The sequence below is a fragment of the Brevundimonas subvibrioides ATCC 15264 genome (assembly GCF_000144605.1).
Lineage (GTDB): Bacteria > Pseudomonadota > Alphaproteobacteria > Caulobacterales > Caulobacteraceae > Brevundimonas > Brevundimonas subvibrioides.
The window spans coordinates 3,095,191-3,150,886 of record NC_014375.1 but is presented as its reverse complement, the minus strand read 5'-3'; the positions used below and the strand labels follow the sequence as shown (position 1 = coordinate 3,150,886).

The window sequence follows — 55,696 nt, the reverse complement described above, 5'->3', positions numbered from 1 at the left end:
ACGGCGGTCACAGGGTCCTCCGGGGGGTGAAGCTGACTTCGTACAGCTCGTTCATTTCAAAGAAGCCGGCGCAGGTACGGGTCCAGGCGCGTTCGAGGAACGAGGCCCGGCGCAGGGTGGCCATGCGGCGGAAGGTGCGGCGTTCGCCGAAGGCGACGTGGATGGGTTCGCCGTGCACCTGGACCTCGTCGCCGGGGCGGATCACGGGATCGCCGTCCAGCGCGACGTGGGCGTGCAGGCTCTCGTCGGAGTGCTCGACCTCGACCGTGCAGGGCATCTGGATCGAGCGGCTCATGCGGCGGTTCCGGTGCTTTCCGTCGCGGCTACCGGCGCGATCAGGTTGACGAAGTCGAGGCGATTGGTGGGGCCGAAGGCGTTCAGGTTCAGCACCCGGCCGGTGGCCATGTCCTGGATGGTGACCGCGCCATCGGACCACTGGGTCACGCGGAAGGGCTGTTCGGAGCCCATGCCTTGTGCGCGGCGGTCGCGGACCAGGCTGCGCAGCACGCCGCGCACGAACCCTCCGGACGCGACCGGGATCATCCGGTCGGCCTCGCCCGAGGCGACGACGCGCACGGCCCCGTCGGGCAGGTCGTAGAAGCGCAGGTCCTCGGTCCGGGTGACCTCGGCGACGCGGGCCTCCTGCGTCGGGGCGGGCGTGCTCATCAACCCCAGCCGGGTGCCGCCCACGACGATCAGGGAGGCTCCGACCAGCAGGAACGCCGCGATCAGCGGGGCCTTGGGGAAGGGTTTGTCGTCGAGGGCGGACATGGGCTCTGGGCTTTCCTGTTCAGGCTCAGGCGGCGGCGGGCTGGCCACCCGAGGCGCCGGTCCCGGAAGAGACGGCAGACGGGCGGGCGGCGGGTTGACGCACGGGTTCGACGACGAAGGGCCGGTCGGCGGCCGAGGAGGCCTGCTGCAGATGCAGGCTCAGACGCTCGGCGACGGCGGCGGCGTCCGGCAGGGCGCGCATCATCGGCTGGGGATTGACGAACGACCAGGGACGCACGTGCGGCCACAGGTGCGGATAGGCGATCTTGGCGTCGCCCGCGAGACCCAGCGGGATGTCGCCCACGCCCCGGGCATCCAGCTTCAGCCCGGCGGACGCTACGGCCGAATAGGGGATGTTGAAGCATTTCGACAGCGCCACACCATGGCGCAGCACGAACCGCCGGTTGGTCATCGTATAGACCGTCGTGCGGGCCGCCAGCCAAGCGTAGAGCGTCAGCAGGGCGATGGCCAGGGCCCCCGCCAGCAGGGTGACAACGCCCGATCCCATGGCCTGGGCCACCGGGACGCCGGACGCCAGGCCGCTGCCCGTGTTCCACGCCGCCAGGATGCCGAAATAGCCTCCGACCAGGTGGGTGTGCAGGGCCGTGCGGGCCAGGGTGCGCCAGTCGGGCGCGCCCTGCCACAGGATGTGCTCGCCGGCCGGCAGGTGGCCGGGCAGGCCGCGGACGGGCTCGCCCGCGTGTTCGTTGGGACCAAGTTCGCTCACAGCCAGGGCTCCTGACGGTCACGCGTCGCATAGAGGTGGCCGCCGCCGTAGTAGGCGATGACGCGTTCCTCTTCGTACAGGGTGACCTGTTCGGCACTTGCGGTGCCAGGGACGTCGGCGAACTGCGCCGCCGTGATGGCGCGGACGTTCACGGCCCGCGGGCTGACGATCGCCATGGTCATGGGCAGCAGGACCTTGCGACCGGCGACCGCGACCTCGAGATAGCGGATCAGCTGCTCGGAACGGTCGATCCAGATGTCCGAGACCTCGCCGCCCTTCAGTCCGTCGCAGCCCAGGACCGGCAGACCGCGCGGATCCGTGTCGTGGCTCGAGACCAGGAAGTCCGGGGCGACGCGCAGCGGCACGATCCGCGGCGTCCCCTCGACCGTCAGGTCGGGATATTTCGGGCGATCGGCATAGCCACCCGGCCCGATGCCGTCGATCAGCGGGTTGCCGGTCGGCTCTATCGGCGATCCGTCGGTCACGGCGCTGCGACGCGCGGCCAGTTGGCGGGTATCGCGGTTGTCGGCGCGCGGCAGGGTGCGCGTGCCGTGGCCGTGGGGCAGGATGAAGGTCTTGGGCTTGGCGGTGAAGAACAGCCCGCCCAACGGCTCCTGCCGGCCGGTCACGTCGTCTTCCAGTGGATAGCCCTCTCGGCGGTCCTCGCGGCGCAGGTAGAAGACCAGGCCGGCGAAGAACAGGAAGAAGGCGATGAGGCAGAACTCCGCCGCATCGAAATCACCGAAAAGATAGGGACTGTCCATGTCAGGGTTTCCTTATGAACCGGGTCAGGCGGGCAGGTCGGCGAGGCCGAACCTGGAGGTTTCAGAAGCAGGCGTAGACGAAGCGGGCGCGTAGCGGGCGAGCGGCCCGATCGCGACCAGGGCGGCGAACAACAGGCCGATCTCGAGGTGGTAGACGACGGCGTAGGATGTGGCGGGCGAGCTCATGGCCGCGCCCAGGGCCCCGCTGGCCGACAGATGGGCGACGAGGTCGCGCAGACCGCCGCCGACGAAGATGGCCAGACCGACGGCCGTGGCCTGCACCGCGCCCCAGGCGCCCAGGGCGATGCCGGACTTGCCGTCGCGGGCCAGGGCCATGGCGCTGGTCAGGGTGCCGACCGAGAACATGCCGCCGCCCATGCCGATCATGAAGACGCCGACGCAGAACAGCGGGACCAGCGACAGGACGCCGCCGCAGATCACCGAGACGAAGGCCAGAATGCCCCAGACCATGCCGTGCCCGGCCAGCCGGTGCGGCTCGCCCCCCCTGGCCAGCTGGCGGGCGGCGAAGGCCAGACCGGCCAGGGTGCCTGCCGACCACAGGGCGGTCAGCGACGTCGTCTGGCCGACCGAAAGCCCGAGGATCTTGCCGCCATAGGGCTCCAGCAGCACGTCCTGCATGCTGAAGGCCGCGGCCCCCAGACCGACGGCGACCAGCAGGCGGCTGGCGCGGCCGCCGGCCGAGAACTCGGCCCAGGCTTCCTTGAAGGGCGGACGGGGCTTGTCCTTGGCGGTCAGGGCGAAGTTCTGGGATTCCTGTTTCCACAGGGCGGTCATGTTCAGCACGATGGCCAGGACGGCCGCGCCCTGGACCACGCCGACCAGTTTGACCTCCTGGAAGTCGGCCAGGACGAGGCCCATCAGGACGCCCGAGATCAGCATGCCGACCAGCAGCATGACGTACAGCAGGGCCACGACCCGGGGGCGCGCATGCTCGGGGGCCAGGTCGTTGGCGAGCGCCAGACCGGCGGTCTGGGTCGTGTGGATGCCCGCGCCGACCAGCAGGAAGGCGACCATGGCGGCGACGTGGCCGATCCATTCGGCCCCCACGCCGTGGCCGCCCGAGATCAGCAGCGAGAAGGGCATGATGGCCAGGCCGCCGAACTGCAGCAGGCTGCCGAACCAGATGTAGGGACCCCGGCGCCAGCCCAGGTGCGAGCGGTGGGTGTCGGACCGGAAGCCGATCAGGGCGCGAAACGGGGCGAACAGGAAGGGAATGGCGACCATGGCCGCGACCAGCACGGCCGGGACGTTCAGCTCCACGATCAGCACCCGGTTCAGGGTGCCGGTCAGCAGCACGGTCGTCATGCCGACGGAGACCTGGAACAGCGACAGGCGCAGCAGGCGACGCAGCGGAAGTTCGGTCGTGGCGGCATCTGCAAAGGGCAGGCAGGCGGTGATCAGACGCGCCCACTGGGCCCGGCTGTCGCCTCTTGCGGCCTTCTCGGCCACCCGTTGCAGAAGCAGCTCGTTCAGCACCGGACCATCTCCAGCGCCTGCGAGGTGTAGAATCCGCCCTGGACCCGACGGCTGCGGCCAACCGACTGGCCGGGCAGGGCGGCGAGGCGACGCGCCAGGGCGTCGATCTTCGCGGGCGCGATGGCCGGGGCGCGGTCGGCGCGCGGGAACAGCTTGCCCATGCCCAGCATCAGCATGAGGGCGGGGGTGCGCGGCGTGACCGTGAAGATCACCGACTTCCGGGTGCGCGCGCCCAGTGACTGGAGCACGCCGACGATGTCTTCGGTCGGATAGTGGATCAGGCTGTCCATCGCCACGACGTGGTCGAACTCGCCGAGGTCCGGGGACATCATGTCACCCGCGCGCCAGTCGATCGAGCCCTTCAGGCCCGCCGGCGTGCGTTCCTGGGCGATGTTCACCAGACTGGCCGAAACGTCGATGGCGACCACATCTGCGCCGCGACGGGCGGCCTCGACGGCCAAGGCCCCGGTGCCGCAGCCGGCGTCCAGGATGCGGGCGCCGGTCAGGTCTTCGGGCATCCACGACAGCAGAACGTTGCGCATCTCGTCGCGACCGGCGCGGACCGTGGCCCGGATCTTCGACACCGGCGCGTCCGAGGTCAGCTGCGCCCAGGCGTCCAGCGCCGTGCGGTCGAAATACTCTTCCAGCCGCCCGCGATACTGGTCCCAGGTCGGGGTCGTGTTGGTCTCGAGCGTGGCGGTCATTGGTCGAACCCCAGAAACTCGAAGATGTCGCGGTCGCGCATCGGCTCGGCCTCGATCGCCTCCATGCCGTCCCAGAGCGACTGGGCCAGACGCATGTATTCGGCCTTGGCGGCTTCCAGTTCGTCCGAGCCGTCCATCTCGAACACAACCGACTTCTTCAGCCGGCTGCGGCGGATTTCATCGAGGTCGCGGAAGTGGGCGATGCGCTTCAGGCCGATGGCGGCATTGAAGCGGTCGATCTCGTCGGTGCCCGAGCTGCGGTTGGCGATGATGCCGCCCAGCCGGACCTGGTAGTTCTTGGACTTGGCCTTGATGGCCGCGACGATGCGGTTCATCGCGAAGATGCTGTCGAAATCGTTGGCGGTCACCACCAGCGCCCGCTCGGCATGCTGGAGCGGAGCCGCGAAGCCGCCGCAGACCACGTCGCCCAGAACGTCGAAGATCACCACGTCGGTGTCTTCCAGCAGATGGTGTTCCTTCAACAGCTTGACCGTCTGGCCGACGACATAGCCGCCGCAGCCGGTGCCGGCCGGCGGGCCACCGGCTTCCACGCAGCGCACCCCGTTGAAGCCCTCGTAGACATAGTCCTCGGGTCGCAGCTCTTCGGAATGGAAGTTCACCGTCTCCAGCACGTCGATGACGGTGGGGACCAGACGCTTGGTCAGGGTGAAGGTCGAGTCGTGCTTGGGATCGCAGCCGATCTGCAGAACGCGCTTGCCCAGCAGACTGAACGCGGCCGACAGGTTGGAGCTGGTCGTCGACTTGCCGATGCCGCCCTTGCCATAGACGGCGAAGACCTTGGCCGTGCCGATGTTCAGGGTGGCGTCCATTTCGACCTGGACCGATCCGGCCCCGTCCGGCGGACGGCGCTTCAGGGTCTGGGGCATTTCGAGGGTGATGGTCATAAGCGGTCCTTGATCCTCACGCCGCCGCAGCGGGGGTGAGGCCTTCGAGGCGATCTTCAAGTTCGTCGGCGGCGTCGCGCAGGGCCTGCAGCGTGGCGGCGTCCGGGGCCCAGTAGTTGCGGTCGGACGCTTCCAGCAGGCGATTGGCCATGCGGGCGGAGGCCTTGGGGTTCAGCTTGGCGATGCGCTCGCGCATCGCCGCGTCCAGCACGAAGGTCTCCGAGATCTCCTGATAGACCCAGGGCTGGACGTCGCCGGTCGTGGCCGACCAGCCGAGCGTGTTGGTCACCTGGGCCTCGATGGCGCGGACGCCTTCGGAGCCGTGCTTCAGCTGACCCTCGAACCAGCGGGGGTTCAGCACGCGGGTGCGGCTTTCCAGGGTGACCTGTTCGGCCAGGGTGCGGACCTTGCCCTCGCCCTGCGTCTGGTCGCCGATATAGACGGGCGAGGCCTTCCCGCGCGCGCGCTCGGCCGACTTGGCCACACCGCCCAGGGTGTCGACATAATGGTCGATGGTGGTGACGCCCAGGTCGACGGAGTCGAGGTTCTGGTAGGCCAGATCGATACCCGCCAAAGCGCTATTCAGCAGGGCGGGCTGCTTCATTGGCTTGCCGTTACGGCCATAAGCGAACCCCTTCCGGCTCTCGAACGCATCGGCCAGTTCGCCTTCTTCGGTCCAGGCCCCCGAGTCGATCAGGGCGTTGACCGAGGCCCCGTAGGCCCCCTCGGCATTGGAGAAGACGCGCAGGGACGCGGTTTCCATGTCGCAGCCCAGCTTGCCCTGATGCTCCAGGGCGCGCTTGCGGACGAAGTTCTGGTCGAGCGGCTCGTCGGCCGTGGCGGCCAGCCAGGCGGCGTCGGCAAGCATCTTCATCTGCAGCGGCAGCAGGTCGCGGAAGATGCCCGAGACGGTGGCCACCACGTCGACGCGGGGGCGGCCCAGCTCTTCAAGTGACACCAGCTCCGCGCCGCACAGTCGGCCGTAGCCGTCGAATCGAGGGCGTGCGCCCATCAGGGCCATGGCCTGGGCGATCGGCCCGCCTTCGGACTTCAGATTGTCGGTGCCCCACAGCACGATGGCCATGGATTCCGGCAGGCTGCCCGTCTCGAGCTGGTGTTTGGCCAACAGCCGGTCGGCCTGGCGCATGCCGTCGGCGACGGCATAGGCCGAGGGGATGCGGAAGGGGTCGAAGCCGTGGATGTTGCGGCCGGTCGGCAGCATCTCGGGCGTGCGCAGCAGGTCGCCGCCCGGCGACGGCAGGACGTACCCGCCGTCCAGCGCCGCGACCAGCGCCTCCATCTCCGGGTTCGACGACAGCGAGACGTTGGTGGCGTGCAGGTGGCGGAACAGCTCGATCCCTGCCGTATCCGAGGACAGGCCGCTGATGCCCAGCGCCGTGCGGGCATCGGCTCCGTCGACGATGGACTGCACGGCTTCGCGGCCGGGCTTGGGGCCTTCACGGGCTTCTGCGACGGCCAGCAGCAGGTCGGTGCGTTCGTCGGCGGTGAAAGGCTCGCCCAGGACGTGCAGGCCGTTCGGGATCAGGGTCTGTTCCAACTCCTGCAGCGTGGCGATCAGGGCGTTGACCCGGGCGTCGTCCGATCCCTCGATCAGGGCGATGTGCAGGGTTTCCGCCGCCTCGAAGATCAGCGGGTTCAGGGCAGCGCGTTCGGCGGACGCCTCGATCTCGGTCGCGCGCCAGCGGTCGACCAGAGCCTTCAGATCCAGCAGACCCTTGTAGAGCCCCGCATCGTTGATCGGCGGGGTGATGTAGCTGATCAGGGTCGCGTTCGAGCGACGCTTGGCGATCATGCCCTCGGACGGGTTGTTCGCGGCATAGAGATACAGGTTCGGCAGGTCGCCGATCAGCCGGTCGGGCCAGCAGGCCTCCGACAGGCCGGTCTGCTTGCCCGGCATGAACTCCAGCGCGCCGTGGGTGCCGAAATGCAGCACGGCATGGGCCCCGAAATCCTCGCGGATCCAGCGGTAGAAGGCGCTGAAGGCGTGGGTGGGGGCAAAGCCGCCCTCGAACATCAGGCGCATCGGATCGCCCTCGATGCCGAACGGCGGCTGCAGACCGACGAAGACGTTGCCGAACTCGGCCCCCAGCACGAAGATCGACGACCCGTTGGCCAAGGACTTGCCAGGCGCGGGGCCCCAGACCGCCTCGATGTCCTTCAGCCAGCGCTCGCGCAGCACATGCTCGTTGGCCGGGATCCGGACGTGGACGTTGCCATCGGTGCCGTAGCGGGCGGCGTTGCCCTCCAGCAGCTTTTCGCGGAGCGCCTCGACGCTCTCGGGCACCTCGACGGTATACCCCTCGGCGGCCAGGCGGATCAGGGTCTTGTGCAGGCTGGCCCAGACCGACATCTGCGCGGCCGTGCCGGCGGCGCCGGCGTTGGGCGGGAAGTTGAACAGGACGGCGGCGATCTTGCGGTCCGCCCGCCCGGACCGGCGCAGGCGGATCATCTTGCCGACGCGATCGGCCAGGGTCCCGGCCCGCTCGGGACAGGCCACCATGGCCTTGGCGTCCATGCCGGGGAAGGTGCAGCGACGCGTGCAACCCGTGCACGGGGCGTCCGATCCATCGGTGCGGCCGCCGAACATCATGGGCGCGATGCCGCCGTCCAGTTCCGGAATGGAGACCATCATGGTGGCCTCCAGCGGCAGAAGGCCCTGGTCGCCCGCGCTCCACTGCTGGAACGACTGGAACTCCAGCGGATGGGCCGAGACGTAGGGCACGTCGAACCTCGCCAGGGCCACGGCCGCGGAGGAGGAGTCGTTGTAGGCCGGCCCGCCGACCAGCGAGAAACCGGTCAGATTGATGATGGCGTCGACCACGGGACGGCCGTCCTTCATGAACAGCTTGTCCATGGCCGGGCGGGCATCGAGGCCGTTGGCGAAGGCCGGGATGACCTGGACGCCCCGCGACTCGAAGGCCTGGATCACGCCGTCGTAGTGCGCCGCATCGCCCGCCAGAACGTAGGAGCGCAGGATCACCAGACCGACCGTGCCTTGACCGCCTTCGACGACGGGCAGGGCAGCGGGCGTCTCCGACATCCGGGCGGAGGCCGTGTCGCCCATGCGCGGGTGATAGACGCCGATTTCCGGATATTCGACCGGGGCGGCGGCCTTCATGTTTCCGCGCAGGACCCGGCGCTCGCCCTCGGCGTAGCGGTCCACCAGATAGCGGACCATCGACACCATGTTCTCCGTCGAGCCGGCGAACCAGTATTGCAGCGTCAGGAAATAGGCGCGGACGTCCTGGGCCGTGCCGGGCACGAAGGCCAGGATCTTTGGCAGGCGGCGCAGCATGGCCATCTGCTTCTCGCCGGGGACGCCGCCGGTCGCCTTGGTGTTCCCGCGCAGCTTCTTCAGCATCGCCAGCGGACCCTTGGTGGATCCGTCCATGCGGTACGGGCCCATCTTCGTCAGCTTCACGACCTCGGCCGCCGACATCATGCAGAACATGGCGTCGCAGGCTTCGTTGCGGGCCTTCAGCGCCGGCAGGACCATCTGGATATGGTCGTCGACGAACAGCATGGAGGCGATGACGATGTCGCCGGTGGCGATGTCGCTCAGGCAGGCGTCGAGCGCATGTTGATCGCTGCCCCATTCGGAGGCGGCGTGCAGGGCGACGGTCAGGCCGGGCGCGGTCTTGCGCAGTTCGGCCTCGGCCTGTGCGACGGCCCCGGCCAGGTGATTGTCCAGAGTGACGATGACGACTCGCACCCGTGGCGCGGTCTGGCCGGTGTGCGCGGCATCAGCGGCTGTAATGTGATTTCGCATCGTACAACGTCTCGACACCGATCGTCGCGAGCCCCTGCTCGACGGCGAAGCGTTCCGTGTTGCGACGGGCCTTGCCGCGCACGAAAAAGGGAATCTTCCTCAGTTCGGCCTCGGCATCGGGGGCCCAGACGATCTCGGACACGATGGTCCCGACCTCTGTCGATGCGAGGGGTTGGGCCTCTGCCGCCATGAGGGCAGGGGCGGGCGTCGAAGCGCCGGGTTGCGGGGCGGCGGAATGACCCCCCAGGTGCGAGGCGCCGGCTTCGTCGGAAAACTCGAAGTCGTCGCGGAACATGTGCAGCAGGTGCTCTTCCAGTCCCATGACCAGCGGATGCACCCAGGTGTCGAACAGGACGTTGGCCCCCTCGAACCCCATCTGGGGCGAGAACCGCGCGGGGTGGTCCTGGACGTGGAAAGGGGCCGAGATGACGGCACAGGGAATGCGCAGCCGCTTGGCGATGTGGCGTTCCATCTGCGAGCCCAGCACCAGTTCCGGCTGCAGGGCGGCGATGGCGTCCTCGACCTCCAGATAGTCGTCGGTGATCAGGGCGGTCAGGCCCAGGTCTGCCGCGGCGGCGCGGACCTCGCGGGCGAACTCGCGATTGTAGCAGCCCATGCCGACGACCTCGAACCCGAGCTCCTCGGAGGCCACGCGGGCGGCGGCGATGACGTGGGTGGCGTCGCCGAACACGAACACGCGCTTGCCGGTCAGGTAGGTGGAGTCCACCGAGCGCGACCACCAGGGCATCCGCGACGGGACGCCGTCCAGAACCGGAACCGGGTCGAGGCCGGTCAGGGCGCAGACCTCGTGGATGAAGTCGATCGTCGCGCCGTATCCCAGCGGAACGGTCTTCACCGATGGCTGGCGGCACTGCTTCTCGAGCTGTTTTGCGGCCTCTCCGGCGATTTCGGGATACAGCACGACGTTGAAGTCGGCGGCCCCGAGCCGGGCGATGTCGGCGGGCATCGCGCCCAGCGGGGCGGTGACGTTGATCTCGACGCCCAGCCGCTCCAGCAGACGGGTGATCTCGACCACGTCGTCACGGTGGCGGAAGCCCAGGGCGGTGGGGCCGAGGATGTTGCAGGACGGACGGCGGCCCGTCATCGGGGTGCGCTCGACCGGTGTCGTCAGGTGACGGACCAGCTGGCGGAAGGTCTCGGCCGCCCCCCAGTTTTCCTTCTTCTGGTAGCTGGGCAGCTCCAAGGGGATGACGGGGATCGGCAGGCCGATGGCGAGCGCCATTCCCGCGGGGTCGTCCTGGATCAGCTCGGCGGTGCAGGAGGCCCCGACGATCATCGCCTGGGGCTGGAAGCGGGCGTGCGCGTCGATGACAGCGGTCTTGAACAGTTCGGCCGTGTCGGTGCCCAGGTCGCGCGCCTGGAAGGTCGTGTAGGTGACGGGCGGACGCTTGCCGCGCCGCTCGATCATCGTGAACAGCAGGTCGGCATAGGTGTCGCCCTGCGGCGCATGCAGGACGTAATGCAGCCCCTCCATCGCCGTGGCGATCCGCATCGCGCCGACATGCGGCGGGCCTTCGTAGGTCCAGACGGTCAGCTGCACGGTGCGGCCTCCCGACGGTTGGCGCGGGCCGGGACGATGGCGTCCGACAGGCGGTCGCGGCGGTTCAGCGGGCGGGCGAACAGCTCGGCCAGATCGGCCGCCTGATCGAAGCCGTGCACCGGCGAGAACACCAGCTCGATCGACCATTTGGTCGTCAGGCCTTCCATCTCCAGCGGATTGGCCAGGCCCAGGCCGCAGACGGACAGGTCCGGGCGCGCAGCGCGGCAGCGATCCAGCTGGCGATCCACGTCCTGGCCTTCGCTGAGGCGCGTCGAGGACGGCAGCAGCGGCAGTTCCCGGGCCAGATGCGTGCGGTGCAGATAGGGGGTGCCGACTTCCAGCGGCACCATGCCCAGTTCGCGCGACAGGAAGCGCGCGAGCGGCACCTCCAGCTGCGAGTCCGGGAAGAAGAAGATCGACTTGCCTTCGAGCGCGGGCCGGACCTTTTCCAGCGCGCGGGCGGCACGTTCGCGACCGGGCGCGACGACCGAGCGGAACAGCATCTCGTCGACACCGAAGGCCTGCGCCGCCGCGTGCAGCCAGTCGGTGGTGCCCTCGGCTCCGAACGGGAACAGGGCGTCCAGCCGGACCGCGCCGCGATCCTCCAGCGCCCGGGCGGTGTCGCCGAGGAAGGGCTGGGCGACCAGAAAGCGGGTGTTGGGGCCGACGCTCGGCAGGTCGCTGATCTTGCGGGCGGGCAGGGCCTCCACGCGCGCGATACCCATGGCGGCGAACAGGCGGCGGAACTGGTCCTCGACCACATCGGGCAGGGCACCGACGATCAGGAGGGAGGGTTCGGCGTTGGCCGGAGCCGCGGCCATCTGCGGGACGAGGGCGGCCAGACAGGCGTCCTCGCCCTGGGTGAAGGTCGTCTCGATGCCGCTGCCGGAATAGTTCAGCACGCGGACGTTGGGGCTGTGCTTCTCGGACAGGCGTCCGGCGGCGCGCGACAGGTCCAGCTTGATGACCTCCGACGGGCACGAGCCGACCAGGAACAGCAGCTTGATGTCGGGACGGCGCGCCAGCAGGCGGTCCACCACCCGGTCCAGCTCGTCATTGGTGTCGGTCAGGCCGGCGAGATCCTTCTCCTCCATGATGGCGGTGGCGAAGCGCGGCTCGGCGAAGATCATGACGCCCGCGGCCGACTGGATCAGATGGGCGCAGGTGCGCGAGCCGACAACGAGGAAGAAGGCGTCCTGCATCTTGCGGTGCAGCCAGACGATGCCCGTTAATCCACAGAAGACTTCACGTTGTCCCCGCTCGCGCAGAACCGGTGCATCGGCGCAGCCGCCGGTCGGGCGGGGCAGGTCCAGGGCGAAGGCCTCGCTCATGCGGTGACCATCGTCGACTTGGCGGGCCCTTCGAGACGCGCCATCCGCAGCTTCCAGATGAACTGGGCGGCATTGATGACGTAGGTCGCATAGGCGGCCAGGGCCAGGATCAGCTGTTCGCGCGGGGTGCCCACATGCAGCAGCACCGCGCCGAGGTAGGCGGTGTGCAGGGCCAGCACGAGCATCGAGAACACGTCCTCCCAGAAGAAGGACGGGGCGAACAGGTAGCGGCCGAACACGACCTTCTCCCAGATCGCGCCGGTGACCATGATCGTGTAGAGCAGGGCCGTCTTGATCAGCACCGAGACGGTCGCGGCAAATGCGCCCTCGCCCGTGCCAAGATAGCGCAGAACCAGCACCACGCTGATGCCGAACGCCAGGAACTGGACGGGTGCGAGGATGCCCTGGACCAGGGTCCAGACGGTGTTGTCGCGGCGGACGCGTTCCTCGGGTGTGTACAGCGGACGGGTCACCATGCTGATGCCGGCACCGACATCGCTGACGCTGTGCTGGCCCGTGTGCGCGGTCCACGGGCACGGGGCCACGCGGTCTATCAGGCCGCTGAAACGGCGGCTTAGCAGTCCCCGAACGCCGCCGTGGGAAGCGCTGCCGTGGCCGTCTGAATGGTGGATCGCGCTCGATGACATCGACCGACTCCGGTCGCCCCCCGATAGAGGCGATATCGAAACCTAGGTCCGTCGCCCGGCATGTGTCAAATAGATTGGACGTAAATCTGGATTGACACTTCATGCCCAATGTCGGGCTTGACTCGGTCCCGGATCGGTGGACCCAATGTCGCCTCAAAGTGGACGTGACGTGCGTGCGTGGATTGCCGGACACCCCTCAGATCGCTCAGCAAGGCGACGGGTCCGGACCAAAGCGCGAGACGATCCGGAGGCCTCTCCCAAGGGCATCCGGCTGGATGAGGAAACACTTCGCCGGGTGGATGGGGATCACGCCTGACGTAAGAGATCACGCTCCGGGGAGGAGGGTCGATGGCCTACGTTCACCGCGCTGAAGGCGCCCCCGATCGAACACCACCGCCCTCGGGCGAGGGCGACAATGTCGTCCGGTTCCGGCGATCCGAGTCCGGACTGTCCGGCGTTCCTTCGCCCATCGATCTGGCGCAGCTGATCGAGGGTGAGATCATTCCGCGGCTTCTCGCCGCCCATCAGAGCGGCGGTTTGCACGAAGTCATCCCGATGAATATGGGCGTGGTGGACAAGGCCGAGCTGGAAAGCTTCGCGCACCAGACCATGACCATGGATCTGTCGGCCCTGGTCGATCAGGTCGAACTCCTGGTGCGCCGCGGCGTGTCGGTCGAAGGCATCTATTTCGACCTGCTATCGCCGTCCGCGAAACTGCTGGGTGAGTGGTGGGAGCAGGACGTCTGCACCTTCGCCGACGTGACCGTAGGTCTCTGTCGCCTGCAGCAGCTGGTCTATGAATATGCCGACCGGGTCCATGTCGAGGGCGGGGGAGGCGACGGCCGGACGGCCCTGTTCGCCCTGACGCCCGGTGACCAGCACTCGCTGGGCCTGATCATGGTCGTCGAGTATTTCCGCCAGGCTGGGTGGCGCACGATCTGCATGCCGGATGCGACCGAGCGGGATCTGGAAGACATCGTCCAGACCGAACGCTTCGACCTGATCGGCTTCTCCATGGCCAACGAGCGTTGGCTCGAACCGCTGACGCCCCTGATCGCCCGCCTCCGCGCGGTGTCCAGAAACGCCTCCGTGCGGGTCATGGTCGGCGGCCGCGTCTTCGCTGAAAACCCGGATCGGGTGGCGATGGTCGGGGCAGATCAGACCGCCACGGATGCCCACGCGGCCGTCCAGGCGGCCGCGCGGTTATTCGCCTCGCAGCACTCCGCCGCTTGATCAAGCGACACCGGACCCGTAATGGCGCTAGATGACCATCCTCTCGTCCCCGTCGGTCACTCTGCCCTTTCGCCGTCCCGAGACAGCGCTGGACGGACTGACGGCTGAGGCGACTGCGGGCGTCGTGTCCGCCGCCAGCGACATCGCTCTGGTCCTGGACCGCGACGGTGTCATCCGCGATTTGTCGGTATCTTCCAATGACCTGGCCCGGAACGGCATCGGCGACTGGATGGACCGCCCGTGGATCGAGACGGTCACCGGCGAGAGCCGTCACAAGGTCTCCGAGATGCTCGCGGACACGGCTGCGGGCAAGCCGGCCCGCTGGCGCGAGATCAATCATCCCGCCGACGACGGCGAGGTGCCGATTCGGTATTTCGCCTTCAGCGCCGGTTCGGACGGACGGGTGATCGTTCTGGGCCGTGATCTGCAAGGCTCGGCCGTGCTCCAGCAGCGGCTGATCCAGGTTCAGCAGTCGGTGGAACGGGACTATCTGCGGCTGCGCCAGGCCGAGGCGCGCTATCGGCTCCTGTTCCAGAGCGCGGCCGAGGCGGTCCTGATCCTGGACGCCCCAACGCGCAAGATCCGCGAGGCCAACCCTGCCGTCGCCCGCATCACGGGGCGGGAAGAGGGCAGTGTCGTGGGCCAGAGCTTCACGACCCTGCTGGACGCCTCCAGTGCGGCGGCGGCCATCGATATCCTCGACAGTGCCACAAGCAGTTCGGGTAGCGAGGCCATCAAGGTCAGACTGGCCAATGGCGACAGCTGTCTGTTGTCGGCGTCCATGTTCCGTCACGACCGGACCTCGTCGCTGCTGGTACGGCTGACCCCGGACGCGATCGCCCAAGGCATCGATCCGAACGCCACCCTGACCGCGGTGCTGTCGCGCATCTCCGATGCCTTCGTCGTCACCGACACCGACCTGCGCATCCTGACCGCCAACCCGGCCTTCCTCGATCTGACCCATCTGGCCAGCCGGGAGGAGGCGACCAACCTGCCTCTGGACCGGTTCCTTGGTCGCCCCCAGATCGATCTGAAGATCATGCTGGCCCAGCTTCGGGACCACGGGGCGCTGCGCAACTTCGCCACGGTCGTCCGCAGCCAGTTCGGCGATCAGGAAGACGTCGAGGTCACCGCTGTCGTGGTGCCCGACGATACCCGGCCCACCTACGGTTTCAGCATCCGCAACGTCGCGCGCCGGACGCCCCCCGTTCCCGTCGCCCCGGCTATCGGCGGCGCGGTCTCGCAATCGGTCGAGCAGCTGACCCATCTGATCGGCCGCGTGCCGATGAAGGACATCGTGCGGGAATCGACCGACCTGATCGAAAAGCTGTGCATCGAGGCGGCGCTGACCCTGACCTCGGACAATCGCGCCTCGGCCGCTGACGTCCTCGGCCTCAGTCGCCAGAGCCTGTACTCCAAGCTCCGCCGCTACGGCCTGGGCGATCTGGACGACTGACGCCAGGAGGTCCAGGCGCTGAATCCGTAAGCCGCCGCGCGGCGAACGGCATAGCCCCAAAAACTGTCAATCTGCGTTGACACTTTCGGGTGTCCAGTGCGACGGTGTTCCATGGACAGGACACTCGACGCGCCTTCGATTTCTGCGCCGTCCCCGGCCGCGGTGCTGGAGCTGTTCAAGCCCGTCACCTGGTTTCCGCCGATGTGGGCCTTCATGTGCGGCGTGGTCTCGTCGGGCATGCCGTTCCAGGGGCGCTGGCTGTTCCTGATCGCAGGCATCGCCCTGACCGGTCCTCTGGTCTGTGCGACCAGCCAGGCCGTCAACGACTGGTTCGACCGGCACGTCGACGCGATCAACGAACCGAACCGGCCGATCCCGTCCGGCCGCATCCCTGGCCGCTGGGGCCTGTACATCGCCATCATCTGGACCGGGCTGTCGGTCGTCGTTGCGGCCCTGACCGGTCCGTGGGTGCTGGGCGCGACCCTGCTGGGGCTGGCGCTGGCCTGGGCGTACAGCGCGCCGCCGCTCAGGCTGAAGCGGGACGGCGTGGCCGGTCCGTTCGCCGTCGCGCTTTCCTATGAGGGCCTGACCTGGTTCACCGGCGCGGCCGTGATGGCGGGGGCCTTGCCGCACGCTCCGGTGCTGATCCTTGCCGCGCTCTACAGCTTCGGGGCCTATGGCATCATGGTTCTGAACGACTTCAAGGCGGTCGAGGGCGATCGGCTTCTGGGTCTGAAATCCCTGCCGGCCGAGCTGGGCGTCGACTCGGCCGCGCGCATCGCCTGCGCGGTCATGGCGGCACCCCAGGTGATCGTCGTCACCCTGCTGTTCGTGGCCTGGGACCGTCCGTGGCACGGGCTGGCCGTCGGCGTCCTCGTCGCGGTCCAGTTCGCGCTGATGGCCCGGTTGCTGGGCGATCCGAAGAAATTCACCCCTTGGTACAACGCCACGGGCACCACCCTTTACGTGTTCGGCATGCTGGCCTCGGCCTTCGCCGTGCGCGGCCTCATCGGAGCGGGCGCATGAGCGACCAGCCGCATACGCTGGCACACCTGGGCTGGCTCGGCATCGTCCGGCTCGGTCTGGTCCAGACCGCGCTGGGGTCCATCGTCGTCCTGACCACCTCGACCCTGAACCGGGTCATGATGGTCGAGCTGGCCCTGCCGGCCGCCCTGCCGGCCGCACTGGTCGCGTGGCACTATGCGGTACAGCTGTCGCGTCCGCGCTGGGGGCACGGTTCGGACGGCGGGGCGCGTCGCACGCCCTGGATCATCGGCGGCATGGGGGTGCTGGCCCTCGGCGGGATCCTGGCCGCGGACGCCACGGCCCTGATGAGCGGCTCGCCCGTGGTGGGGATCCTGCTGGCGATCCTCGCCTTCACCATGATCGGGGCAGGGGTCGGGGCCTCGGGAACCTCCCTGCTCGCGCTGCTGGCCACACGAGTCACCCCGACGCGCAGGCCCGCCGCCGCCGCCATCACCTGGATCATGATGGTCATGGGCATCGCCGCCACCGCGGGCATCGCGGGTGGGCAGCTGGATCCGTTCTCCATGCAGCGTCTGGCCATGGTGTCGGGCGCCGTCTCGCTGGGGGCCTTCCTGCTGACGCTCGCCGCGGTCGCCGGGGTCGAACGGACCGCGGCCGTCGTCACCGAACCCGCGGAGCCGAAGACCGATTTCAGGGTCGCCCTGCGCGAAACCCTCGCCGATCCGCAGGCCCGCCGCTTCACGCTTTTCGTCCTGATCTCCATGATCGCCTACAGCGCCCAGGACCTGATCCTGGAACCGTTCGCCGGACTGGTGTTCGGCATGACCCCCGGCCAGTCGACCCAGATGTCGGGCATGCAGCATGGCGGCGTCCTGCTGGGCATGATCCTCGTCGGAGCGGCCGGCGGGTTCGTCGGCGCGCGCGGCCAGGGCTGGATGCGCGGCTGGACGCTGGCCGGGTGCGGCGGTTCCGCCCTGTCTCTGGCGGCCCTGGTCGTCGCGGCACAGGTCGGGCCCGGTTGGCCCATCGCGCCGACGGTTTTCGCTCTCGGCTTCTTCAACGGTGTCTTCGCCGTCGCCGCCATCGGCTCGATGATGGCGCTGGCCGGTCAGGGCCGGGGGGCCAACGGCGGCAGGCGCGAGGGGATCCGCATGGGTGTCTGGGGGGCCGCACAGGCGGTCGGCTTCGGCACGGGCGGCTTCTTCGGGGCTGTGGCCGTCGATATCGGCCGACGCCTGTTCGGCGAGGATGCCACGGCCTTCGGCCTGGTCTTCGCGCTCGAGGCCACCCTGTTCATCGTCTCTGCCGTGATCGCCGTTCGTATCGGCGCCCCTGCCGCCACGTCTCAACCCCAACCCATCGGAGCGCGTCATGTCCAGGCCTGAACCCGGTATCGTCGCCGAGACCTTCGACTGCGTCGTCGTCGGGGGCGGCCCGTCGGGCTCCACCGCCGCCCGGCATCTGGCCTCGCAGGGCCGCACCGTGCTGCTGCTGGACCGCCAGGGTCGCATCAAGCCCTGCGGCGGGGCCATCCCGCCCCGGCTGATCCGGGACTTCGACATCCCCGACAGCCTGATCTGCGCCAAGGCCAACGAGGCCCGGATGATCGCCCCGTCGGACCGCCGCGTGCACATGCCCATCGAGGGCGGCTACGTCGGCATGGTCAACCGCGAGGCTTTTGACGAATGGCTGCGCGCGCGGGCCGAGACCGCGGGGGCCCAGCGCCGCACCGGCACCTTCGACCGCATCGAGCGCGAGGCCGACGGCTCGGCCCTGATCCTCTATCGCCCGGCGGGCGCACCCAAGGATGCGCCGCCCATCGCGGTTCGTGCCCGGACCATCATCGGCGCCGACGGGGCCCGCTCCAACGTCGCCGCCCAGGCGGTGAAGGGGGCCGACAAGCAGCGCTACGTCTTCGCCTATCACGAGATCATCAAGGCCCCCGCCGCCGGCACCGCCGACTTCGAGGCCAGCCGTTGCGACGTCTGGTACCAGGGCAATCTCTCGCCCGACTTCTACGCCTGGATCTTCCCGCACGGTGACACCGCGTCCATCGGCGTGGGCTCGATGCAGAAGGGATTCTCGCTGCGGACCGCCGTCACCGCCTTGCGCAAGGTCGCGGGCCTGACCGAGTGCGAGACCGTGCGTACCGAGGGCGCGCCCATTCCGCTGAAGCCGATGAAGCGCTGGGACAATGGCCGGGACGTCGTCCTGGCCGGGGACGCCGCCGGCGTCGTGGCCCCGGCCTCGGGCGAAGGCATCTATTACGCTATGGAGGGCGGCCGGCTGGCGGCGGAAGCCGTCGAGGCGACCCTGGCCACCGGCAAGGCCGGCGCGCTGACCCAGGCGCGCAAACGCTTCATGAAGGCCCACGGAAAGGTCTTCATGGTGCTCGGGATCATGCAGCATTTCTGGTACCGCTCGGACAAGCGGCGGGAGCGGTTCGTCAGCCTTTGCGACGATCCCGACATCCAGGAACTGACCTGGCAGGCCTATATGAACAAGGAACTGGTGAAAGCGAAACCCGCCGCCCACGCCCGCATCTTCTTCAAGGACATGGGTCACCTTCTGGGTCTTCGCCCCGCGTGATGCACCTGTTGCCCGGCCGATGAGCGGCTTCTTCGCCAGCGGTCACGCCGTCGATCTGATCCTGGCCATCATGGCGGTCGAGGCCGGCTTCCTGCTGATCACCCGTCGCATGACGCCCTATGCCCTGCTGCTCGTCTTCGGGCCCGGGGTCTGCATCCTGCTGGGCGCGCGCGCGGCGCTCGTCGGGGCGGAGTGGCGGTGGATCGCGCTGGCGCTCGCGGCCTCGTTTCCATTGCACCTGCTGGACCTGCGGCGCCGCCTGAGCCGCTGACCGCCACCCCTAGGACTCCCAAAGAAAAAGGCCCCGGCGTCTCCGCCGGGGCCTTCGTCTTCAGATTACGAAGCAATCAGTCGTGGGTGTCGAGATAGGCGATGACGTTGGCGCGCTGCTGCGGGTCACGCAGGCCGACGAAGGCCATCTTGGTGCCGGGGATGTAGGCCCGGGGATTTTCCAGATAGGCGAACAGGGTCTCGTTGTCCCAGACCTTGCCGCTGGCCTTGTTGGCGGCCGAATAGTTGTAGCCGGCGACCTGACCAGCGGTCCGGCCGATAATGCCGTGCAGGGACGGACCGACGCGGTTCACGCCTTCCTCGATCGAGTGGCAGGTGCGGCATTGGGCGAACACGCGCTCGCCGGCCACGGCATCACCGGTCAGGCCGGCGACCTGAAGGGTCGCGCCGCCAGCGGCCGGAGCCGTCGCGGGGGCGGCAGCCGGGGTCGTCGCAGGCGCCGGAGCCGGTGCCTCGACCGGAGCAGTCGCGGGGGCTGCAGCCTGCTCGGCAGGAGCGGCGGCTTTGTCCTCACCGCCGCCGGAGCAGGCGGACAGTCCGAGCAAGGCACTTGCGGCCACCATGCTCACGATACCAAAACGACGCATAGATACAGCTCCCTGGGTTTTGTTGGCGCGAGATTAGACCCGCGTTCCATAGTGTCAACTGCGGTGGACAGACTGAGGTTCCGGAATCCGGCAGCCATAGCGACGCAGCGTCAGTGGTCCTTCTCCAGCCTGTGTCGCCAAGCCGAGAGACCGATCCACACCGCCAGCGCCAGGATCGGCGCGATGATCCCCTGGGCCAGGGTCGCGTCGAACCGGGGCCAGGCATGCTCGATGGCCTTCAGCGGAAACCCGAGCAGACCGATGGCATAGTAGGCGATGGCCACCGTCGAGAATCCCTCGACGGCCTGCTGCAGCTTCAGCGAGGTTCCGGCGCGTCGGTCCATGGACGCCAGCAGGGCCGCGCTGGTCGCCTCGGCCGCCACCTCGACCCGGGTGTTCAGCATCTGGGCCATGCGCGCGATGCGGTCGATGGTGGCCCTCTGCCGTTCCCCTACCGCGTCGCAGGTCCGCATGGCCGGGTCGAGCCGGCGCTGCATGAACTCGCCCAGGGTCAGCAGACCCTCGATGTGATGCTCGCGCAGCATCTCGATCCGCTCCCGGACGATGCCGTGATAGGCCGCCGCGGCTCCGAATCGAAAGCCGGTCCGTCCGATCAAGGCCTCGGTCTCGCCCGCAAGCGCCGACAGCTGTTCCAGCAGGAGCCGGTCCGCTTCGGGGTCCGAATCCTCGGCCAGTCTGTGAGCCAGCGCGGCCGCCCGTCGTTCGATGGCCGCCAGTTCGCCGCTGGTCTGGCCCGCCACCGGAAAGGCCAGCAGGGCCATCAGGCGGTAGGTCTCGATCTCCAGCAGCCCCTGGACCAGCCGCCCGGTCAGGGCCGCGTCCCCCGCATGGGCCAGCATCAGGAACCGCGTCATGCCCCCGGCGTCGGGCCGGAAGTCGGTCAGGGCGATCGCGGCACCGTCGGCCAGGCTGGCTCCGACCGCCTCGACCCCGAACAGGGCGGCGGTGGCCTTTTCGTCCACAGCGGGCCAGACCTCGAGGCGGGTGGCGACCAGCACCTCGCCCGGCATTTGCGCCAGCCAGTCCTCGGGTGCCAGATCCAGCGCCGTCTCCGCGAACGGGACCGTGCCGGTCGGGGTGCGAAAAAAGGTCCAGGTCGAGAGCTCGGTATGGCGTTCCCAGCGCAGACGCCACATGCCGGCGTCCAGCGCGCACCAGCGGGCCCCGGGGCCGGGCTCGGACTGTCCGAGGCGACGGCACAGGGCGGTCATGTGCTCGCGATCGCGCGCCTCCCCGTCCTGGCCGGCCAGGGTGGCGATGCGTGTGACCAGGGCCGGTCCGACCAGCGGCGTGAAGGGCCGGGCGTGGGCCTCGGCCAGAAGGGCATCGCGCTGCGGATGGTAGCGCCAGCTTCTGGCGGACCCGGACGCACTGGCCATTTCGTCCCCCATCACACCCCTCGCCACGCCGCGACGCGTTGACCCGAACGGTCATGCATGAAACCGTAACTGTCAAACGGATTGGACACTGATGCGCGTCGTCTTCCCCTTCTCGGCCATCGTCGGTCAGTCGGACATGAAACAGGCCCTGCTCCTGGCGGCGGTCGACCGCACGCTTGGTGGGGTCATGGTGTTCGGCGACAGGGGCTCGGGCAAGACGACGGCCGTGCGCGGTCTGGCTGCGCTGCTGCCGGCGCTGCCGGTCATCGCCGGGTGCCGTTTCAATTGCGAGCCGGACCGGCCCAGCCCGGCCTGCGAGGGCGTCTGCAAGCATTCCGGTGTCGGCACGACCCCGTCCCCCGTCGTCGACATGCCTCTGGGCGCGACCGAGGACCGGGTCGTCGGTGCGCTGGATCTGGAGCGCGCCCTGACGCTGGGCGAAAAGGCCTTCGAACCCGGGCTGCTGGCCCGGGCCAATCGCGGCTTCCTCTACATCGACGAGATCAACCTGCTGGAGGATCATCTGGTCGACCTGCTGCTGGACGTCGCCCAGTCCGGCGAGAATGTGGTGGAGCGCGAGGGGCTCAGCGTGCGCCACCCGGCCCGCTTCGTCCTGGTCGGCTCGGGCAACCCGGAGGAGGGCGAACTGCGGCCGCAGCTGCTGGATCGGTTCGGCCTGTCGGTCGAGGTCCGCACCCCCGACACCCTGGCCGAGCGGGTCGAGGTGGTGAAGCGCCGCGACGCCTTCGATCGAGACCCCGAAGGCTTCGCCAAGGCCTGGAAATCGAAGGACGCTGCGATCCGCAAAAAGGTCGCCGCGGCGCAGGCCCGGCTGGACGCGATCGTCGTCCCGGATGCCGTCCTGGAGATGGGATCGCGTCTTTGCATGGCGGTCGGCGCGGACGGTCTGCGCGGCGAGCTGACCCTGCTGCGGGCTTCGCGGGCCAAGGCGGCGCTGGACGGGCGCGATGCCGTGACCGAGGCCGATCTGCGCCACATCGCGCCGATGGCGCTTCGGCATCGTCTGCGCCGCGGGCCCCTGGACGAGCAGGCGTCGACGGTCCGGATCGAACGCGCCATGGACGAGCTGCTGGCGGCATGACCGAGGCGTCGGTCCAGGACCGATGGGCCGACGCCATGCTGGCCGCCGCGCTGCTGGCCGTCGACCCCGGTCTGGGGGGCGCGGTGGTCCGGGCCGGGCCGGGGCCTACGCGTGAGGCCTGGCTGAGCGGATTCCGTGCGCTTCACACCGCTGACACGCCGTGGCGTCGGATGCCGCCCGGGATCGGCGACGACCGGCTTCTGGGCGGACTTGATCTCGCGGCGGCGCTGGGATCGGGTCAGCGGGTCCTGCAGCGCGGGCTGCTGGCCGAGGCGGACGGCGGTGTCGTCATCGCCCCGATGGCCGAGCGGATGGCGACCGGCACGGCGGCGCGGCTGGCCGGGGCGCTGGAGGACGGGGCGGTCCGCGTCGAGCGCGACGGCGTGGCCGAGCGTCTTCCCGCGTGCTTCGTGCTGGTGGCGCTGGACGAGGGCCTCGACGACGAGGTTCCGCCCGAGGCCTTGATGGAGCGGCTGGCCTTCCGCATCGAACTGGACACGATTGGCCACCGCGATGCCCTGCCGATCAGCGCAACACCCGAGGATATCGCCGAGGCCCGCGCCGCCCTGGCCGAGGTCTCGCCGCCGGGCGAAGACGCCATCCATGCGATCTGCGCGGCCGCCGATGCCCTCGGCGTCTGGTCCCTGCGCGCGCCCCGGCTCGCGCTCCGCGCCGCCGCCGCCCTGGCGGCGCTGGAGGGGCGTGACGCCATCGAGCGCGACGACCTGTCGAACGCCGCGCGGCTCGTGCTCAGTCCCCGCGCCACCCGCATCCCCGCGCCGCCGGACGCCGAACCCGACACCGCCGATGGCGAACCGGAAGACGCCGACACGCCCGACGACGCCCCGTCCGAAGGCGAGGATGACGGTCCGGACGACACCGATCAGGGGCAGGGAGCCTTGGACGACATCGTTCTGGACGCTGCCCGGGCCGCCCTGCCGGAAGGACTGGAGCAACTCTGGGCCGTGACCGGCTCCGTGTCCCGCGCCGCGCCCGCCCGGGCGGGCGCATCCGGCGCGCGACTGCCGGCCGCGAAGCGCGGCCGCCGCATCGGCACCCGTCCCGGCCAGCCCGACGGGTCCGCCGGTCTGGACCTGGTCGAGACGCTGAAGACCGCCGCGCCCTGGCAGCGGCTGCGGGGCAAGCTCATTGGCGCGTCGGGACCGCTCCGTGTGCGCCGCGACGACTTCCGCATCCGCCGGTTCGAGCAGCGGTCGGAATCGACCGTCATCTTCGTGGTCGACGCCTCGGGCTCGGCGGCCCTTCAGCGCCTCGCGGAGACCAAGGGCGCGGTCGAACTTCTGCTGGCCGAGGCCTATGTGCGGAGAACGCAGGTGGCGCTGATCGCCTTCCGGGGCGAGGGTGCGGACCTGCTTCTGCCGCCGACGCGGTCCCTCGCCAGGGCCCGGAAGCAACTGGCCGAACTGGCGGGCGGTGGGGCGACACCCCTCGCGGCCGGGCTCGAGATGGCCGCGATACTGGCCGTGGCCGAGCGGGCCAAGGGCCGGACGCCGCTGCTGGTGTTCATGACGGACGGGCGCGGGAACATCGCGCTGGACGGCGGGGCCTTCCGCACGCGGGCGGAACAGGATGCCCTGAACGCCTGTCGCCGGATCCGCGCCGCCGGACTGCGAGCGGCCCTGATCGACATCTCGCCCCGTCCGCGTGGGGACGGCGAGAAGCTGGCCGCCGCCATGGGCGCGACCTTCGCGGCCCTGCCCTATGTCGAGGCCGGGCGGGTCCGCGATGTGGTCCGGGCGCTGGAGGACTGACGGTGGGCTCAGCGGCGCTCGGGCGGGCGGGTCTCGACGATCGCACCGTCGGGAGACTTCTCCATCGGATGCTGGTTGGCGGGCTTGCGCTTGAACAGGACCAGGCCGACGACCGCCGCGAGGGCGACCAGCAGCAGCGTGGCAAGGGCCAGTGTGGGGATAAGACTGTCGTTCATGGGGCGTGGGCTCCTTCGGGCCGGTGCAGCGGGGGTGCTGAAACAATCGCCCGACCGGTACCGATGTTCCGTAAGGTGAAGGTGTGAGCGACCGTCCGGACTGGGACGTCGACGGGCGCGACTGGCCCAACCGCGCCGCCAGCCGGTTCGTCACGGTCGGCGACCTGCGCTGGCATGTTCAGGTCTCGGGTGAGGGCCCCGTCATCCTGATGCTGCATGGAGCCGGGGCCGCCACCCACAGCTGGCGCGACCTGACGCCCCTGCTGACCGACCGGTTCACGGTGGTAGCGCCTGACCTTCCCGGCCAGGGTTTCACCGCCATGCCGCCCGACCACGGCCTGTCCCTCTGGGCCATGGCCCGGCGCACGACCGCCCTGATCGAGGCGCTGGACGTTCGGCCCTCGATCGTGATCGCCCATTCGGCTGGGGCGGCGATCGCGCTCCGGATGTCGCTCGACGGCAGGTTCGGCGACGCGCCGATCATCGCGGTCAACGGCGCGCTTCAGCCCTTCGCCGGCGCGGTCGCGCCCCTGTTCCGAGGCCTCGCCATGGGGCTGTTCGTCAATCCGCTGGCGGTCCATCTGTTCGCCTCCGCCGCGCGGGACCGGAACCGCGTCGCCCGCCTGATCCGCGGCACGGGCTCGGTGATCGACGACCGGGGCATCGCGCTCTACGCGCGCCTGCTGCGAAAGCCCGGCCATGTCGCGGGGACGCTGGGCATGATGGCCAACTGGGACATCTCCGACATGCTGCGGTCCCTGCCGCAGCTTCAGGCCGACCTGACGCTGGTCGTCGGATCGCGCGACCAGGCCGTGCCGCCATCGGTCGCCGAGGACGTTCGTGCATCCCTGCCGCAGGCGCGAATCGTAGCTCTGCCGGGGCTCGGCCATCTGGCGCACGAGGAACGGCCCGACCGGGCGGCCGCGATCATCGCCGACGTCGCGGCGGCCCACGGACTATGCAGGGAGTGACGGCATGAGCGGCGACCAGGTCTTCCTGATCGAAATGGTCCTCGTCTTCGGGCTGGTGCTGGCCTGGGCCGTCTGGGAGCTGACGTCGCTGAGGCGATCCCGGAAGCGGGATCAGGCCCTAGAGGCGGAGCGAGCGCGGCATGCGGAAGGGCAGCATCGCCCGGACCAGGGGTGACCTGAGCCGCCCCAGCGACAGGCTTTCGTGCACCCCCTCGCAGGCTTCCCCCAGCAGATGGGTCCGGATGGTCGAACGCGAATAGAAGGGCGTGTCCTCCCAGGTCCGCTCGACCGACACCGGCCGGTCCGCATCGGCGCGCGTGTGCCGCGGCATTCGCCAGAGGGTCGCGGGAAGGGCCGCGTGCGGCGGCGGCTCGACCGTCTCGGGCACGCCGTGCCGGTCGAACTTCAGCGCCAGCGACAGGGCCGAACCGTCCTTGCGCTTCAGGTCGTACAGGACCGCGCTGTCGGACTTCAGGTGCGCCCGCGACCAGTCCCAGACCTCGAAGGCATCTTCCAGCGGCTCGGTCCCGCCGTTGGTGTCGAGATAGCCCTCGCCGGTCCAGGACAGGCCAGGGTCGTCCAGCGTGACCTCGACATGGGCGCGCGGGGCGATGGGTCGCCAGACATGCTTGCCCGCCGCATCCAGTGGAAAGGCCGTGCCGTTGATCGCATGCGGCCTGACCCGCACTGTGCCGCGCAGGGGCTTGGGGATCGTCGGCATCGGCGGCACCGGGGCCGTGATCTCGTCGATGCGGATAATCAGGTCGCCTCCATCCCACGACAGGCTGCTGGGGCCGATCTGGATGTGGCGCGCCTCGCGCTCGACCTGTCCGGCCGGCCGCTCGGTCATCGTCCAGCGCTGGCAGTCGGGGCCATAGAAGGCGACGTTCAGGGCGCAGTGATTCTCCGGGGCCCCGCGTCCCGACCATGCGTACCAGGGCGAGAACACGCTGCCGACGAAGGCGATGATGGTCAGGCCGTGACGACCGTCGGCGCTCATCGCATCGACGTACCACCAGGCGTAGCCGCCCGGGTCTACCGCCGCGTCGAAGCGCGGTCCGCCATGACGGCCGAGGCCGCAGAGCGCCCCGACAGGGCCGCCATCGGCACGCCGGCCCCAGGGTGCGTCGCGCCCCCGCAGAGATAGAGTCCCGGCATCCGCGTACGGGCTCCGGGCCGTCGAAAGGCTCCGTCCCAGCCGTGCCCCGTTCTCCCGTAGAGCGCGCCACCCGTCGCCGGAAAGCGCCTCTCGAAGGCGTCGGGCGTCGTGATTGCCATCGTCTCGGGGCGGGGGTCCAGGCTGACCCCGCAGCGCTCCATCGAGCGGAAGGTGCGCGAGCGACATGTCTCGATTTCCTCAGTGGAGTAGGTGTGGGCGTCGCCGTCGGCCGGCGCATTGACGATGGCGAACAGGCGTTCGGGCCCGTTCGTCCGGGGTGGTCCGTCGCCATCGGCCCGGTCCTGGGCGCAGACATAGACGGTCGGGATCTCGGGCATTCGCCCGGCGTGCAGGGCGTCGAACTCGGCGACGTAGTCGGGCGAAAAGAACAGATTGTGCCGCACCAGCGGGGCCGCGATGTCCTCGGCCGTGAAGGCGAAGGTCATGGCCGACAGGGACCGGGTCCGCGACGGTGTCGGGTCGACCGCCAGGGACGCATCGGCCCCGAAACAGCCCGCTGCGACGGCCGCCGGATCGGCATTGACGATGATGGCATCGGCCTCGATCCGCTCGCCGGACGCCAGCTCGATCGCCGCCGCCCGCCCGCCGTCGCGCACGATCCGGGCACAGGTCTCGCCATAGCGAATCGTCCCGCCCAGTGTCCCGACCAGCCCGGCCAGGGCCTCGGGGATGCGCTGCATGCCGCCATCGACCAGCCATACGCCCTGCTGCTCCACATGGGCGATCAGCATCAGGGTGGCGGGTGACTTGAACGGCGATGCCCCGCAATAGGTGGCATAGCGCCCGAACAGCTGGCGCAGGCGCGGGTCCCTGAAATAGCTCCCCAGCTCCGACCACATCGAGCGATAGGGCATGATGCTCCACTGGTCGGTCGGGCGGTGCAGGCCGATGTCCAGTGTCAGGCCCAGGATGCTGGGCTTGGCCTTCTTGATGAAGGGGTCTTCCAGCACGCGATAGATCAGGGCCGCGCGCTTCGAGAAGTCCCGGAACCGCTTCGCCTCCGCCGCCCCGGCCAGATCGCCCACCGCCTCCACGGACCGTTCCAGATCGGCGAACAGGTCGAAGGTCGAGCCGTCCGGCCAGCTGTGGCGCGCCAGGGTCTCGGATCGCCGGACGCTGAGGTGATCGTCCAGCGAGGCCCCGGCCGCCGCGAACAGGGCGTCGAACACCCAGCGCATGGTGAAGACCGTCGGCCCCGAATCGATGCCGACGCCGTCCGTACGGATTTCCGACAGCTTGCCGCCGGCGGTTGCGCACCGCTCGACGACCGTCACGTCCATGCCTCGCGCGCACAGGTCGACGGCGGCGCTCAAGCCCCCGATTCCCGCCCCTATGATGACGACGCGCTCGCCCGGCATTCCCGTGTCCTGTTGACACGACACTAAAGGTGTCCACCCTGATTGACACAAGCACTAAATCCTCCCCCGCCGGGGGAGGTGGCGCGGCGTATCTTCGCGCCGCGACGGAGGGGGCCCGAAACGAACTCCGGCGTGCGCGGTTGGCCCCCTCCACCGCTTCGCGGTCCCCCTCCCCCGATGGGGGAGGATTGATGCGTCGATGACCGAGACTTTTTCTGACCGTTGGCGTGCCTGGCGAAACGGCCTGATCGGCGATCCCGGATTCCAGCGCTGGGCTTCGCGATTTCCGCTGACGCGGCCGGTGGCGCGGCGGCGAGCCCAGGCGCTGTTCGACCTGTCGGCCGGCTTCATCTATTCGCAGATCGCCCAGGCCTGCGTCCGATCCGGCCTGTTGACGCGGCTGGCGAAGGGACCCGCCACGGTCGCCGAACTGTCCACCGTCGTCGATCTTGACACCGACGCAACCCTCCGCCTCGCCCGCGCTGCCGTCGCCCTGAAGCTGGCCGAGCCGGCCGGTCCCGACCGCTATGGTCTGGGCGTCGAGGGGGCGGCCCTGCTGGGGGCACCCGGCGTCGCGGCCATGATCGAGCACCACGCCCTGCTCTACGCCGATCTCGCCGATCCGCTGGCCCTGCTGCGCCGCGGCGGCGGCGGCGGGGCCCTCGCGGGCTACTGGCCCTATGCGGAGGGCGAGACGCCGGATCCGGACGCCGCCGCCGCCTATTCCGGCCTGATGTCGGCGTCCCAGGCCATGGTGTCGGCCCAGGTGCTGGATGCGTACGACGTCTCGCGCCACCGCCGCCTGATGGACGTCGGGGGCGGGCAGGGGACCTTCCTGCGCGCCGTCGCCGCCCGCGCGCCTGCTCTGTCGCTGTCCCTGTTCGACCTGCCGCCCGTCGCCGCCCGCGCCCGTGCGGCCTTCGCCGCCGACGGCATACGGCTGGAGGCCACCGGGGGAAGCTTCTTCGACGATCCCCTGCCGCGCGGGGCCGATGTGATCAGCCTGATCCGCATCCTGCACGACCACGACGACGGGCCAGCGCTCGACATCCTGCGCGCCGTCAGGGCCGCCCTGGAGCCCGGCGCGATCCTGCTGATCGGGGAGCCTTTCGCGGCCGAACCCGGGGCCGAACGGGTCGGCGACGCCTATTTCGGCATGTACCTGCTGGCCATGGGATCGGGGCGGCCCCGCCCGACACGCGAAGTGATCGGCATGTGCCAGACGGCAGGGTTCTCGGTCGCCCGTCGGGTTTCGACCGCCATGCCCATGATCGCCGGACTGGTTGTCGCCCGCGCCTGACATACGAAAGTGTAATCAGGATTTGACAACATAAACTGTCAATCTAAGCTGACACTCGGGATGGGGACCTATGGGGGTCCGGCCTCCCGAAGGCGACCCGATGAACACCTTGGCTGTCGTATTGGAGGAGCCCCGCCAACTGGCGCTCCGCCGGCTCGACCTGAAGCCGGCCGGTCCCGACGACGTCGTCGTCGATGTGGACTGGAGCGGAATCTCGACCGGAACCGAACGGCTGCTGTGGGACGGACGGATGCCTCACTTCCCCGGCCTCGGTTACCCCCTCGTGCCGGGCTATGAGTCAGTCGGCCGGGTCGTCGAGGCCGGAGAGAACGCCCGTGACCGCATCGGCCAGCGGGTCTTCGTGCCCGGATCGTCCCACTTCATCGACGCGCGCGGCCTGTTTGGTGGCGCGGCCAGGACCCTGATCACGCCCCAGGCGCGCACGGTCACCCTGCCTGACGGGCTGGAGGATCAGGGCGTCCTGCTGTCGCTGGCGGCCACGGCCTACCATGCCATCGTCGGCGGCACGGCCCCCGACCTGATCGTCGGCTACGGCACGCTCGGCCGCCTGCTGCTCCGCATCACCGAGGCCATGGGCCATGACAAGCCTGTCGTCTGGGAGACCAACGCCGGCCGCCGTAACGGCGTAGCCATCCATCCCGACGCCGACGATCGCCGCGACTATCGCAGCATCTATGACGCCTCGGGGGCCGAGGACCTGATGGACTTCCTGGTCGCGCGACTGGCCCGCAGCGGCGAGATCGTGCTGGCCGGTTTCTACGAGGCCCGCCTGTCCTTCGCCTTCCCCATGGCCTTCATGAAGGAGGCGCGGTTCCGCATCGCCGCCGAGTTCAAGCCCGAGGACGTCGCCGGCGTCACCGACCTAATCACCTCGGGGCGTCTCAGCCTCGACGGCCTGATCACCCACCGCATGGCGGCCACCGAAGCGAACGACGCCTATCCCGTCGCTTTCGGCGAGCCTGACTGCCTGAAGATGATCCTCGACTGGAGGAACTGCGCATGACCATCACCCTGATCTCCCACAAGGCGCTCCGCGAAGAGGCGAAGCAGGAGCCCGATCCCGTCCACACGGGCGAGGTCACCAAGGAAACCCAGATCATCGCCATCTACGGCAAGGGGGGATCGGGCAAGTCCTTCGCCCTGTCGAACCTCAGCTACATGATGGCCCAGCAGGGCAAGCGGGTCCTGCTGATCGGCTGCGATCCCAAGTCCGACACCACCTCCCTGCTCTTCGGCGGCAAGTCCTGCCCGACCATCATCCAGACCTCGGCCGCCAAGAAGCTGACGGGCGAGGAAGTGAAGATCGAGGATGTCTGTTTCCAGCGCGACGGCGTCTTCGCCATGGAGCTGGGTGGGCCCGAGGTCGGCCGCGGCTGCGGCGGGCGCGGCATCATCCACGGCTTCGAGCTGCTGGAGAAGCTGGGCTTCCACGACTGGGGCTTCGACTACGTCCTGCTCGACTTCCTCGGCGACGTGGTCTGCGGCGGCTTCGGCCTGCCGATCGCCCGCGACATGTGCCAGAAGGTCATCGTCGTCGGCTCCAACGACCTGCAGTCGCTCTACGTCGCCAACAACGTCTGTTCGGCGGTCGAGTATTTCCGTCGTCTGGGCGGCAATGTCGGCGTGGCCGGCATGATCATCAACAAGGACGACGGCACAGGTGAGGCCGCGGCTTTCGCCGACGCCGTGGGCATTCCGGTCCTGGCCTCTATCCCGGCCAACGAGGACATCCGCAGGAAGTCCGCCAACTACCAGATCATCGGCACCCCCGATTCGGAGTGGGGCAGCTTGTTCGCCGGCCTGGCCGAGGCGGTGTCACTGTCCCTGCCGCAGCATCCCAAGCCCCTGACGCAGGACGGCCTGCTCGGCCTGTTCGACCCGGACACCACCGGGGCCGCCGTCACCCTGATCCCTGCGACCCAGAGCGACATGCGCGGCGTGGACTTCGTGCCGAAGGCTTCGCTCGAAGTCATCTACGACGAGGCGGTCTGATCACCATGGCCGACGGTCCCGCCCCCATCGCCAACGACCACGCCGCCGAGCCCGTCTCGCTCGACGGCGGCTGCCACGGCGGCAAGGCCGAGCTGACGGCGGCGGCCTCGAAGGCCGGCAAGTCCGAGGTCCTGGCCCGCTACGCCAAGGACTATCCGGTCGGTCCCCACGACCAGCCGCAGTCGATGTGCCCGGCCTTCGGCAGTCTTCGCGTCGGCCTGCGCATGCGCCGAACCGCGACGATCCTCTCGGGCTCGGCCTGCTGCGTCTATGGCCTGACCTTCACCAGCCATTTCTACGGCGCGCGCCGCTCGGTCGGCTATGTGCCGTTCAACTCCGAGAGCCTGGTCACGGGCAAGCTGTTCGAGGACATCCGCGAGGCGGTGTTCCAGATGGCCGATCCGGAGCTCTACGACTCCATCGTCGTCACCAACCTGTGCGTCCCGACGGCCTCCGGCGTGCCGCTGCAACTGCTGCCGAAAGAGATCAACGGCGTCCGCATCGTCGGCATCGACGTGCCGGGCTTCGGCATCCCGACCCATGCCGAGGCCAAGGATGTTCTGGCCGGGGCCATGCTCAACTATGCGCGCAAGGAGGTCGAGGCCGGCCCCGTCGCCGCGCCGCGCGAGCGCACCGACAAGCCGACCGTCACCCTGCTGGGCGAGATGTTCCCCGCCGATCCGATGATCATCGGCCGCATGCTGGAGCCGATGGGCCTGGCGGCCGGGCCGGTCGTGCCGACCCGCGAATGGCGCGAGCTGTACTCCGCCCTCGACTGCGCCGTCGTCGCCGCCATCCACCCCTTCTACACCGCCAGCGTGCGCGAGTTCGAAGCCGCCGGCCGCAAGGTCGTGGGCTCCGCCCCGGTCGGCCGCGACGGCACCGCCGCCTGGCTCCAGGCGATCGGCGAGGCCTGCGACGTTCCGCAGGCCAGGATCGACGGCATCAAGAACGCCATGATCGGCGCCATCGGCGGGGCCCTGGCCGGGTCGCCGATCAAGGGCCGTATCGTCGTCTCGGGCTACGAGGGCTCAGAGCTTCTGGTCGCCCGCCTGCTGATCGAGAGCGGGGCCGAGGTCGAATACGTCGGCACGGCCTGCCCGCAGACGAAATGGTCCGACCCGGACCGCGAATGGCTGGAATCCAGGGGCGTCACCGTCAACTATCGCGCCTCCCTGGAGCAGGACCTGTCGGCGGTCGACGCCATCAAGCCGGATCTTGCCATCGGTACGACGCCGGTGGTGCAGCACGCCAAGTCGCTGTCGATCCCGGCGCTCTACTTCACCAACCTGATCTCGGCTCGGCCCCTGATGGGTCCGGCGGGCGCAGGCTCGCTGGCCCAGGTCATCAATGCCGCCATCGGCAACAAGGCCCGGTTCGACCGCATGACCTCCTTCTTTGAGGGCGTGGGCAAGGGCGACACCGCCGGCATCTGGTCCGAGACCCCGGTCGCCCGCCCCGAGTTCAAGGCCCGCTATGCCAAGCTGCAGGCGGCGGCGGCCAAGGCCGAGGAGCACGTCGGCACATGACGCTGATCCTCGATCACGACCGGGCCGGCGGCTACTGGGGCGCGGTCTACGCCTTCACCGCCATCAAGGGACTGCAGGTCATCATCGACGGCCCGGTGGGCTGCGAGAACCTGCCGGTCACCTCGATCCTGCACTACACCGACGGCCTGCCGCCGCACGAACTGCCCATCGTCGTCACCGGTCTGGGCGAGGACGAACTGGGTCGCCACGGCACCGAAGGCGCGATGAAGCGGGCCTGGCAGACGCTGGACAAGGACCTGCCCAGCGTCGTCGTCACCGGCTCGATCGCCGAGATGATCGGCGGCGGGGTCACGCCCGAGGGCACCAATATCCAGCGCTTCCTGCCGCGCACCATCGACGAGGACCAGTGGCAGTCGGCCGACCGCGCCCTGACCTGGCTGTGGACCCAGTTCGGACCCAAGAAGATGCCGCGTCCCCGGCCCCGGGCCGAGGGCGACAAGCCGCGCGTGAACCTCATCGGCCCGATGTACGGCGTGTTCAACATGCCCTCGGACGTGGCCGAGATCCGGCGCCTGGTCGAGGGCATCGGCTGCCAGGTCAACATGACCTTCCCGCTGGGCAGCCACCTGGCCGACGTGCGCAATCTGGCCGACGTCGAGGTCAACATCTGCCTGTACCGCGAGTTCGGACGCGGCCTGTGCGAGGCGCTCGAGAAGCCGTATCTGCAGGCCCCGATCGGGCTGGAATCCACGACCCTGTTCTTGCGCCAGCTTGGCGATCTACTCAACCTCGATCCCGAGCCCTTCATCGAGCGTGAGAAGCACACCACCATCAAGCCGCTGTGGGACCTGTGGCGCTCGGTGACCCAGGACTTCTTCGCCACCGCCAGCTTCGCCATCGTCGCCAACGAGACCTACACCCGCGGCGTCCGGAAATTCCTCGAGGACGACCTGGGCCTGCCCTGCCAGTTCGCCATCGCGCGCTGCGCCGGCACCAAGACCGACAATGCCGAGATCAGCCGGCTGGTCCGCGAGACCAAGCCGCTGGTCCTGTTCGGCAGCATCAACGAGCGGATCTATCTGGCCGAGGCCGCCCAGGGCGGCGCGGGCCACGGGCCCTCCGGCGTCTGGGTGCCCGCCTCCTTCCCGGGGGCCGCCATCCGCCGGCACACCGGCACGCCCTTCATGGGCTACGGCGGCTGCACCTACCTGGTCCAGGAAGTCTGCAACGCCCTGTTCGACGCCCTCTTCAACATCCTTCCGCTGGCCTCACAGATGGACAAGGTCGAGCCGACCCTGGCCCGCGCCCATGCCGAGCTTCACTGGGAGGATGCGGCCATGGACGCGCTGGAGAAGCTCGTCGCGTCGCAGCCCATCATCGTGCGCATTTCCGCAGCCAAACGCCTGCGCGACACGGCCGAACGCGCCGCCCGCCAGGCCGGGGAGGACCGGGTCACGCTGGATCGCCTCTATGCCGCCAACGCCATTGTCCTGAGCGGGAGGGCCGCCTGATGCGCCGCCTGATCCGCCGGGACCCAGAGTTCCGCCGTCCGGCTCGCCCGGGTTGCGGAAACGACCACGGGACTTCCCCGTGGTCGAAGACTAGCTCCAACGAAAGGAGTAGCGATGTCTCATCTACCTGAAACGTCGGGGTCCCTCACCGGACTTACCCCAGAAGCGGCCAAGGAATTCCACGGCCTCTTCTTGACCAGTTTCATTGGCTTCACGACCATTGCCGTGATCGCCCATGTGCTGGTCTGGTTCTGGCGTCCCTGGCTGGGGGCCTAGGTCTCCACTTTACTTTGTCGGCGTGGGCTAATCCTGCGTCGTCGCCAACAAAGCCGAACACCGGCTATGGAGGACTACAGTTATGTGGAGAATTTGGCTCCTGTTCGATCCCCGTCGGGCGCTGGTCGCGCTCGCCGTCTTCCTGTTCACCCTGGCTCTGCTGATCCACTTCATCCTGCTCAGCTCGCCTCGGTACAACTGGATTGACGGCGCTCAGGCCACACCCGCTGCGGCTTCTGCCGCCGCACCCTGACGGGCAATCCGCTGATGCGGCGCGCGGGCGGAAACGGAGCGATCCGGTTCCGTCCGACGCGACCGCCATCGCAACAGATGTCCACCTCGCGGGGCGAGAAGTCGGACGGAGACGGTCATGGCCTTACTGAGTTTTGAACGAAAATATAGAATCAGGGGCGGCACCCTGATCGGCGGCGACATGTTCGATTTCTGGGTCGGGCCGTTCTATGTCGGCTTCTTCGGCGTCACGACCGCGTTCTTCGCGGCGCTCGGCACCGCGCTGATCTTCTACGGGGCGTCGCTGGGCGATACCTGGAACCCCTGGCTGATCACCATCAATCCGCCGGACATTTCCTACGGCCTGTCGCTGGCCCCGCTGCGCGAGGGCGGGATCTGGCAGATCGTCACCATCTGCGCGACCGGAGCCTTCTGTTCCTGGGCGCTGCGGGAGGTCGAGATCTGTCGCAAGCTGGGCATCGGCCTGCATGTGCCGATCGCGTTCGGCGTCGCCATCCTCGCCTATCTGTCGCTGGTGGTGGTTCGTCCCTTCCTGCTGGGCGCCTGGGGCCACGGCTTTCCGTACGGCATCTTCAGCCACCTCGATTGGGTGTCCAACACCGGCTACCAGTATCTGAATTTCCACTACAATCCCGCGCACATGATCGCCGTGAGCTTCTTCTTCACGACGACGATGGCGCTGGCGCTGCACGGTTCGCTGGTCCTGGCCGCGACCAACCCCGGCAAGGGCAAGCCGGTGCGCCAGCCCGAGCACGAGGACACCTTCTTCCGCGACTTCATCGGCTATTCGGTCGGCACCCTGGGCATCCACCGGGTCGGCCTGTTCCTGGCCCTGTCGGCCGGGTTCTGGAGCGCGGTCTGCATCGTTATCAGCGGCCCGTACTGGTCCGAAGGCTGGCCCGAGTGGTGGGATGGCTGGCGCAACCTGCCGATCTGGCAATAGGGGAGGGGGGAACCATGTCCGCCTATCAGAATATCTTCACCCAGGTTCAGGTCCACGGTCATCCGGAGGCCGGCGTTCCCGGCGACTCCCTCGATGACTGGCGCGTCGGCAAGCCGTTCTTCGTCCACCTGATCGGCCGGATCGGCAATGCCCAGATCGGCCCGATGCATCTGGGCTGGACCGGCGTCATCTCTCTGCTGACCGGCTTCCTGGCGTTCGAGATCATCGGTCTCAACATGTTCGCCAGCGTCGGCTGGAACCCGGCCGAGTTCGTCCGGCAACTGCCGTGGCTGGGGCTGTATCCGCCGCCGCCCGAGCAGGGTCTGAACATCCTGCCCCCGCTCAACCAGGGGGGCTGGTGGCTGATCACGGGCTTCTTCCTGACCGTCTCGGTGATCAGCTGGTGCATCCGCTCCTATCTGCGGGCCAAGGCGCTCGGCCTCGGCACCCACACCACCTGGGCCTTCGCCTCGGCGATCTGGCTCTACCTGGTGCTGGGCTTCATCCGCCCGATCATGATGGGCAGCTGGTCGGAAGCCGTGCCGTTCGGCATCTTCCCCCACCTGGACTGGACCGGGGCTTTCTCGATCACCTACGGCAACCTGTTCTACAACCCGTTCCACTGCCTCTCGATCGTCTTCCTGTACGGTTCGACCCTGCTGTTCGCCATGCACGGGGCGACCATCCTGGCCACCAGCCGCTACGGGGCCGAGCGCGAAGTCGAACAGATCACCGACCGGGGCACCGGGGCCGAACGCGGCGCGCTGTTCTGGCGCTGGACCATGGGCTTCAACGCCACCATGGAATCCATCCACCGCTGGGCCTGGTGGTTCGCCGTCCTGACCACCCTGACGGGCGGCATCGGCATCCTGCTGACGGGCACCGTGGTCCCCAGCTGGTACGACTGGGCCATCGCGCACGACTACGCGCGCTGACCCCCCGGCCGGCTTCGGCCGGCCAGCGGCCACACGACGAACGGGGCACCGGTTTCCGACCGGTGCCCCGGATCGTTTGTCGCATCCACCGTCATAGAACCATGATGACGGGATTTGCGTCGGGGCCTATCGAGACGGCCTGTCCGGAGCCCCGCCCCATGCGTCTCGATCGCCGCACCCTGTTGTCCGCCGCCGCTGCCGCCACGGCCTTCGGCGGTCTGGCCCGCAACGTCGCCGCCCAGGCCGCGGGGACGGAAACCTACGTCAACGAGGTGACCGGATACGGTCCCCTGACGGTCGACCCCAACGGGATGCTGGACCTGCCCGAGGGCTTTTCCTATCGCGTCATATCCCGGGGTGGCGACGTCATGGACGACGGCCTCGTGGTCCCCGGCCAGTTCGACGGCATGGGCTGTTTCGCCCTGGAGGGCACGCGCGTCGCCCTGGTGCGAAACCACGAGCTGAAGGGCTCGAACGCCAGTCATCGCAACTGGGGTCCGGGCGGTCCCGATCAGGCCGGGATCGATCGCCTCGATGCCGCCCGCGCCTATGACACCTACAAGGACGGCCGACCCCTGCCCGGCGGCACCACGACCCTGGTCTATGACATGGCCACCGGCCAGACCGTGCGTCAGCATCTGTCGCTGGCCGGAACCAGCACCAACTGCTGCGGCGGCCATACCCCCTGGGGGTCCTGGCTGACCTGCGAGGAGACCGAGGAGACGCCCGCCGACGCGGACGTGACCAAGGCGCATGGCTATGTCTTCGAGGTGCCGGCCACCGAGACCGGGCTTGCCGACCCCGTGCCGCTCAAGGCCATGGGCCGGTTCGACCACGAAGCGGTCTGCATCGATCCCCGCACCGGCGTGGTCTACCTCACCGAGGACCGGGTGGACGGCCTGTTCTACCGCTTCATCCCGAACACGCCCGGCAAGCTTGTCGAGGGCGGCCGGCTTCAGGCCATGGCGCTGAAGGACGTGTCCGGCGCCGACACCACCAATCACCACGACCGGTTCTGGTCGCCGGGTGACTGGCGCGAGGTCGTCTGGATCGACATGGAGGACGTCGACAGCCCCAACGGCGACCTGCGGCAACGCGGCCATGCCAGGGGCGCGGCCCTGGTCGCACGGGGCGAAGGCGTGTTCTGGGGCAAGGACGAGCTGTATCTGACCGCGACCTCGGGCGGGCCGCTGCAGCGGGGCCAGATCCTGCGCTACCAGCCGTCGGCCGAGGAAGGCCGCACCGGGACGGCGGCCGATGCGGGCCGCGTGCAGCTGTTCGTTGAAAGCGCCGACGAACGGACCCTGAACATGGGCGATAACCTGGTCGTCGCGCCGTGGGGCCACCTGGTCGTGTGCGAGGACAACTATTCGGCCACGACCCGCAACCATCTCAAGGGCGTGACCCCCGACGGGCGCCTCTACACGATCGCCAGAAATGCCTTCCGGGGCAATTCGGAGTTTGCGGGGGCCGTGTTCTCGCCGGACGGCGGGACGCTGTTCGTGAACCTGCAGTTTCCGGGGATCACCCTGGCCATCACCGGCCCGTGGGAGACCGTGATCGCCTGATGCGCAACCTGTGGTGCTCCGGCCGTCTTTGATCTGTCGCATCCGGGGGCTAGGGCCGACGGCTCAAACTTTACGGTGTGCCATGACCCGCTTGATCGCTCGCGCCTGCCTCCTTCTGGCTCTTTGTGTGCCGGCAGACGCCCTGGCCCAGTCGGCCACCGACAGCCGGCCCGTAGCGACGGCCCATGACGTCGCCGCCCGTCCCCCCGCCCTCATCGTCACGATCGTCGTCGACCAGTTCAGCGCTGACCTGTTCAACCAGTACCGCGCCCGCTTCACCGGAGGGTTGAAGACCCTGGCCACTCAGGGCCTGGTCTATGCCAATGGCTATCAGCAGCATGCGATGACCGAGACCTGTCCCGGCCATTCCACCGTCCTGACGGGCCTGAACCCCGCCCGTACCGGCATCCCGGCCAACGACTGGATCGATCGGGCCACGGGTCAGGAGGTCTACTGCCTGGCCGCGCCGCAGAACGCCCTGGCGCACGGCCGCATCACCGACAACGGCCCGGTCGGACCGGGTCAGATGACCGCCTCGACCCTGGGCGACTGGCTCAAGGCCGTCAGCCCGCAGAGCCGCGTCTACGCCGTCTCGGGCAAGGATCGTGGGGCCATCACCCTGAATGGCCATCAGGGCGACGGGGCTTTCTGGTACACAGTGGGCTTCGGCTTCACGACCTATGTCGAGCCCGGCCAGGCGGCCGAGGCGCGGCTCGCGCCGGTGGCGGCGCTGAACGCCCGTATCGCTGCGCGGCTGGCCACCACCCCCGCCGCATGGACCTATTCGGACGAGACCTGCCGCGCGCTCGAGGCCGACTGGACCGTCGGCGGAGCCACATTCCACGCCGGCGTCCCGCCCCAGCGTTTCGCCATCGACACCTCGCCCTTCCTCGACGAAATGACGCTGGAGGCCGCGACGGAACTGCTGGACAGCCGCGAGCTGGGCGGTCGCGGCGTCACCGACATGCTGGGCGTCAGCCTGTCGGCCACCGACCGGATCGGACACACCTTCGGCAATCAGGGTCCCGAGATGTGCGACCAGATGCGCCGGCTGGACGTGGCCCTGGGGGCCTTCCTCGACCGCGTCGCCCGGGTGCCCGGCGGTGCCCTGGTGGTGCTGACCGCCGACCACGGCGGCAACGACTTCCCCGAGCGCCAGTCGGCCCGGGGCTTCGCCGAGGCGGTGCGCGGCGACCCCGATCTGCGCGGCCGCATCAATGCCGCCCTGAAGGCCGAGTTCGACCTGACGGTCGATCCGATCACCTACGGCGGCAGCGGCCTGATGGTGGTGGGGGCCGACAATATCGCCCTGCCTCAGCCCCTCCGCAGCCGTGTCGCCGCCGCTGCCGTCGCCCTGCTGCGCGCCGAGCCCACGGTCGCCGGGGCCTGGACCATCGAGGAGGCCCTCGCCGCCCCGATGCCCGCCGCCAACGCCAGCCCGCAGGAGCTCAGCCTGATGGACCGCCAGCGGGTCGGGGCCGTCGAGGGCCGCTCGCCCGACATCCTCTTGGCGCTGCAGCCCGGCACCACGCCGGGGGCCGGCCGCGCCGGGGCGTCCGTGGCTGGCCACGGCACGCCCTGGGACTACGACCGTCGCGTGCCGATCGTCTTCTGGTCGCCGGACACGGCCGGCCAGGAACGCTATCTGCCGATCCGCACCATCGATATCGCCCCGACCCTGGCGCAGGCGATGGGCGTGGAGACGCCGGACGATCTGGACGGACGCTGCCTGGACCTTGGCCTGTTCGGCGCGTCCCCTTGCCCGGCCCCTTGACCGACCGGGTCGCGTAACACGGACTCACTTCCTGTTTCCGCGCGGACGGGGCGATCTGACGCGCCGGATGTTTCGTGGCACAAGCGAACGGGGAAACGCTGCCGGCCAACGCGCCGGCCCGGGTGAGTGAGACATATGATCAGAGCACGCCGCGCACGTATCGTCGCGACCCTTGGCCCCGCCAGCCGGGCCCCCGGCATGGTGAAATCGCTGGCCGAGGCGGGGGTCGATGTCTTTCGCCTGAACTTCAGCCACGGTTCGCACGACGATCACGCCGCGGCGCTGAAGGCCGTGCGCGGGGCCGAGATCGCCCTGCAGCGGCCGCTGGGTGTCCTGGCCGACCTGCAGGGACCCAAGCTGCGTCTGGGCCGCTTCGCCAACGTCGAGATCGACGTGAAGCCGGGCCACAAGATGCGCTTCGATCTGGACCCCACCCCGGGTGACGCGACGCGGGTGCAGATGCCCCATCCCGAGATTTTCCGCGCCCTGCGCACCGGCATGCTGCTGCTGCTGGACGACGGCCGGGTCCGTCTGCGGGTCGGCGAACGCACGGACGAGTGGGCCGATGTGACCGTCGAGAGCGGCTCCAAGCTCAGCGACCGCAAGGGCGTGGCCGTGCCCGAGGCCGTCGTGCCCGTCTCGGCCCTGACCCCCAAGGACCGCGAGGACCTGGCCTTCGCCCTGCGCATGGGCGTCGACTGGGTCGCCCTGAGTTTTGTCCAGAAGCCGGAGGACATGGCCGAGCTGAAGTCGATCGTGAAGGGCCGCGCCGCCTGCCTCGCCAAGATCGAGAAGCCCCAGGCCCTGGCCGATCTGGAGGCCATCCTCGACTACTGCGACGGCGTCATGGTCGCGCGGGGCGACCTGGGCGTGGAGATGGAGCCGGAAGAGGTACCGGTCGCCCAGAAGCGCATCATCCGCGCCGCCCGCCAGCGCGGCGTGCCCGTGATCGTGGCGACCCAGATGCTGGAATCCATGACCGCCTCGCCCGCGCCGACCCGGGCCGAGGCCTCCGACGTCGCCAATGCCGTCTATGAGGGGGCGGACGCCCTCATGCTGTCGGCCGAGACGGCGTCGGGCGACTATCCGCTGGAAGCGGTCGGAATCATGAACCGAATCATGGAGCGGGTCGAGGCCGACCCCCTGTGGCCCAGCCTGATGGACGCCGAACACGCCGGCATGGACGACATCGACGCCGATGCCCTGGTGGCCGCCGCGCGCAAGGCGGGCGAGGCCCAGTCGACCGCCTGCATCGTCATCTTCACCACCCTGGGCGGGACGGCGCGGCGCATGTCGCGCGAACGTCCCCTCCAGCCCATGCTGGCCCTGACGCCCAAGCCCGAGACGGCAAGGCGGCTGGCCCTGGTCTGGGGTCTGGAGCCCCGGCTCGGCAAGGAGCCGGCCTCGCTGGAGGACGTGACCGACGATGCGGTCAACTCCGCCATGCAGTATGGCCTGGCCCAGCCCGGCCAGCGCGTCCTGATCCTGGCCGGCACGCCCTTCGGCGCCCCGGGGGCTGCGAATCTTCTCCGACTGGCGCATGCTCCGATGAAGAAGGCGCGGAAATCCTGATCCTCCCCCGGGAAGCGTAGCGAAACGGGGGAGGTGGACCGCGACGCGCTTGCGTCGTGGTGGAGGGGGCGACCCCAGGCACGGTGCCTGCTTCCCGCCCCCTCCACCATCCTTCGGATGGTCCCCCTCCCCCGCGAAGGGCGGGGGAGGATTGGGAAGAATGATCAAATACCTCGGCTCCAAGCGCGCCCTTCTCGACCCGATCACGGCGTCGATCCGGGGCCTGCTGCCGACCGGTGGTCATGTCTGCGATCTGTTCTCCGGCACCGCCCGGGTGGGCCACGCGCTGAAAGGGCAGGGGTTCCGGGTCTGGTCCAACGATCACAACGGCTATGCGGCGACGCTCGCCACCGCCTATGTCCAGGCCGACCGCGACCGCTGGCACGACCGGGCGGCCGCCGTCCTCGCCGACCTCGCCACGACGCCCCCCGCGCCCGGCTGGTTCACCCGGGCCTTCTGCGAGGACGCCCGCTATTTCAGCCCGGAGAACGGGGCCCGCATCGACGCCCTGCGAGACCGGATCGAGGCCATGGGGCTGGAGCCGGAATTGAAGGCCATCGCCCTGGTCAGCCTGATGGAGGCCGCCGACCGGGTCGATTCCACCGCGGGTCTGCAGATGGCCTATATGAAGTCCTGGGCCACCCGGGCGCTGAAGCCGCTGGAGCTGCGCATGCCCGCGCTCCAGCCCGCCGTCGCCGCCGGACCGTGCCGCGCGACGCAAGGGGACGCGCTGGAGATCGCCTCGGCCTTCGACGGCGACCTCGTCTATCTGGACCCGCCCTACAACCAGCATTCCTACCTCGGGAACTACCATGTCTGGGAGAGCCTGGTGCTGTGGGACAACCCTGCGACCTACGGCATCGCCAACAAGCGGATCGACGTCCGGACCCGGAAGTCCGCCTTCAACTCCCGGCCCGGCATCGGCCCGGCGCTGCAGGCTGTCATCGAGGCGATCCGCGCCCCGCACCTGATCGTCTCCTTCAACGACGAGGGCTATCTGAGCCGCGATCAGCTGGTCGCCATGCTCTCGGTGCGCGGGTCGGTGCAGGTGATCGAGATCCCCCGCCCCCGCTACGTCGGCGCCCGCATCGGCATCCATAACCGCAAGGGCGAGAAGGTCGGGGCCGTGGGGCGGCTGCGCAACGTCGAATATCTGTTCGTGGTCTCGGACCGGCCCTCGGCGCTGGCGGCTTGACCCGTTAACGCCCGCGAGTCTCTATGGCCGTCCCTGACCCGGCGAGGCGTGATCGTGACCATTTCCGAAGGCCCGAGCGAGGATGCGACGCCGACGCGCGACGCCTTTCCCGGCGTCTTCTCGGGTCCGCTCCACACGCCTGCGCCGCCCCCGTCGGCCCGGACGGTGACGGAGGCCTACCAGACGGCCGCCTGGCGCGCGCCGGCCGCCACCCGCTTCGACGGTCGTCCCGCCAACGACTTCCTGGTCCGCGCCGAGGCCATCCTGCCGACCCGGATCTATCGGGCCGCCCCGCCGCCGTCGCCGGACGCGCCCGCGGGCTGGTTCACCTTCCTGGTTGGAGGCTGCGTCGCCGCCGTGATGGGAGCCCTGCTGGGCGGCCTCCTGTCGGTCTGAGGCCTCAGGCCTCCAGCAGCGCCCGGATCGGGGCCCAGGTCCGCCGGTGGATGGGGCAGGGGCCCATTGTCTGCAGCGCCTGCGAATGCACCGGCGCATTGTAGCCCTTGTGCCCGGCGAAGCCGTAGCCGGGATACAGGTCGTCCATCTCGATCATCAACCGGTCCCGCGCCGTCTTGGCCAGGATCGAGGCCGCCGCGATCGACAGCGACAGCCCGTCGCCGCCCACCACCGTCTCCACGTCGCACGGCAGTCTGAACCGGTAGTTCCCGTCGACCAGGGCCGCGACGGGGCTGACAGATAGCGCCTCGATCGCCCGGCACATGGCCAGCCCCGTGGCATGCAGGATATTCAGCGCGTCGATCTCCTCGACCGAGGCGAAGCCGACGCCCCAGGCCACGGCCCGGGCCTTGATCTCGATCTCCAGCGCCTCGCGTCGCGCGGCCGTCAGCGCCTTGGAGTCGTCGATGCCGACGGGCAGGTCGTCGGCGTTCAGGATCACGGCCGCCGCCGAGACCGGACCCGCCCACGGCCCGCGCCCGGCCTCGTCCACGCCGCAGACCCGCCCACCGACGCGGCTCGCCAGCAGGGTCTCCAGCGCCATCGTCGGGAAGGCGCGCGCGGGTTTGGGGGCAGGGGACTTCACGACCCGGTCCTAACCCGGACCTCGGCGTGGCGGAAGCATTCCACCCCGTGATCGTTCACCATGCCGGTGGCCTGCATGAAGGCATAGGCGATCACGGGCCCGCAAAACCCGAACCCGCGCGCCTTCAGGGCCTTGGCCATCGCCAACGACTGCTCCGTCTGGGTCGGCCGCGCGGCGCTGTCCGCCCAGGCGTTCTGGACCGGCTTCCCGTCCACGAACGACCACAGCCAGGCGGAGAAGTCCTCGCCCCGGTCGCGCATCTCGACGAAGACTCGGGCCCCCCGGATGGTCGCGTCGATCTTGGCCCCGGACCGCACGATGCCCGCATCGGCCATCAGCCGCGCCCGGTCGGCCGCGCCATAGGCCGCGACCCGGTCGGGATCGAACCCGTCGAACGCCGCCCGGAACGCCTCGCGCTTCTTCAGGATGGTGATCCAGGCCAGCCCCGCCTGGAACCCGTCCAGCACCAGCTTCTCCCACAGCGCCCGGGCGTCGTACTCCGGCACGCCCCATTCGGTGTCGTGATAGGCGACGTACAGCGGGTCGGTCCCGCACCAGGCGCAGCGTGTCGGTGATTCGCGCATGGGCCGAGCTTAAGCGACGCATGCGCTCGCGCCCGAATAAAGTCCCATTGACCCGCGCCAATAGGTGGATCTGCGACGCCGGTTCAACCAGGGATCCACCATGCTGAGTGCCCGCGCGCCAGGTGCGATGTGACGCCGCGCGGCCGACAGATCCTCGCCGGCACCGGCGCGTTGGCGCTCAACGGTCTGGTCTTGAGCATGCTCAGCCTCGGCAGCGACTTCGGGTCCGACACGCCGCGCGCCGTCAGTCCGCCCGATCCGGCCATCTGGCTGTCGCTGGACCCTTGGCCCGTCACCCGCGCCGGGGCCTGGGCCAGGGCGGCCCGACCCGATGGTGCCGCGCCGATCGCCAATCCGTCCGTGTCCTCGCCAACCGCGCGGTTGCCGACCCTGGCGGACACCGCCGAGGGACGGGCGGTTGTCGCCGCCGCTCCCACGTCCCCGTCCGCCGCCGGCGCGCTGGATCTCCGGGACCGGATCGCCCGGAGTCTGCGCGCGCGTCTCGACTGCTCGCCCACGCGTGATGGCCTGTCCGGCGTTGAAGGTGAGGCGTGCGCCAGCCGCATGATCCGGGACGCCACGCCGATCCACGGCTCGGGCGACGCGCGCCGCGACCGGCGCCTCGAGCGGCAGGGGGCCCGGCAGCTTGAGGCCGACGTGGCCCGTCGCCAGCGGCCGGGTGGAGCGGTCAGGCCCGCGTGCGAGGACGCCGGCCCGGTGTCCGACTGCGGGGTCGACGTCAGCATCGAGATCTTCTCGAGCATCGACGGTTTCTTTCCCGGTTTGCGTCGGGACGAGGACGATTGAGGCAGCGAAAAACCCGCCGGCCCTTTCGAGCCGGCGGGTTGATTGCCTTGCAGCAGGTCGCTTGCGGTCAGGTGGTGATGAACCCGGTCGGGCCGTTCAGGCCGTTGGGGAAGAAGCCGCCGCGATTGATGCCGGCGCCCGGCGTCAGATAGACGATGTTCAGGCCCTGCTGGACGGAGCGGCTGTAGGCCAGCCCGTTCGAATCCGTCGGGACGATGTTGGAGGCGGCGGCGTTGCCCGTGCCCGTGGCGGTGATGCCCTGATCGAGGTCGGATGTGCCGTCCAGCGAGTCACGCGCATTGGAAATCGCCAGGGTCGGCATTTCCAGCCCCTTGGCGGTGAGCACCGTGCGCACCAGACCGGCATGGTAGGCCTCGACAGCCAGCAGTCCGGCCGCGGCTTCGAGGAAGACCTTGCTGGTGACCAGGGGCGAGGCGCCCTTGTAGAGCGACACACCGACGTCTTCGAAGATGAAGGCGCCGAGCAGGAAGCTGTTGTCGTCTGCGTAGGGGTTGAAGGCCTGGCCGGGACCCACCAGACCTGCGGCCCGCGCGGCCTGCGAGAAGGCACCGTTCGGGTTCGTGCCGCCGACGTCGATGACAGGCTGGGCCACCGCTGCGTTGCCCAGGGCGGTCCGCAGGAAGTTGACGTGGGCGACTTCGTCGGCCGCGATTTCGTTGGCGTATCGGCGGACCAGCGGGTCGCTGAAGTTCACCTGCGTTCCGCCGATGACAGCGCCCTGGGTTCCCGTCCCGCTCAACGAGCTTTGCGGCAGGCCGGTGCCGAAGGCGGCATAGGAATAGAACTGGGCCTCCAGATACTCGAGCTGGAGCGCGAAGTTCAGGATTTCGACGTCGAGGTTGGCGGCACCGGCGGGCGGCGCTTGCGCGATCGCTGTGTCGCTGTTGCTGGAGCAAGCCCCCAGGACGGCACCGGCTGTGGCACCGACGGCAAAGCCACCGGCGGTCTTGAAAAATTTGCGCCGCTCGTTGCGCGTCTCAACCCGCTTATCGAGCTGGTTCATGATGAGATCGGTCTTGGACATGGGTGTTCCTCCGGGCGATGCCGCTTCCGGGGACAGGTACTCTTGAGACCGCCGCCGGCTTCAGCTTGACCGTTGAAAACGCAAAACTTCACAGTTCAGCCAAGGCTGCGGAATTCAGCCTTGGCTGAGCGGCGTCATCCATTCGGGGTACAGAACCGCCACGGGCCGTCCCTCGACCATCAGCGGCCCGTCCAGACGGTCCAGCCGCACCAGCGCCATGGCCGCGCCGTCCCGGCCAGTCAGGACCTCGCCGGCCCGCAACGCGCCGTTCAGCACCTCGGTGCCGGCCGCCGGCGCCGCACCGTCGAAGGTCAGGGGCAGCATCCGCTTCTTGATCTCGCCCCGCCGCTTCATGCGCGACGTGGTTTCCTGACCGACGAAACAGCCCTTCTGGAAGTCGATCCCGTTCAGCAGGTCGAAGTTGGCCTCGATCGGGTAGGTCCGGTCCGAGCCCGCGTCCGCCGCCGGATCGGGCACGCCGACCGACAGGCGATGCGCGTCATGGTCGGCCTCGGTCGCGTCGGGGACGTGATCTCCGATCGCCCGTCCGCCCATCGCCGACGTGCGCGGATCGACGACGAAGCCTGCCGCCACGCCCGGCCAGCTGGCCAGCGCGGGCCGCTCGTCCGCCGCGATCTCGACCTGGGCTCGCAGTTTGTACATCGACAGACGCTGGATCAGGGCCGCGCGCCGGTCCGCCGCGACATCCAGAACCACGCCGTCCGCCTCGCCCCACAGGAACAGGTCGAACAGCAACCGCCCCGGGGGCGACAGCATGGCCCCGAACCGGACCTCGCCGTCGGCGATCGTCTCCACGTCCTGGGTCAGCAGATTGTGCAGGAAGGGTTTCGCATCGGTCCCGCTCACCCGGATCAGGGCGCGGCTGGTCAGGTGGGCGATGTGATCGATCATGGGATATAGATAGGGGCTGCGGTGCCGTTCTACAGGCACGTGCCCCAAGTTGGTGTGCCGGGACGAGCGACCAAGGCATCTATACCTCGGCTCAACTCGACCGGATTTGTCTGACCCAGACTTTCGAACATCTGCAGCGCGTCACCTTGGCACAGCACCGCTTCCGGTGCGCCGACGTTGGCCTGCTCTGTTTTGAACCGTGCGATTTCCTCAGGCGTCAGCTTTGAGTTAGCCCGGACGTAGTCGTCCAGTCTTTGAACGGTGCGGCGCAGTTCCGTCTGGTTCTCCGGGAAGCGCTCTGGTGCACAGCGGCGGCCGACCTCCTCGATCAGACTGTAGATGGCCCAAGCGCAGATGACGCCCTCGCCGGGAGGCGCTTCTCGCGTAACTTGGGGCGCAGGGGCGGTGGATGCCGCGACTATCGGCAGGGAGAGGATGCTTGCCACCCAGACGGATCGAACCTTCACAGTATCCCCCGATCGTTCAGGGCGAACTTACGCAGATGTCGCAAGAATACGACCCCTGTGGCGCGGAGGAGCAGAGAATCCGTATACGGTCTACCCATGAGTGCCCGCTTTCCCATCCTGTACATCGCCGAGGCCGACGCAGAGGCCGCCGTCCTGTCGTCCGGCGTCCTCAGTTATCTGGTCGTCAGCCTGCCGGAGGCGGACTTCACCATCGTCGGATCGGCCGCGTCGGCCCCGCTGTTCGCCGACACGCCGCGCCTGAAACGGCTGATCGTGCTGGACCGGACCGGGCGATGGGACTGGCTGGGGCTGTGGAACCAGGTGCGCGACACGCGCTGGGGCCTGGTCGTCGACATGCGCGGCACCAAATTCTCGGAACGCCTGCGCCGCCTGAAGCGCGCCGTGCGCGGCCCGGACCAGCCCGGCCTGCATGCCGTCGAGGCGGCCGCCCGCGTGCTGCAGCTCGACGACGTGCCCGCGCCCCGTCTGTTCTTCGGCGCGGAAACGCGCGCCACGGCCGACGCCCTGATCGGACCCGACCCCGCGCCCATTCTGGCCGTCGGTCCCGGCACCGACTGGATCGGCACCCGCTGGCCCGCCGAGCGCTATGCCAAGGTCGCCGGACCGCTTCTGGCGGCGGACGGGCCCCTGGCCGGAGGGCGTCTGATGATCGTGGGCGAGGAGGCCGACCGCGACCTGGCCCACACCATCCGGCTGGCCGTGCCGCGCACCCGGGTGATCGAGCTGCAGGGCAAGCTGACGCGGCTCCAGACCGCCGCTGCCCTGTCGCGCGCCAGCCTCTACGTCGGGGCCGACTCCCTCTGGACCCAGCTGGCGGTGGCGGCCGGCGTGCCCTCCGTCGGCGTCTTCGGCCCGTCCGACGACGCCCGCGTCGGGCCTTGGAAGGGCGTCTCCCTGCGCGGCGAACGGTCGCTGGACGAGTTCAAGGCCATCGACCCGCGCCTGAACCAGCACATCCACCACATGCTGGGCCTGCCCGCCGACCGCGTCCTGCGCGCCGCGCGCGGGCTGCTGGCGCGGGAGACACAGGCGGGCTGACGGTCGCGGATGTGTCCGCTTCGGGCCCTGCTATTGGACACATCGACAACGACCCTCCCCCGCAACTTTGCGGGGGAGGGAGACCGCCCGAAGGGTGGTGGAGGGGGCGGAAACACGCGCTGTGTCTGGGGTTGCTCCCTCTACCCCTGCGCAAGCGCGCGGCGGTCCCCCTCCCCCGCTGCGCAGGGGAGGATCAATCTCCGGAAAAGTTTTCAGCCCTGTATTCCACCTCATCTATAATGGTCAGGACGACGCACCGGCTGACCCTCGCCCCGAACAGGTCGGACGGGTCGGACGGGTCGGACGGTGTTTTTCGTCCGCTCGAAATCAGACTATTCAGACCCTGCCCTTCCAGACCCGGACCCTGCGATGACCCAGACCTATGACCTGATCGTTCGTGGCGGCGAGGTGGTGAACCACGCGGGCCGGGGCATGGCCGACGTCGGCGTGCGGGACGGGCGGATCGCCTTCGTCGGCGACCTGTCCCAGGCCTCGGCCGGTGAGGTCGTCGATGCCTCGGGCCTGACCGTCCTGCCCGGCGTCATCGACACCCAGGTCCACTTCCGCGAACCGGGTCTGGAGTGGAAGGAAGACCTCGAGACGGGCTCCCGCGCCGCCGCGCTCGGCGGGGTCGTCGCCGTGTTCGAGATGCCCAACACCGAACCCAACACCACTGACGCCGACACCCTGGCCGACAAGCTGGCCCGCGCCCGCGACCGGATGTGGACCGACCATGCCTTCTACGTCGGCGGCACCCACGCCAACGCCGCGTTCCTGGGCGAGCTGGAGCGGCTGCCGGGCTGCTGCGGGATCAAGGTCTTCATGGGGGCCTCCACGGGCGATCTGCTGATCGCCGACGACGACGGGGTGCGAAAGGTGCTGAACGCCGTGTCGCGCCGCGCCACCTTCCATTCCGAGGACGAGTACCGCCTGGCCGAGCGCCGCCCCCTGGCCCGCACGGGCGACTGGACCAGCCACCCCGAGGTCCGCGACGCCGAAAGCGCGATCATGTCGACCCGCCGCCTGGTCCGGCTGGCGAAGGAAACCGGCAAGCGCATCCACGTCCTGCACGTCTCGACCGCCGAGGAGATCGAATTCCTCGCCCACCACAAGGACGTCGCCACCGTCGAGACCACGCCCCAGCACCTGACCCTGGACGGCGACGAGGCCTATGCGCGTCTCAAGGGCTATGCCCAGATGAACCCGCCGATCCGCAACGCACCGCACATCGCCGGCCTGTGGGGCGGCATCGACCAGGGCGTGGTGGACGTGCTCGGCTCGGATCACGCACCGCACACGAAGGAGGAGAAGGCCAAGCCCTATCCCGCCTCGCCGTCGGGCATGCCGGGCGTCCAGACCCTGGTGCCGGTCATGCTGACCCATGTGGCGAACGGCCGGATGACGCTGGAACGCTTCGTCGACCTGACCTCGGCCGGGGCCCAGCGCATCTTCAACATCGCCGGCAAGGGACGTCTCGCCGAGGGATACGACGCCGACCTGACGCTGGTGGATCTGAAGGCGAAGCGCACCATCACCCACGACCAGCAGGCCAGCCGCTGCGGCTGGACGCCCTTCGACGGCTTCGAGGCGACCGGCTGGCCGATGACCACGATCGTGCGCGGCCGCGTGGTCATGTCCGACGGCGACCTGGTCGGCACCGCCCACGGACGCCCGGTCAACTTCCAGGAGGCCCTGACCGCGTGAGCCGGCCGGCCGCACAGCGCCCCCGACTGGGCCTGATCGGCTATGGCGCGTTCGGCCGCCTGACCGCCCGGCACCTGTCGCCCTGGTTCGAGGTCCTGGCCCATGATCCGGCCGCTACTGCGGAAGAGGGCGACGCGGCCCGTCTGACCGACCTGGCCACGGCCGCCGCCTGCCCGGTGGTGATCCTCGCCGTCCCGGTGGAGGGGCTGGCGCAGACCCTGTCGGCCATCGCGCCCGACCTGCAGGAGGGCGCGCTGATCCTCGACGTCGGGTCGGTCAAGGTCGGCCCCGCCCGCCTGATGGCCGAACACCTGCCCGCCCACGTCCAGACCGTCGGGACCCACCCCCTGTTCGGGCCGCAGAGCGCGCGCGACGGCATCGCCGGGCTTCGCATCGCCGTCTGCCCGGTGCGGGGCGACCGGATCGCCCGCCGCGTCGCCGCCTTCTGCCGCCATGCCCTGAAGCTGAAGGTGTTCCTCGTCTCGCCGGAGGATCACGACCGCGAGGCGGCCGTCGTCCAGGGGCTGACGCACCTGATCTCGCGCGTCCTGCTGTCGATGGAGCCCCTGCCGACGCGGATGACCACCACCAGCTTCGAGCGGATCATGCAGGCGGTCGAGATGGTCCGCTACGACTCCCCCGCCGTCTTTCGCGCCATCGAACGCGAGAACCCCTATGCCGCCGGGGTCCGCGACCGCTTCTTCGACCTGGCCGCCCGCGCCCGGGCCGACCTCGACGACGGAGCCGCGGCTCAGGCCAGCTCCGGCCCGCCCGTGGGATCCCTTGGATCCAGCGGCAGCCCCGCCTCCTGACGGGCTTTCAGCACCCGCAGCCAGCCGTGCATGGCCTCGCAGTCCAGCCCGTGCATCATCAGCCGGAAGCCCGCCTGCAGCGTCGACAGGGTGACCAGCGGGTGGCCGTTCTTGACGAAATGCATGTGGTAGTCGGTCCCCAGGATCCGCCCGATATAGATGCCGACGATCTCGTCCAGCTGCAGCGAATGGCTGGCCCGCATGAAGTCGGCGCGGGGCAGCATCAGGGCATACAGCGGGGTGTAGAACTCCACCGCGGTCTGGATGTCGATCCGGTTCAGCGGGCCGGTCGGGAAGGTCTCGAAGTCCGGTTCGATGTCCGACAGCATGGAGAAGTCGACCCGCTCCGGCGGCGTGATCTCCTTGCCGGCGGCGCGCAGCGCCATGTTCAGCTCGATGATGAAGTTGAAGATGTTCAGGTCGTGCTGGAGGAAGACGTTGTCCTCCAGGTCCTTCAGCGTCAGCGGCTTCAGCGGCACCGTCTTCACCAGCGCCGGATCGACCCCCGCATTGGCCTTCAGAAAGGCCAGCAGCTCGGTCCCCACATGGAAGTGGCGCAGGATCAGGGTATTGCATTCGGGGCTGCCGAAGGTGCGCAGACCCCAGTGGATGGACTTGTGCAGCAGGCCGTTGAGGTTCGGATAGCGGGGCGAGATCGCCCGCAGGACCTTCACGATGCAGAAGAAGAGGAAGACCACCGGGCGGCTGACCGGAAACAGCCACCGCCGTGACCACGACCGTGCACCGAGCAGGAGCGCCCGCTTGGCCTGCGGATCGATCGGCAGGGAATGGTCGAGATACAGCGCCAGCCACGGGTCCGGGTCATTGGGGTCGTAGCGCCGCGCGTCGAACGGATCGGTCTTCCACTCGGCCGTGTCGCCGCCGTCGGACAGGCTCACGCGGCGATCTCCTCGATCTGAAGCGCATAGAGCCGGGCGGTGACCTTCGCGGTCATCACGATCCGTTCGGCGACGGCGGCGTCCGGCAGCACCATCCGCAGCATCTCCTCGAACTCCTGCATGTGCTCGGCGTCGTTCTCGCCGTGGTACAGCAGGAACCGCACGGCCTCGTCGGGCAGGTTCAGCCGTTCCTTGACCTGCCGGCCCCAGGGCGCGGCCTTGATCGATCCCAGGCCCTCGATGATGAACATGGCACCCAGCAGGCCGAAGGGATCGGGCTTCGACGCCTCATGGAACATCCAGGCGGAAATGGCCTCGGATCCGACGTTCTTGGGGGCCGAGCGGATCACCTCGACCTCGCCGCCGGAGCAGACGAAGTCGGCCTCGAGCAGGCGGAAGTCGCGGTGCTCGGTCACCGCGTGACGCATCAGGGTCGAGCGCAGCTCCAGATGGCTCTCGCCGACGTTCGACGCGGCGCGCGACATCCAAAGGGCCCCGTCCTTCACCTGCTGGCGCAGGTTGATCAGGAACAGCTGGTAGTCGGCCAGTTCGAACCGGCCGCGCGTCAGCTTGCGGATCAGGGGCGTCGCCTCCAGCCGCTGCTCGAAGTCGGCGAAGACCACCGCCAGCTTGCGCAGGGTGTCGGCGACCTGGTCGTCCACACGTGTTCCGTCCGCCATCACACCACCTCGCACATCATGAACCCCACCATGGCCCGTCCGCTTTCTGGAACGATCAGCAGGACCTTCTCGCCGCGCTTCGCCCGCCCCGACTTCATGAATTCGTCGAGCATGACCCAGATTGAGGCCGCCCCGATGTTGCCGACGGTCGGCAGGTTGGAGAACCACTTTTCCTCGGGGATCATGGCGGCGGTGCTCTTGAGCACCGAGACGATCTCCTCGCGCAGCGACCGCGCCGAATAGTGGCACAGCAGGTGGTCGACCTCATCCGGGACGATCCGCCCCTGATCCACCTTTTCCAGCCAGACCCCGATCCAGGCCCGGATGACGATCTTGAGCAGTTCGAAGTCCTGCACCAGCGCCACCGACCCCGAGGCGTGCGCCGCCACCGGTCCGGCATGGCTCCACGCGCTCTTCATGTCCGCGCGGTCGGCGAAGGTCGAGCCCGCCCACATGCAGGGGTCGAACCGGCCCGCCAGCGAGGTCAGGTCGATCCAGTCGACCTTCAGGGACAGGCCGTCGGGTCGCGGTTTCGGCTCCATGATGACTGAGCCCGCCCCGTCGGACAGGGTGAAGCGCAGGAAGTCTGCCTCGACCCGCGCCCGGCCCTTGGCGTCGACCAGGGCGGTGCCTTCGTAGAATTCCGGCCGGAACCAGCGGGACGAAAACTCTCCCGCCGCCGCCGCCGCGACCTCGGCCTCGCCGGCGCGGACCTGGAGCCAGGCCCCCTTGGCCGCCATCAGGGCGGAGGCGCAGACGGACTGGTAGCTGGCGATCTCGATCGGCCCCGCGCCCAGTTCCGCGTGCACCGCGCTGGCGTGGCCGGGCACGATATAGTCGCCCTGGGTCGTGGCCGTGGCGAGGTGGCCCAGCCGGCCGACCGACAGGCCCGCGTCGTCCAGTGCCGCCCTCGTCGCCGCCGCCGTCATCGAGGCGTTGGAGTGCAGCGGCCGGCCCTCGGGCGTGAGGGCATAATGGCGTGTCTCCACCCCGTTCCAGCGCAGCGCCCGACGACCCACCGCCGAGCTCCGCCCCCCGATGCGGCCGATGAAGTCCTCCATCGTGTCCACGCCGACGGGATCGCCGGGCAGGAAGGCGCCGGTCCCGGTGATGTAGACGTCGCGCAGCAGGCCTTCGGACATGATGCATCCCTGCCCCGATTGACCCCGTCGCCGCAAGCAGACCGATTCTGACGGCGACATCGGCGGAACGCGTCCGGCTTGCCGCACGCTTGAGAGGGCCACACAGGAACCGACCCATGCTGAAAGCCCGGAACTCTGCCGCCATCGTCGCGGTCAAGGACATCGCGCGTTCCCGCGCCTTCTACGGCGAGACGCTCGGTCTGAACCTGGCTCCCGACAGCGGGGACGACCCCACCGTCTTTCAGACGGGCGACACACGGCTGATCGTCTATGTCTCGGAGTTCGCCGGGACCAACAAGGCCAACGCTTTGGTCTGGGGCGTCGGCGAAGAGATCGAGAGCATCGTCAGGGATCTGGCAGCGAAGGGCGTGACGTTCGAACGCTATGACCTGCCCGAGGCGACCTACGCCGACGGCATCCATCGCATGGGCGATTTCCGCGCCGCCTGGTTCAAGGACCCGGACGGCAACATCCTGCACATCAACAGCGGCAGCTAGCCTTCCAGTGACACCACCGCGCCGGCCTCGATCGGTCGGCGCGACGTGCGGCGACGCGACAGCCGGGCCTTGATGGCGTTCTGGATCGGCTGGTCGATGGCGGTGTGGAAGGCGAAGGCGAACACGAACGCGGCCAGCACGCCGACACCCCACAGGCCCCACTGGACCGGCACCGACAGGGCGAACTTCGCGATCATCACATTGACCACGCCGAACCAGGCGATGCGCACCACCTCATTGGTGATGAACATCGAGAACGACACCACGCTGGCCCGTTCGATGAGCTTCGAGGGCCTCAGGACCGGGATCGCCCCCGCCGCCAGGATGATCAGCGAAATGAAGGTCAGCGAGATCAGGGCGTTCTTGTCGAAGGCCTGAACCACCGCCAGCCCGACCGCGGCCGACACACCCACGATGCGGGCCAGACGCGGTGCGATCCAGACCCGTTCTGTAAAGACGGCCAGTCCCATGCCCAGCACGAACAGGGGCAGGGCGCGCAGGAAGCCGAACTTCATCGGCATCTGGTAGACGGGGAATCCGAGCCAGGCCTGCGTCGCCGCATTGGCGATCAGGTAAAGCCCCACCACCACCAGCAGGGCCGACCAGGGCCCCAGCCGCTTCAGGCCGGTCAGGATGTAGGGGAACAGGACGTAGCAGCCGACCAGGGCCGAGATGGACCAGCTGGGTGCGTTCCATCCCAGGCCGCCGTGGAGCCCGAAAGCCTGGGTCAGCGTCAGCTGCGCCGGCAGCTGGTCCCAGGCGAACCATTCGGGATTGCGGGGTGCCACGCCCGCCATCGTGCCGATCAGCACCAGCGCCACCAGCGACAGGCCCATGATCAGATGGGCCGGATAGACCCGCAGGAAGCGCTTGATGAAGAAGTCGCCCGGCGACATCGCCCCCCGTCCGACGGCTCCGCCATAGACCCGCATCAGCACATAGCCGCTGTCGATCAGGAAGAAGTTGGTCAGCAGGAATCCGCCCCGCTCGAACACCGGATGCAGGCTCTCGGCCAGAGGCACGGGGCCCGCCGCCTGGAAGTGATGCAGGATGATCAGGGAGGCCACAATGAAACGCAGCGCGTCCAGCCATCCCCCTCTGGAGATGGCGGGTGTCTCGTTACGGGTCGAAATTGCGCTCCAGGCCATCGGATACCTCTCTTCTGGGGAGAAATCCGCAAGGAGCGGGCCAGCGGCCGACATTGCTAACGTCGCATTAACCACGCTCCCGGCAGTTTCTGCCCAGTTCCTGAAGGGTGTTGGGCGATGAGCGGCGCAGAAGTTCTGGATGTGGGCCGCGATGCCATCTGGCTGACCGTGCAGCTGTGCGCTCCGGTCCTGATCGTGGGACTGGTCGTCGGTGTGGGCATCGGCCTGTTTCAGGCCCTGACCCAGATCCAGGAACAGACCCTGGTCTAT

The 55,696-nt window shown here is 69.1% G+C and carries 55 protein-coding genes (2 of these 55 running past the window's edge); 29 read left to right on the top strand and 26 right to left on the bottom strand.

Features of this window, described 5'->3' with window-relative positions:
• The 12 genes in view from acsF to bchF are tightly spaced (at most 25 nt apart) and all read right to left on the bottom strand, a layout consistent with a single transcriptional unit that may run on beyond the window.
• Nucleotides 1-11, bottom strand: the 5' end (the start) of a protein-coding gene (gene acsF / locus BRESU_RS15355; RefSeq protein ID WP_013270480.1) for a magnesium-protoporphyrin IX monomethyl ester (oxidative) cyclase. It extends 1,111 nt beyond the left edge of the window; the window shows 11 of its 1,122 coding nt (coding positions 1-11); the start codon lies at nt 9-11; its stop codon lies beyond the left edge, outside the window.
• Nucleotides 8-295 carry a hypothetical protein gene (locus BRESU_RS15350; protein ID WP_013270479.1) on the bottom strand — a complete coding sequence of 96 codons (288 nt, stop codon included), beginning with the start codon at nt 293-295 and terminating at the stop codon, nt 8-10. Before BRESU_RS15350 ends, acsF begins: the two co-directional genes overlap by 4 nt.
• Nucleotides 292-771, bottom strand: a complete 480-nt coding sequence (puhC, locus tag BRESU_RS15345; RefSeq protein ID WP_013270478.1) for a photosynthetic complex assembly protein PuhC — start codon at nt 769-771, stop codon at nt 292-294. The genes BRESU_RS15350 and puhC overlap by 4 nt, the downstream gene beginning before the upstream one ends.
• A gap of 25 nt (nt 772-796) precedes the next feature.
• Nucleotides 797-1,498, bottom strand: a complete 702-nt coding sequence (gene puhB / locus BRESU_RS15340) for a photosynthetic complex putative assembly protein PuhB (RefSeq protein WP_013270477.1) — start codon at nt 1,496-1,498, stop codon at nt 797-799.
• Nucleotides 1,495-2,262 carry a photosynthetic reaction center subunit H gene (gene puhA, locus BRESU_RS15335; RefSeq protein ID WP_013270476.1) on the bottom strand — a complete coding sequence of 256 codons (768 nt, stop codon included), beginning with the start codon at nt 2,260-2,262 and terminating at the stop codon, nt 1,495-1,497. Before puhA ends, puhB begins: the two co-directional genes overlap by 4 nt.
• Nucleotides 2,263-2,286: 24 nt before the next feature.
• Nucleotides 2,287-3,759: a BCD family MFS transporter gene (locus tag BRESU_RS15330; RefSeq protein WP_013270475.1), complete on the bottom strand. Its 1,473-nt coding sequence runs from the start codon at nt 3,757-3,759 to the stop codon at nt 2,287-2,289.
• Nucleotides 3,753-4,463: a magnesium protoporphyrin IX methyltransferase gene (gene bchM / locus BRESU_RS15325; RefSeq protein WP_013270474.1), complete on the bottom strand. Its 711-nt coding sequence runs from the start codon at nt 4,461-4,463 to the stop codon at nt 3,753-3,755. Before bchM ends, BRESU_RS15330 begins: the two co-directional genes overlap by 7 nt.
• Nucleotides 4,460-5,368 (bottom strand): ferredoxin:protochlorophyllide reductase (ATP-dependent) iron-sulfur ATP-binding protein, encoded by a 909-nt coding sequence (bchL, locus tag BRESU_RS15320; protein WP_013270473.1) that lies wholly within the window; start codon nt 5,366-5,368, stop codon nt 4,460-4,462. The genes bchM and bchL overlap by 4 nt, the downstream gene beginning before the upstream one ends.
• A gap of 16 nt (nt 5,369-5,384) precedes the next feature.
• Nucleotides 5,385-9,158 carry a magnesium chelatase subunit H gene (locus tag BRESU_RS15315; RefSeq protein WP_013270472.1) on the bottom strand — a complete coding sequence of 1,258 codons (3,774 nt, stop codon included), beginning with the start codon at nt 9,156-9,158 and terminating at the stop codon, nt 5,385-5,387.
• Nucleotides 9,133-10,719: a ferredoxin:protochlorophyllide reductase (ATP-dependent) subunit B gene (gene bchB, locus BRESU_RS15310; RefSeq protein WP_013270471.1), complete on the bottom strand. Its 1,587-nt coding sequence runs from the start codon at nt 10,717-10,719 to the stop codon at nt 9,133-9,135. Before bchB ends, BRESU_RS15315 begins: the two co-directional genes overlap by 26 nt.
• Nucleotides 10,710-12,050: a ferredoxin:protochlorophyllide reductase (ATP-dependent) subunit N gene (locus tag BRESU_RS15305; protein ID WP_013270470.1), complete on the bottom strand. Its 1,341-nt coding sequence runs from the start codon at nt 12,048-12,050 to the stop codon at nt 10,710-10,712. The genes bchB and BRESU_RS15305 overlap by 10 nt, the downstream gene beginning before the upstream one ends.
• Nucleotides 12,047-12,595, bottom strand: a complete 549-nt coding sequence (gene bchF / locus BRESU_RS15300; protein ID WP_218915394.1) for a 2-vinyl bacteriochlorophyllide hydratase — start codon at nt 12,593-12,595, stop codon at nt 12,047-12,049. Before bchF ends, BRESU_RS15305 begins: the two co-directional genes overlap by 4 nt.
• A gap of 450 nt (nt 12,596-13,045) precedes the next feature.
• Between bchF and BRESU_RS15295 the strand changes: the two genes are divergently transcribed.
• The 6 genes from BRESU_RS15295 (at nt 13,046) to BRESU_RS15270 (ending at nt 19,233) form a co-directional block, all read left to right on the top strand.
• A complete protein-coding gene (locus BRESU_RS15295; RefSeq protein WP_013270468.1) occupies nt 13,046-13,930 on the top strand; it encodes a cobalamin B12-binding domain-containing protein in 885 nt (294 codons plus the stop codon).
• 31 nt (nt 13,931-13,961) lie between these two features.
• Complete coding sequence (ppsR, locus tag BRESU_RS15290; protein WP_013270467.1) at nt 13,962-15,386, top strand: transcriptional regulator PpsR; 1,425 nt, start codon at nt 13,962-13,964, stop codon at nt 15,384-15,386.
• Between the two features lie 111 nt (nt 15,387-15,497).
• Nucleotides 15,498-16,412, top strand: coding sequence for a chlorophyll synthase ChlG (chlG, locus tag BRESU_RS15285; protein ID WP_013270466.1), 915 nt, complete (start codon nt 15,498-15,500; stop codon nt 16,410-16,412).
• The gene (locus BRESU_RS15280; RefSeq protein ID WP_013270465.1) at nt 16,409-17,758 is read left to right on the top strand and encodes a BCD family MFS transporter; all 1,350 of its coding nucleotides are present in this window, start codon (nt 16,409-16,411) and stop codon (nt 17,756-17,758) included. The genes chlG and BRESU_RS15280 overlap by 4 nt, the downstream gene beginning before the upstream one ends.
• Nucleotides 17,745-18,962: a geranylgeranyl diphosphate reductase gene (locus BRESU_RS15275; protein ID WP_013270464.1), complete on the top strand. Its 1,218-nt coding sequence runs from the start codon at nt 17,745-17,747 to the stop codon at nt 18,960-18,962. The genes BRESU_RS15280 and BRESU_RS15275 overlap by 14 nt, the downstream gene beginning before the upstream one ends.
• A 19-nt stretch (nt 18,963-18,981) precedes the next feature.
• Nucleotides 18,982-19,233 (top strand): hypothetical protein, encoded by a 252-nt coding sequence (locus tag BRESU_RS15270; RefSeq protein WP_013270463.1) that lies wholly within the window; start codon nt 18,982-18,984, stop codon nt 19,231-19,233.
• Nucleotides 19,234-19,309: 76 nt separating this feature from the next.
• On the opposite strand, the gene BRESU_RS15265 is transcribed toward BRESU_RS15270, so the two are convergent.
• Together BRESU_RS15265 and BRESU_RS15260 are read right to left on the bottom strand one after the other, a co-directional pair.
• The gene (locus tag BRESU_RS15265; RefSeq protein ID WP_013270462.1) at nt 19,310-19,840 is read right to left on the bottom strand and encodes a c-type cytochrome; all 531 of its coding nucleotides are present in this window, start codon (nt 19,838-19,840) and stop codon (nt 19,310-19,312) included.
• 110 nt (nt 19,841-19,950) lie between these two features.
• Entirely contained in the window at nt 19,951-21,240 is a 1,290-nt protein-coding gene (locus BRESU_RS15260) for a DUF3422 family protein (protein WP_050762521.1), read from the bottom strand.
• A 91-nt stretch (nt 21,241-21,331) separates the two neighbouring features.
• Between BRESU_RS15260 and bchI the strand changes: the two genes are divergently transcribed.
• The gene (bchI, locus tag BRESU_RS15255) at nt 21,332-22,342 is read left to right on the top strand and encodes a magnesium chelatase ATPase subunit I (protein WP_013270460.1); all 1,011 of its coding nucleotides are present in this window, start codon (nt 21,332-21,334) and stop codon (nt 22,340-22,342) included.
• A complete protein-coding gene (locus BRESU_RS15250; protein ID WP_013270459.1) occupies nt 22,339-24,114 on the top strand; it encodes a magnesium chelatase subunit D in 1,776 nt (591 codons plus the stop codon). The genes bchI and BRESU_RS15250 overlap by 4 nt, the downstream gene beginning before the upstream one ends.
• Nucleotides 24,115-24,122: 8 nt before the next feature.
• Here BRESU_RS15250 and BRESU_RS17465 read toward each other — a convergent pair whose 3' ends face one another.
• A complete protein-coding gene (locus BRESU_RS17465; RefSeq protein WP_013270458.1) occupies nt 24,123-24,290 on the bottom strand; it encodes a hypothetical protein in 168 nt (55 codons plus the stop codon).
• 83 nt (nt 24,291-24,373) lie between these two features.
• Here BRESU_RS17465 and bchO point away from each other — a divergent pair, with 83 nt between their 5' ends.
• The gene (gene bchO, locus BRESU_RS15245) at nt 24,374-25,261 is read left to right on the top strand and encodes an alpha/beta fold hydrolase BchO (RefSeq protein ID WP_013270457.1); all 888 of its coding nucleotides are present in this window, start codon (nt 24,374-24,376) and stop codon (nt 25,259-25,261) included.
• Nucleotides 25,262-25,379: 118 nt separating this feature from the next.
• Here the strand turns inward: bchO and BRESU_RS15240 are convergent, their stop codons facing one another.
• Both BRESU_RS15240 and crtD read right to left on the bottom strand, forming a co-directional pair.
• Nucleotides 25,380-26,261, bottom strand: a complete 882-nt coding sequence (locus BRESU_RS15240; RefSeq protein WP_013270455.1) for a carotenoid 1,2-hydratase — start codon at nt 26,259-26,261, stop codon at nt 25,380-25,382.
• A 35-nt stretch (nt 26,262-26,296) separates the two neighbouring features.
• Nucleotides 26,297-27,799: a 1-hydroxycarotenoid 3,4-desaturase CrtD gene (gene crtD / locus BRESU_RS15235; protein ID WP_013270454.1), complete on the bottom strand. Its 1,503-nt coding sequence runs from the start codon at nt 27,797-27,799 to the stop codon at nt 26,297-26,299.
• A 199-nt stretch (nt 27,800-27,998) separates the two neighbouring features.
• Here crtD and BRESU_RS15230 point away from each other — a divergent pair, with 199 nt between their 5' ends.
• From BRESU_RS15230 to BRESU_RS15165, 14 genes are all read left to right on the top strand, one after another.
• Nucleotides 27,999-29,099: a methyltransferase gene (locus BRESU_RS15230; RefSeq protein WP_013270453.1), complete on the top strand. Its 1,101-nt coding sequence runs from the start codon at nt 27,999-28,001 to the stop codon at nt 29,097-29,099.
• Nucleotides 29,100-29,199: 100 nt separating this feature from the next.
• The gene (bchC, locus tag BRESU_RS15225; RefSeq protein ID WP_041762796.1) at nt 29,200-30,123 is read left to right on the top strand and encodes a chlorophyll synthesis pathway protein BchC; all 924 of its coding nucleotides are present in this window, start codon (nt 29,200-29,202) and stop codon (nt 30,121-30,123) included.
• A complete protein-coding gene (locus tag BRESU_RS15220; protein WP_013270451.1) occupies nt 30,120-31,112 on the top strand; it encodes a chlorophyllide a reductase iron protein subunit X in 993 nt (330 codons plus the stop codon). The genes bchC and BRESU_RS15220 overlap by 4 nt, the downstream gene beginning before the upstream one ends.
• Nucleotides 31,113-31,117: 5 nt before the next feature.
• Nucleotides 31,118-32,641 carry a chlorophyllide a reductase subunit Y gene (gene bchY, locus BRESU_RS15215; RefSeq protein WP_013270450.1) on the top strand — a complete coding sequence of 508 codons (1,524 nt, stop codon included), beginning with the start codon at nt 31,118-31,120 and terminating at the stop codon, nt 32,639-32,641.
• Nucleotides 32,638-34,113 carry a chlorophyllide a reductase subunit Z gene (bchZ, locus tag BRESU_RS15210; protein WP_013270449.1) on the top strand — a complete coding sequence of 492 codons (1,476 nt, stop codon included), beginning with the start codon at nt 32,638-32,640 and terminating at the stop codon, nt 34,111-34,113. The genes bchY and bchZ overlap by 4 nt, the downstream gene beginning before the upstream one ends.
• Before the next feature lie 114 nt (nt 34,114-34,227).
• Nucleotides 34,228-34,389: a light-harvesting antenna LH1, beta subunit gene (gene pufB / locus BRESU_RS17810; protein WP_013270448.1), complete on the top strand. Its 162-nt coding sequence runs from the start codon at nt 34,228-34,230 to the stop codon at nt 34,387-34,389.
• Between the two features lie 82 nt (nt 34,390-34,471).
• A complete protein-coding gene (gene pufA / locus BRESU_RS15200; protein ID WP_013270447.1) occupies nt 34,472-34,642 on the top strand; it encodes a light-harvesting antenna LH1, alpha subunit in 171 nt (56 codons plus the stop codon).
• Nucleotides 34,643-34,822: 180 nt separating this feature from the next.
• Nucleotides 34,823-35,584 (top strand): photosynthetic reaction center subunit L, encoded by a 762-nt coding sequence (pufL, locus tag BRESU_RS15195; protein WP_218915392.1) that lies wholly within the window; start codon nt 34,823-34,825, stop codon nt 35,582-35,584.
• Between the two features lie 14 nt (nt 35,585-35,598).
• Nucleotides 35,599-36,519 carry a photosynthetic reaction center subunit M gene (pufM, locus tag BRESU_RS15190; RefSeq protein ID WP_013270445.1) on the top strand — a complete coding sequence of 307 codons (921 nt, stop codon included), beginning with the start codon at nt 35,599-35,601 and terminating at the stop codon, nt 36,517-36,519.
• A gap of 158 nt (nt 36,520-36,677) precedes the next feature.
• A complete protein-coding gene (locus BRESU_RS15185; RefSeq protein ID WP_013270444.1) occupies nt 36,678-38,087 on the top strand; it encodes an alkaline phosphatase PhoX in 1,410 nt (469 codons plus the stop codon).
• Between the two features lie 82 nt (nt 38,088-38,169).
• On the top strand, nt 38,170-39,861 hold the full coding sequence (locus BRESU_RS15180) for an alkaline phosphatase family protein (RefSeq protein ID WP_013270443.1): 1,692 nt from the start codon (nt 38,170-38,172) through the stop codon (nt 39,859-39,861).
• 135 nt (nt 39,862-39,996) lie between these two features.
• Nucleotides 39,997-41,433 (top strand): pyruvate kinase, encoded by a 1,437-nt coding sequence (pyk, locus tag BRESU_RS15175; protein WP_013270442.1) that lies wholly within the window; start codon nt 39,997-39,999, stop codon nt 41,431-41,433.
• A 160-nt stretch (nt 41,434-41,593) separates the two neighbouring features.
• On the top strand, nt 41,594-42,628 hold the full coding sequence (locus BRESU_RS15170) for a DNA adenine methylase (RefSeq protein WP_013270441.1): 1,035 nt from the start codon (nt 41,594-41,596) through the stop codon (nt 42,626-42,628).
• A 54-nt stretch (nt 42,629-42,682) separates the two neighbouring features.
• Nucleotides 42,683-43,024, top strand: coding sequence for a hypothetical protein (locus BRESU_RS15165; protein WP_013270440.1), 342 nt, complete (start codon nt 42,683-42,685; stop codon nt 43,022-43,024).
• 4 nt (nt 43,025-43,028) lie between these two features.
• On the opposite strand, the gene BRESU_RS15160 is transcribed toward BRESU_RS15165, so the two are convergent.
• Nucleotides 43,029-43,628 carry a ribonuclease HII gene (locus BRESU_RS15160; RefSeq protein WP_050762586.1) on the bottom strand — a complete coding sequence of 200 codons (600 nt, stop codon included), beginning with the start codon at nt 43,626-43,628 and terminating at the stop codon, nt 43,029-43,031.
• A gap of 38 nt (nt 43,629-43,666) precedes the next feature.
• The gene (locus BRESU_RS15155; protein ID WP_013270438.1) at nt 43,667-44,254 is read right to left on the bottom strand and encodes a DNA-3-methyladenine glycosylase I; all 588 of its coding nucleotides are present in this window, start codon (nt 44,252-44,254) and stop codon (nt 43,667-43,669) included.
• Between the two features lie 192 nt (nt 44,255-44,446).
• Between BRESU_RS15155 and BRESU_RS15150 the strand changes: the two genes are divergently transcribed.
• A complete protein-coding gene (locus BRESU_RS15150) occupies nt 44,447-45,061 on the top strand; it encodes a hypothetical protein (protein WP_156796188.1) in 615 nt (204 codons plus the stop codon).
• Between the two features lie 67 nt (nt 45,062-45,128).
• Here BRESU_RS15150 and BRESU_RS15145 read toward each other — a convergent pair whose 3' ends face one another.
• The 3 genes from BRESU_RS15145 to BRESU_RS17460 all read right to left on the bottom strand — a co-directional run bounded on the left by BRESU_RS15145 (nt 45,129) and on the right by BRESU_RS17460 (nt 47,485).
• Nucleotides 45,129-46,106 carry a ferritin-like domain-containing protein gene (locus tag BRESU_RS15145; RefSeq protein ID WP_013270436.1) on the bottom strand — a complete coding sequence of 326 codons (978 nt, stop codon included), beginning with the start codon at nt 46,104-46,106 and terminating at the stop codon, nt 45,129-45,131.
• Between the two features lie 114 nt (nt 46,107-46,220).
• Entirely contained in the window at nt 46,221-47,018 is a 798-nt protein-coding gene (gene ygfZ, locus BRESU_RS15140; protein WP_013270435.1) for a CAF17-like 4Fe-4S cluster assembly/insertion protein YgfZ, read from the bottom strand.
• A gap of 29 nt (nt 47,019-47,047) precedes the next feature.
• Nucleotides 47,048-47,485, bottom strand: coding sequence for a hypothetical protein (locus tag BRESU_RS17460; protein WP_156796187.1), 438 nt, complete (start codon nt 47,483-47,485; stop codon nt 47,048-47,050).
• A gap of 96 nt (nt 47,486-47,581) precedes the next feature.
• Here BRESU_RS17460 and BRESU_RS15135 point away from each other — a divergent pair, with 96 nt between their 5' ends.
• The 3 genes from BRESU_RS15135 to BRESU_RS15125 all read left to right on the top strand — a co-directional run bounded on the left by BRESU_RS15135 (nt 47,582) and on the right by BRESU_RS15125 (nt 51,060).
• Nucleotides 47,582-48,544, top strand: a complete 963-nt coding sequence (locus tag BRESU_RS15135; RefSeq protein WP_013270434.1) for a glycosyltransferase family 9 protein — start codon at nt 47,582-47,584, stop codon at nt 48,542-48,544.
• A 369-nt stretch (nt 48,545-48,913) separates the two neighbouring features.
• Nucleotides 48,914-50,248 (top strand): dihydroorotase, encoded by a 1,335-nt coding sequence (locus tag BRESU_RS15130; protein ID WP_013270433.1) that lies wholly within the window; start codon nt 48,914-48,916, stop codon nt 50,246-50,248.
• Nucleotides 50,245-51,060: a prephenate dehydrogenase/arogenate dehydrogenase family protein gene (locus BRESU_RS15125; protein WP_013270432.1), complete on the top strand. Its 816-nt coding sequence runs from the start codon at nt 50,245-50,247 to the stop codon at nt 51,058-51,060. The genes BRESU_RS15130 and BRESU_RS15125 overlap by 4 nt, the downstream gene beginning before the upstream one ends.
• Here the strand turns inward: BRESU_RS15125 and BRESU_RS15120 are convergent.
• The 3 genes from BRESU_RS15120 to BRESU_RS15110 are packed head-to-tail and all read right to left on the bottom strand — an operon-like array spanning nt 51,000 to nt 53,781.
• A complete protein-coding gene (locus tag BRESU_RS15120; protein ID WP_013270431.1) occupies nt 51,000-51,959 on the bottom strand; it encodes a DUF6999 family protein in 960 nt (319 codons plus the stop codon). The genes BRESU_RS15125 and BRESU_RS15120 overlap by 61 nt on opposite strands.
• Nucleotides 51,956-52,639, bottom strand: a complete 684-nt coding sequence (locus BRESU_RS15115; RefSeq protein ID WP_013270430.1) for an iron-containing redox enzyme family protein — start codon at nt 52,637-52,639, stop codon at nt 51,956-51,958. Before BRESU_RS15115 ends, BRESU_RS15120 begins: the two co-directional genes overlap by 4 nt.
• Entirely contained in the window at nt 52,639-53,781 is a 1,143-nt protein-coding gene (locus BRESU_RS15110) for a beta-ketoacyl-ACP synthase III (protein WP_013270429.1), read from the bottom strand. The genes BRESU_RS15115 and BRESU_RS15110 overlap by 1 nt, the downstream gene beginning before the upstream one ends.
• A 116-nt stretch (nt 53,782-53,897) precedes the next feature.
• Between BRESU_RS15110 and BRESU_RS15105 the strand changes: the two genes are divergently transcribed.
• On the top strand, nt 53,898-54,278 hold the full coding sequence (locus BRESU_RS15105) for a VOC family protein (RefSeq protein ID WP_013270428.1): 381 nt from the start codon (nt 53,898-53,900) through the stop codon (nt 54,276-54,278).
• Here the strand turns inward: BRESU_RS15105 and BRESU_RS15100 are convergent.
• Nucleotides 54,275-55,426 (bottom strand): acyltransferase family protein, encoded by a 1,152-nt coding sequence (locus BRESU_RS15100; RefSeq protein ID WP_013270427.1) that lies wholly within the window; start codon nt 55,424-55,426, stop codon nt 54,275-54,277. The genes BRESU_RS15105 and BRESU_RS15100 overlap by 4 nt on opposite strands.
• Nucleotides 55,427-55,543: 117 nt before the next feature.
• Between BRESU_RS15100 and fliQ the strand changes: the two genes are divergently transcribed.
• On the top strand, nt 55,544-55,696 hold the 5' portion of the coding sequence (gene fliQ / locus BRESU_RS15095; RefSeq protein ID WP_013270426.1) for a flagellar biosynthesis protein FliQ. It continues 111 nt past the right edge of the window; only the first 153 of its 264 coding nucleotides appear in the window; the start codon lies at nt 55,544-55,546; its stop codon lies beyond the right edge, outside the window.

Excerpts from the sequence above, each read along its gene's own strand:
- BRESU_RS15185 (WP_013270444.1), top strand. The coding sequence starts at position 36,678 with ATGCGTCTCGATCGCCGCACCCTGTTGTCCGCCGCCGCTGCCGCCACG.
- BRESU_RS15170 (WP_013270441.1), top strand. The coding sequence starts at position 41,594 with ATGATCAAATACCTCGGCTCCAAGCGCGCCCTTCTCGACCCGATCACG.
- pufA (WP_013270447.1), top strand. The coding sequence starts at position 34,472 with ATGTGGAGAATTTGGCTCCTGTTCGATCCCCGTCGGGCGCTGGTCGCG.
- BRESU_RS17465 (WP_013270458.1), bottom strand. The coding sequence starts at position 24,290 with ATGAACGACAGTCTTATCCCCACACTGGCCCTTGCCACGCTGCTGCTG.
- bchZ (WP_013270449.1), top strand. The coding sequence starts at position 32,638 with ATGACGCTGATCCTCGATCACGACCGGGCCGGCGGCTACTGGGGCGCG.
- pufL (WP_218915392.1), top strand. The coding sequence starts at position 34,823 with ATGTTCGATTTCTGGGTCGGGCCGTTCTATGTCGGCTTCTTCGGCGTC.
- puhC (WP_013270478.1), bottom strand. The coding sequence starts at position 771 with ATGTCCGCCCTCGACGACAAACCCTTCCCCAAGGCCCCGCTGATCGCG.
- BRESU_RS15155 (WP_013270438.1), bottom strand. The coding sequence starts at position 44,254 with ATGCGCGAATCACCGACACGCTGCGCCTGGTGCGGGACCGACCCGCTG.
- BRESU_RS15130 (WP_013270433.1), top strand. The coding sequence starts at position 48,914 with ATGACCCAGACCTATGACCTGATCGTTCGTGGCGGCGAGGTGGTGAAC.
- BRESU_RS15145 (WP_013270436.1), bottom strand. The coding sequence starts at position 46,106 with ATGTCCAAGACCGATCTCATCATGAACCAGCTCGATAAGCGGGTTGAG.
- BRESU_RS15100 (WP_013270427.1), bottom strand. The coding sequence starts at position 55,426 with ATGGCCTGGAGCGCAATTTCGACCCGTAACGAGACACCCGCCATCTCC.
- pyk (WP_013270442.1), top strand. The coding sequence starts at position 39,997 with ATGATCAGAGCACGCCGCGCACGTATCGTCGCGACCCTTGGCCCCGCC.
- BRESU_RS15275 (WP_013270464.1), top strand. The coding sequence starts at position 17,745 with ATGTCCAGGCCTGAACCCGGTATCGTCGCCGAGACCTTCGACTGCGTC.
- BRESU_RS15265 (WP_013270462.1), bottom strand. The coding sequence starts at position 19,840 with ATGCGTCGTTTTGGTATCGTGAGCATGGTGGCCGCAAGTGCCTTGCTC.
- chlG (WP_013270466.1), top strand. The coding sequence starts at position 15,498 with ATGGACAGGACACTCGACGCGCCTTCGATTTCTGCGCCGTCCCCGGCC.
- bchI (WP_013270460.1), top strand. The coding sequence starts at position 21,332 with ATGCGCGTCGTCTTCCCCTTCTCGGCCATCGTCGGTCAGTCGGACATG.
- BRESU_RS15350 (WP_013270479.1), bottom strand. The coding sequence starts at position 295 with ATGAGCCGCTCGATCCAGATGCCCTGCACGGTCGAGGTCGAGCACTCC.
- BRESU_RS15230 (WP_013270453.1), top strand. The coding sequence starts at position 27,999 with ATGACCGAGACTTTTTCTGACCGTTGGCGTGCCTGGCGAAACGGCCTG.
- BRESU_RS15260 (WP_050762521.1), bottom strand. The coding sequence starts at position 21,240 with ATGGCCAGTGCGTCCGGGTCCGCCAGAAGCTGGCGCTACCATCCGCAG.
- BRESU_RS15305 (WP_013270470.1), bottom strand. The coding sequence starts at position 12,050 with ATGAGCGAGGCCTTCGCCCTGGACCTGCCCCGCCCGACCGGCGGCTGC.
- ppsR (WP_013270467.1), top strand. The coding sequence starts at position 13,962 with ATGACCATCCTCTCGTCCCCGTCGGTCACTCTGCCCTTTCGCCGTCCC.
- bchL (WP_013270473.1), bottom strand. The coding sequence starts at position 5,368 with ATGACCATCACCCTCGAAATGCCCCAGACCCTGAAGCGCCGTCCGCCG.
- BRESU_RS15160 (WP_050762586.1), bottom strand. The coding sequence starts at position 43,628 with ATGGCGCTGGAGACCCTGCTGGCGAGCCGCGTCGGTGGGCGGGTCTGC.
- BRESU_RS15295 (WP_013270468.1), top strand. The coding sequence starts at position 13,046 with ATGGCCTACGTTCACCGCGCTGAAGGCGCCCCCGATCGAACACCACCG.
- BRESU_RS15270 (WP_013270463.1), top strand. The coding sequence starts at position 18,982 with ATGAGCGGCTTCTTCGCCAGCGGTCACGCCGTCGATCTGATCCTGGCC.
- BRESU_RS15180 (WP_013270443.1), top strand. The coding sequence starts at position 38,170 with ATGACCCGCTTGATCGCTCGCGCCTGCCTCCTTCTGGCTCTTTGTGTG.
- bchM (WP_013270474.1), bottom strand. The coding sequence starts at position 4,463 with ATGACCGCCACGCTCGAGACCAACACGACCCCGACCTGGGACCAGTAT.
- BRESU_RS15250 (WP_013270459.1), top strand. The coding sequence starts at position 22,339 with ATGACCGAGGCGTCGGTCCAGGACCGATGGGCCGACGCCATGCTGGCC.
- bchC (WP_041762796.1), top strand. The coding sequence starts at position 29,200 with ATGAACACCTTGGCTGTCGTATTGGAGGAGCCCCGCCAACTGGCGCTC.
- pufB (WP_013270448.1), top strand. The coding sequence starts at position 34,228 with ATGTCTCATCTACCTGAAACGTCGGGGTCCCTCACCGGACTTACCCCA.
- BRESU_RS15220 (WP_013270451.1), top strand. The coding sequence starts at position 30,120 with ATGACCATCACCCTGATCTCCCACAAGGCGCTCCGCGAAGAGGCGAAG.
- BRESU_RS15315 (WP_013270472.1), bottom strand. The coding sequence starts at position 9,158 with ATGCGAAATCACATTACAGCCGCTGATGCCGCGCACACCGGCCAGACC.
- BRESU_RS15280 (WP_013270465.1), top strand. The coding sequence starts at position 16,409 with ATGAGCGACCAGCCGCATACGCTGGCACACCTGGGCTGGCTCGGCATC.
- BRESU_RS15240 (WP_013270455.1), bottom strand. The coding sequence starts at position 26,261 with ATGAGCGCCGACGGTCGTCACGGCCTGACCATCATCGCCTTCGTCGGC.
- pufM (WP_013270445.1), top strand. The coding sequence starts at position 35,599 with ATGTCCGCCTATCAGAATATCTTCACCCAGGTTCAGGTCCACGGTCAT.
- BRESU_RS15105 (WP_013270428.1), top strand. The coding sequence starts at position 53,898 with ATGCTGAAAGCCCGGAACTCTGCCGCCATCGTCGCGGTCAAGGACATC.
- BRESU_RS15115 (WP_013270430.1), bottom strand. The coding sequence starts at position 52,639 with ATGGCGGACGGAACACGTGTGGACGACCAGGTCGCCGACACCCTGCGC.
- puhA (WP_013270476.1), bottom strand. The coding sequence starts at position 2,262 with ATGGACAGTCCCTATCTTTTCGGTGATTTCGATGCGGCGGAGTTCTGC.
- BRESU_RS15110 (WP_013270429.1), bottom strand. The coding sequence starts at position 53,781 with ATGTCCGAAGGCCTGCTGCGCGACGTCTACATCACCGGGACCGGCGCC.
- ygfZ (WP_013270435.1), bottom strand. The coding sequence starts at position 47,018 with ATGATCGATCACATCGCCCACCTGACCAGCCGCGCCCTGATCCGGGTG.
- BRESU_RS15135 (WP_013270434.1), top strand. The coding sequence starts at position 47,582 with ATGAGTGCCCGCTTTCCCATCCTGTACATCGCCGAGGCCGACGCAGAG.
- bchY (WP_013270450.1), top strand. The coding sequence starts at position 31,118 with ATGGCCGACGGTCCCGCCCCCATCGCCAACGACCACGCCGCCGAGCCC.
- crtD (WP_013270454.1), bottom strand. The coding sequence starts at position 27,799 with ATGCCGGGCGAGCGCGTCGTCATCATAGGGGCGGGAATCGGGGGCTTG.